Origin of the sequence: Cryptosporangium minutisporangium, from assembly GCF_039536245.1 — a bacterium.
Taxonomy (GTDB): Bacteria; Actinomycetota; Actinomycetes; order Mycobacteriales; family Cryptosporangiaceae; genus Cryptosporangium; species Cryptosporangium minutisporangium.
Genome location: NZ_BAAAYN010000046.1, coordinates 1 through 46,991, shown reverse-complemented (window position 1 = coordinate 46,991; position 46,991 = coordinate 1). Strand labels below are relative to the sequence as shown.

Annotated in this window: 40 protein-coding genes; 20 read left to right on the top strand and 20 right to left on the bottom strand. The window is 72.0% G+C overall.

Features of this window, described 5'->3' with window-relative positions; genetic code table 11:
• Positions 1-585 (top strand): PucR family transcriptional regulator (locus ABEB28_RS32870; RefSeq protein ID WP_345732153.1); only part of this gene is annotated, 585 nt, incomplete at its 5' end.
• Positions 586-597: 12 nt separating this feature from the next.
• Here the strand turns inward: ABEB28_RS32870 and ABEB28_RS32865 are convergent.
• Positions 598-1,554, bottom strand: a complete 957-nt coding sequence (locus ABEB28_RS32865; RefSeq protein ID WP_345732152.1) for an alpha/beta hydrolase — start codon at positions 1,552-1,554, stop codon at positions 598-600.
• A 125-nt stretch (positions 1,555-1,679) separates the two neighbouring features.
• Here ABEB28_RS32865 and ABEB28_RS32860 point away from each other — a divergent pair, with 125 nt between their 5' ends.
• Positions 1,680-2,648: a pirin family protein gene (locus ABEB28_RS32860; protein WP_345732151.1), complete on the top strand. Its 969-nt coding sequence runs from the start codon at positions 1,680-1,682 to the stop codon at positions 2,646-2,648.
• Positions 2,649-2,836: 188 nt separating this feature from the next.
• On the opposite strand, the gene ABEB28_RS32855 is transcribed toward ABEB28_RS32860, so the two are convergent.
• A complete protein-coding gene (locus tag ABEB28_RS32855) occupies positions 2,837-4,480 on the bottom strand; it encodes a carboxylesterase/lipase family protein (protein WP_345732150.1) in 1,644 nt (547 codons plus the stop codon).
• A 150-nt stretch (positions 4,481-4,630) separates the two neighbouring features.
• Positions 4,631-6,142, bottom strand: a complete 1,512-nt coding sequence (locus ABEB28_RS32850) for a CYTH and CHAD domain-containing protein (RefSeq protein WP_345732149.1) — start codon at positions 6,140-6,142, stop codon at positions 4,631-4,633.
• A gap of 219 nt (positions 6,143-6,361) precedes the next feature.
• Between ABEB28_RS32850 and ABEB28_RS32845 the strand changes: the two genes are divergently transcribed.
• The 4 genes from ABEB28_RS32845 (at position 6,362) to def (ending at position 9,877) form a co-directional block, all read left to right on the top strand.
• Positions 6,362-7,546 (top strand): lytic polysaccharide monooxygenase, encoded by a 1,185-nt coding sequence (locus tag ABEB28_RS32845; protein WP_345732148.1) that lies wholly within the window; start codon positions 6,362-6,364, stop codon positions 7,544-7,546.
• 102 nt (positions 7,547-7,648) lie between these two features.
• Positions 7,649-8,257, top strand: coding sequence for a QsdR family transcriptional regulator (locus tag ABEB28_RS32840; protein ID WP_345732147.1), 609 nt, complete (start codon positions 7,649-7,651; stop codon positions 8,255-8,257).
• Between the two features lie 442 nt (positions 8,258-8,699).
• On the top strand, positions 8,700-9,293 hold the full coding sequence (locus ABEB28_RS32835) for a winged helix-turn-helix domain-containing protein (RefSeq protein WP_345732146.1): 594 nt from the start codon (positions 8,700-8,702) through the stop codon (positions 9,291-9,293).
• A complete protein-coding gene (gene def / locus ABEB28_RS32830) occupies positions 9,293-9,877 on the top strand; it encodes a peptide deformylase (RefSeq protein WP_345732145.1) in 585 nt (194 codons plus the stop codon). The genes ABEB28_RS32835 and def overlap by 1 nt, the downstream gene beginning before the upstream one ends.
• Here def and ABEB28_RS32825 read toward each other — a convergent pair whose 3' ends face one another.
• Together ABEB28_RS32825 and ABEB28_RS32820 are read right to left on the bottom strand one after the other, a co-directional pair.
• Positions 9,878-10,465, bottom strand: a complete 588-nt coding sequence (locus tag ABEB28_RS32825) for a TMEM165/GDT1 family protein (protein WP_345732144.1) — start codon at positions 10,463-10,465, stop codon at positions 9,878-9,880.
• A gap of 275 nt (positions 10,466-10,740) precedes the next feature.
• The gene (locus ABEB28_RS32820) at positions 10,741-12,693 is read right to left on the bottom strand and encodes an acyltransferase family protein (protein ID WP_345732143.1); all 1,953 of its coding nucleotides are present in this window, start codon (positions 12,691-12,693) and stop codon (positions 10,741-10,743) included.
• 650 nt (positions 12,694-13,343) lie between these two features.
• Between ABEB28_RS32820 and ABEB28_RS32815 the strand changes: the two genes are divergently transcribed.
• Entirely contained in the window at positions 13,344-14,393 is a 1,050-nt protein-coding gene (locus ABEB28_RS32815) for an LCP family protein (RefSeq protein WP_345732142.1), read from the top strand.
• Positions 14,394-14,404: 11 nt separating this feature from the next.
• On the opposite strand, the gene ABEB28_RS32810 is transcribed toward ABEB28_RS32815, so the two are convergent.
• The 3 genes from ABEB28_RS32810 to ABEB28_RS32800 are packed head-to-tail and all read right to left on the bottom strand — an operon-like array spanning position 14,405 to position 18,404.
• The gene (locus ABEB28_RS32810; RefSeq protein WP_345732141.1) at positions 14,405-14,851 is read right to left on the bottom strand and encodes an STAS domain-containing protein; all 447 of its coding nucleotides are present in this window, start codon (positions 14,849-14,851) and stop codon (positions 14,405-14,407) included.
• Complete coding sequence (locus tag ABEB28_RS32805; protein WP_345732140.1) at positions 14,848-17,577, bottom strand: SpoIIE family protein phosphatase; 2,730 nt, start codon at positions 17,575-17,577, stop codon at positions 14,848-14,850. Before ABEB28_RS32805 ends, ABEB28_RS32810 begins: the two co-directional genes overlap by 4 nt.
• Before the next feature lie 29 nt (positions 17,578-17,606).
• Positions 17,607-18,404, bottom strand: a complete 798-nt coding sequence (locus tag ABEB28_RS32800; RefSeq protein WP_345732139.1) for an alpha/beta fold hydrolase — start codon at positions 18,402-18,404, stop codon at positions 17,607-17,609.
• 214 nt (positions 18,405-18,618) lie between these two features.
• Between ABEB28_RS32800 and ABEB28_RS32795 the strand changes: the two genes are divergently transcribed.
• From ABEB28_RS32795 to ABEB28_RS32785, 3 genes are all read left to right on the top strand, one after another.
• Positions 18,619-19,533: an SPFH domain-containing protein gene (locus ABEB28_RS32795; RefSeq protein WP_345732138.1), complete on the top strand. Its 915-nt coding sequence runs from the start codon at positions 18,619-18,621 to the stop codon at positions 19,531-19,533.
• Positions 19,534-19,549: 16 nt separating this feature from the next.
• The gene (locus tag ABEB28_RS32790) at positions 19,550-19,798 is read left to right on the top strand and encodes a type II toxin-antitoxin system antitoxin (protein ID WP_345732137.1); all 249 of its coding nucleotides are present in this window, start codon (positions 19,550-19,552) and stop codon (positions 19,796-19,798) included.
• A gap of 61 nt (positions 19,799-19,859) precedes the next feature.
• Positions 19,860-20,495, top strand: coding sequence for a GOLPH3/VPS74 family protein (locus tag ABEB28_RS32785; RefSeq protein WP_345732136.1), 636 nt, complete (start codon positions 19,860-19,862; stop codon positions 20,493-20,495).
• A gap of 146 nt (positions 20,496-20,641) precedes the next feature.
• On the opposite strand, the gene ABEB28_RS32780 is transcribed toward ABEB28_RS32785, so the two are convergent.
• The 3 genes from ABEB28_RS32780 to ABEB28_RS32770 all read right to left on the bottom strand — a co-directional run bounded on the left by ABEB28_RS32780 (position 20,642) and on the right by ABEB28_RS32770 (position 23,305).
• On the bottom strand, positions 20,642-22,159 hold the full coding sequence (locus ABEB28_RS32780) for a YibE/F family protein (RefSeq protein ID WP_345732135.1): 1,518 nt from the start codon (positions 22,157-22,159) through the stop codon (positions 20,642-20,644).
• 146 nt (positions 22,160-22,305) lie between these two features.
• On the bottom strand, positions 22,306-23,064 hold the full coding sequence (locus ABEB28_RS32775; protein ID WP_345732134.1) for a CbtA family protein: 759 nt from the start codon (positions 23,062-23,064) through the stop codon (positions 22,306-22,308).
• Between the two features lie 16 nt (positions 23,065-23,080).
• Positions 23,081-23,305: a CbtB domain-containing protein gene (locus tag ABEB28_RS32770; RefSeq protein ID WP_345732133.1), complete on the bottom strand. Its 225-nt coding sequence runs from the start codon at positions 23,303-23,305 to the stop codon at positions 23,081-23,083.
• A gap of 216 nt (positions 23,306-23,521) precedes the next feature.
• Here ABEB28_RS32770 and ABEB28_RS32765 point away from each other — a divergent pair, with 216 nt between their 5' ends.
• Positions 23,522-24,106 (top strand): histidine phosphatase family protein, encoded by a 585-nt coding sequence (locus tag ABEB28_RS32765; protein ID WP_345732132.1) that lies wholly within the window; start codon positions 23,522-23,524, stop codon positions 24,104-24,106.
• 53 nt (positions 24,107-24,159) lie between these two features.
• On the opposite strand, the gene ABEB28_RS32760 is transcribed toward ABEB28_RS32765, so the two are convergent.
• The 3 genes from ABEB28_RS32760 to ABEB28_RS32750 are packed head-to-tail and all read right to left on the bottom strand — an operon-like array spanning position 24,160 to position 28,696.
• The gene (locus ABEB28_RS32760) at positions 24,160-25,737 is read right to left on the bottom strand and encodes a nickel transporter (protein WP_345732131.1); all 1,578 of its coding nucleotides are present in this window, start codon (positions 25,735-25,737) and stop codon (positions 24,160-24,162) included.
• On the bottom strand, positions 25,734-27,041 hold the full coding sequence (locus tag ABEB28_RS32755) for a tetratricopeptide repeat protein (protein WP_345732130.1): 1,308 nt from the start codon (positions 27,039-27,041) through the stop codon (positions 25,734-25,736). Before ABEB28_RS32755 ends, ABEB28_RS32760 begins: the two co-directional genes overlap by 4 nt.
• Positions 27,042-27,100: 59 nt before the next feature.
• A complete protein-coding gene (locus tag ABEB28_RS32750) occupies positions 27,101-28,696 on the bottom strand; it encodes a DUF4331 domain-containing protein (RefSeq protein ID WP_345732129.1) in 1,596 nt (531 codons plus the stop codon).
• A 276-nt stretch (positions 28,697-28,972) separates the two neighbouring features.
• Between ABEB28_RS32750 and ABEB28_RS32745 the strand changes: the two genes are divergently transcribed.
• The 3 genes from ABEB28_RS32745 (at position 28,973) to meaB (ending at position 34,162) form a co-directional block, all read left to right on the top strand.
• The gene (locus tag ABEB28_RS32745; RefSeq protein WP_345732128.1) at positions 28,973-30,868 is read left to right on the top strand and encodes a methylmalonyl-CoA mutase family protein; all 1,896 of its coding nucleotides are present in this window, start codon (positions 28,973-28,975) and stop codon (positions 30,866-30,868) included.
• Positions 30,865-33,060 carry a methylmalonyl-CoA mutase gene (scpA, locus tag ABEB28_RS32740; RefSeq protein ID WP_345732127.1) on the top strand — a complete coding sequence of 732 codons (2,196 nt, stop codon included), beginning with the start codon at positions 30,865-30,867 and terminating at the stop codon, positions 33,058-33,060. The genes ABEB28_RS32745 and scpA overlap by 4 nt, the downstream gene beginning before the upstream one ends.
• A gap of 91 nt (positions 33,061-33,151) precedes the next feature.
• Positions 33,152-34,162 carry a methylmalonyl Co-A mutase-associated GTPase MeaB gene (gene meaB / locus ABEB28_RS32735; protein ID WP_345732126.1) on the top strand — a complete coding sequence of 337 codons (1,011 nt, stop codon included), beginning with the start codon at positions 33,152-33,154 and terminating at the stop codon, positions 34,160-34,162.
• Between the two features lie 62 nt (positions 34,163-34,224).
• On the opposite strand, the gene ABEB28_RS32730 is transcribed toward meaB, so the two are convergent.
• Positions 34,225-35,193 (bottom strand): DUF2867 domain-containing protein, encoded by a 969-nt coding sequence (locus ABEB28_RS32730; RefSeq protein ID WP_345732125.1) that lies wholly within the window; start codon positions 35,191-35,193, stop codon positions 34,225-34,227.
• 51 nt (positions 35,194-35,244) lie between these two features.
• Here ABEB28_RS32730 and ABEB28_RS32725 point away from each other — a divergent pair, with 51 nt between their 5' ends.
• Positions 35,245-35,820, top strand: coding sequence for a TetR/AcrR family transcriptional regulator (locus tag ABEB28_RS32725; protein ID WP_345732124.1), 576 nt, complete (start codon positions 35,245-35,247; stop codon positions 35,818-35,820).
• A gap of 33 nt (positions 35,821-35,853) precedes the next feature.
• Positions 35,854-36,243: a pyridoxamine 5'-phosphate oxidase family protein gene (locus ABEB28_RS32720; RefSeq protein ID WP_345732123.1), complete on the top strand. Its 390-nt coding sequence runs from the start codon at positions 35,854-35,856 to the stop codon at positions 36,241-36,243.
• Positions 36,244-36,294: 51 nt separating this feature from the next.
• Here ABEB28_RS32720 and ABEB28_RS32715 read toward each other — a convergent pair whose 3' ends face one another.
• The 5 genes from ABEB28_RS32715 to ABEB28_RS32695 form a co-directional block, all read right to left on the bottom strand.
• On the bottom strand, positions 36,295-36,840 hold the full coding sequence (locus ABEB28_RS32715; RefSeq protein WP_345732122.1) for an excalibur calcium-binding domain-containing protein: 546 nt from the start codon (positions 36,838-36,840) through the stop codon (positions 36,295-36,297).
• A gap of 241 nt (positions 36,841-37,081) precedes the next feature.
• The gene (locus tag ABEB28_RS32710) at positions 37,082-37,336 is read right to left on the bottom strand and encodes a hypothetical protein (RefSeq protein WP_345732121.1); all 255 of its coding nucleotides are present in this window, start codon (positions 37,334-37,336) and stop codon (positions 37,082-37,084) included.
• Between the two features lie 290 nt (positions 37,337-37,626).
• A complete protein-coding gene (locus ABEB28_RS32705; protein ID WP_345732120.1) occupies positions 37,627-38,283 on the bottom strand; it encodes an L-ribulose-5-phosphate 4-epimerase in 657 nt (218 codons plus the stop codon).
• On the bottom strand, positions 38,280-39,968 hold the full coding sequence (gene araB, locus ABEB28_RS32700) for a ribulokinase (RefSeq protein WP_345732119.1): 1,689 nt from the start codon (positions 39,966-39,968) through the stop codon (positions 38,280-38,282). The genes ABEB28_RS32705 and araB overlap by 4 nt, the downstream gene beginning before the upstream one ends.
• Before the next feature lie 32 nt (positions 39,969-40,000).
• Positions 40,001-40,999: a LacI family DNA-binding transcriptional regulator gene (locus ABEB28_RS32695; RefSeq protein WP_345732167.1), complete on the bottom strand. Its 999-nt coding sequence runs from the start codon at positions 40,997-40,999 to the stop codon at positions 40,001-40,003.
• A 558-nt stretch (positions 41,000-41,557) separates the two neighbouring features.
• On the opposite strand from ABEB28_RS32695, the gene ABEB28_RS32690 reads away from it, so the two are divergent.
• The 4 genes from ABEB28_RS32690 (at position 41,558) to ABEB28_RS32675 (ending at position 46,815) form a co-directional block, all read left to right on the top strand.
• Entirely contained in the window at positions 41,558-41,692 is a 135-nt protein-coding gene (locus tag ABEB28_RS32690; protein WP_345732118.1) for a hypothetical protein, read from the top strand.
• A gap of 227 nt (positions 41,693-41,919) precedes the next feature.
• Positions 41,920-42,993: an endonuclease domain-containing protein gene (locus tag ABEB28_RS32685; RefSeq protein ID WP_345732117.1), complete on the top strand. Its 1,074-nt coding sequence runs from the start codon at positions 41,920-41,922 to the stop codon at positions 42,991-42,993.
• On the top strand, positions 42,983-43,684 hold the full coding sequence (locus ABEB28_RS32680; protein WP_345732116.1) for a hypothetical protein: 702 nt from the start codon (positions 42,983-42,985) through the stop codon (positions 43,682-43,684). The genes ABEB28_RS32685 and ABEB28_RS32680 overlap by 11 nt, the downstream gene beginning before the upstream one ends.
• A complete protein-coding gene (locus tag ABEB28_RS32675; RefSeq protein ID WP_345732115.1) occupies positions 43,681-46,815 on the top strand; it encodes a helicase HerA domain-containing protein in 3,135 nt (1,044 codons plus the stop codon). Before ABEB28_RS32680 ends, ABEB28_RS32675 begins: the two co-directional genes overlap by 4 nt.
• Positions 46,816-46,991 lie beyond the last annotated feature (176 nt).

Sequence of the window (46,991 nt, the reverse complement as noted above, 5' to 3'; positions counted from 1 at the left end):
CTCCAGCGTCGCGACGGCACCGGCTCGCCCGCCGCCGACCTACGCGCCGCCCTCCGCGACCGCGCCGGGGAGAGTCGCGCCACCGCGGACGCGACGCCCCGCCGCGGTGGAGCGCCGACGTCGACCGGCATCCGGGTGGGCGTCGGCGGCAACGTGGACGGGCTGGCCGCGGAGGCCTCGTGGGCCCAGGCCCGCCTGGCGCTCCGGTTCGCGTCCCCGGCCGGTGCTCCGGCGGCCGATCCCGGTGACGCCGTCGTCGACCACGATGCGCTGGGCCCGCTCGCGCTCTTGGCCGAGATCCCCACCGCCCGGCTGCGCGACCAGCCGGACGTCCGGGCCCTGGACGCTCTGGCGCGCACCGACAGCGGCGCGCTCGACGTCGCCGCGCTGGAGGCGTTCTGCCGTACCGGGTCGCTCCGCCAGGCCGCGGCCGCGCTCTACCTGCACCACAGCTCGGTCGCCGCGCGCCTCGCGCACGTGGAGGACGCCCTCGGCTGGCGCCTGGACGAACCGGGCGACCGCTTCCGGGCCCAGCTCGCGCTCTGGGCCCGGAAGCTGGCGGGACCCCTGGAGCCGGTCCCCTAGGGTTCGGCGTCGCTAGACCCGGAGCGCCTTGCGGAGGACGGCTAGGCCCTCGGCCGCTTCGCGCTTCGAGACCTCCGCGGTGGCCACCAACCCCGACCCGTGGAACGTCCCCGGGAACAGGTGGAGCTCGACGCTGATCCCGGCAGCGAGCAGCGCCAGCGCGTACGCGATGCTCTCGTCCCGCAGCGGGTCGAACTCCATCGCCGAGACGTAGGCGGGCGGCAGCCCGGTGAGGTCGGTGGCCCTGGCGGGTGCGGCGTACGGGCTCACCTCGTCGGTGCCGCGTCTCCCGGCACCGAGGTACGCGTCCCAGCTGAAGATCGCCCGGGGCCGGCTCCAGAGCGGAGTGTCGACGAACGTCCGCATGCTCTGCGTCTCCAGCCGGTCGTCCACCTCGGGTACGCCCAGGTACTGGAACGCGAGCGCCGGCCCACCGCGGTCCCTGGCGAGCTGCGCGAGCCCGGCCGCCAGGCCACCACCGGCGCTGATGCCGAACAGCGCGATCCGCGACGCGTCGACGCCCAGTTCATCGGCGTGGTCGGCGAGCCAGACCAGGCCGGCGTAGCAATCCTCGAGTGGCGCCGGGAACGGGTACTCCGGCGCGAGCCGGTACTCGACGCTGACCACGACCGCGCCGATGCCCGCGCTCAGCTCCTTGTTCCGCTGGTCGTCGATGTCGATCGAGCCGAGGACAAAACCTCCGCCGTGGATGTCGTAGATCGCCGGCAGCGGCGCCGACTCGCCCGGCCGGTGACCCTTCGGACTGAAGATCCGCAGCAGGACGTCGGGTGCGCCTTCCGGCCCGGGCACGCGGACGTCGCGGACGTCCACGTCCGTCTCCCCGTCCGGGCCCGCCAGCTGAGTGAGTAGCTCGGCCTGCATGGTCCGCGTCGAGGCCAGGTCGTCCAGGTCGACGACGGGCAGCAGCGGGATGACGGCGGCGAGTTCGGGGTCGAAAGCGTAGGTCACGAAGGTCCTCCTCGGCGAGGGCTCAGCGGGCCCGACGATCGTGGCATCGTCGCTGCACACCGGTCATCCGACAGGCGTCGGACATCAGCGGCGGGAAACCCGACACCGCGACGTACGCTCGCCCCGTGAGCAACCTCGATCCCGCGCCCACCGAGGCCACCTGCGGCGGTCGGTCGGACGTCGCGACGGCGCCCGTCCGCGAACTCCTGATCGGCCGGGACGTCGTCCTCGGCGGCCCCCGGGGGCTGACCGTGACCCGGACGCTGCCCCACCGCGACCGGCGGATGGTCGGTGCGTGGTGCTTCGTCGATCACTACGGACCGGAAGACATCGGGTCGGGCGGACCGGGCGGGATGCGCGTGCCACCGCACCCCCACATCGGGCTCCAGACCGTCAGCTGGCTGGTGCGCGGTGAGGTGCTCCACCGGGACAGCCTCGGATCGGAGCAGCTGATCCGGCCGGGACAGCTCAACCTGATGACCGCGGGCGTCGGTATCTCGCACGCCGAGGAGTCACCGGCCGACCGCACGCCGATCCTGCACGGCGCCCAGCTCTGGGTCGCGCTACCCGCGGGGGAGCGTGCGGTGGCGCCCGCGTTCGCGCACCATGGCGATCTGCCGGTGGTGGCGCGCGACGGCCTGACCGTCACCGTCCTGATGGGGACGCTGGAGGACGCGACCTCGCCGGCGCGGACCTACACGCCGCTGGTCGGCGCCGAGGTGCTGATCGGTGGGGACGGCGGCACGCTCGCGCTGCGTCCGGACTTCGAGTACGCGGTGCTGGCGTTCGAGGACGGGCCGGTGGTGGATGGCGAACCGGTCCCGGCGGGCGGCCTGGTCTACCTGGGTACCGGCCGCACCGAGCTGCCGTTGACCGGCGCCGGCCGGACCCTCGTGCTCGGCGGCGAGCCGTTCGAGGAGCAGATCGTGATGTGGTGGAACTTCGTGGGGCGGAGCCACGACGACATCGTCGCGGCCCGCGCCGACTGGGAGGCCGGCCGCGGGTTCGGCACCGTGACCGGCTTCGACGGCGCTCCCCTGCACGCACCCGAACTCCCCACCACCCCCCTCAAACCACGAGGCCGCACCCGCTGACCGCGTAGCGGCTCGAGCTCGAACCTGGAGCCCGCCCAGAGCGGGGCCGGCAGTCGAGCGCGAGGCCGCAGCGAACCGCTGAGCCGCCGTTGTCAGGCGCCGCGCGAGGCAACTTCCGCTGGGCTCGACCTAGCTGTGTCTCAAGGCCTCGCGCTCGCCTGTCAGCGTCGTTCTGGGCGGGCCGCCCACTAAGAGCGCAACGAGACTGTGGGGTTCTTCGCCCAGAAGTCGCAGTTGTGCTCGGTGGCGAATCGGTCGGTCGGCAGCGCCGTCGACCCCTGCGGCACCAGCGCCTGCATCGACGAGCCGCCCGGCGAGAACGTTCCCCACTTCGGCGCCCCGTCGACGTTCGGGTCACCGTCGGCAGCGAAGCTCGTCCAGTACGCGACCATCTCGCGGCTGAGCTGCTGGGCCGTCTGCGGCAGCCCGCCGAGCCGCTCCATCTCGAACAGGTACGGCAGTTCCGCGGCGTGCGCGGCCTTCAGCGGATAGTTCCCGATCTTCGGCAGCGGCGCGTTCGGGTCGTTGAACTCGTACGCGTAGACCGTCGTCCGCTTCGCCGCCGACTGGTTCGTCCGCAGCGCCGGGCAGGAGAACGTGGAGTCGGTGACGATCGCGCCCAGCGCGTCCCCGGGAGTGCCGTACTTCGACAGCGGGTATCGGGCGAGGATCTGGTCGGCCAGGGGTCCGGTCGCCCGCCGCACCGCGGCCGGGTACAGCGCCGGGCCGATGCCGGAGAGCCCCAGCGAGAGGATGAACAGCCGGCCCTCGTCGTGGTTCGTGCCCTGCAGCAGCGGCACGTTCTGGAACTTGCCCTCCGCGAACGCGGACTCGATGTCGGTGGGCTGCACCGGGTTACCGCTGGACGGTGCGTAGGTCAGGCTCGTGCTGGTGGCGGTCGCCGCCGAGCGGATCGCGGCCGACGACTTCCCGCGCAGGCAGGTCAGCACCTCCGCGCCCCGGCAGCCGAGCTTCGCCGCCAGCGCGGTCCCGGTCTGCTCCGCCTTCGCCTGCGTCGGCCCGCGCAGCGCGCACCCGCTCTCCGCGATCGCCTTCGCGAACAAGCCCTTGGCCTGCGGCGCGATCATCTGGGCACAGACGCTGCCGGCACCGGCCGACTCGCCGAACAGCGTGACGTTCTTCGGGTCACCACCGAACTCCGCGACGTTCTTCTGCACCCAGCGGAGCGCGGCCTGCTGGTCGAGCAGCCCGTAGGTGCCGGAGCCCAGCTCCTGTTCCCGGGAGAGCTCCGGCAGCGCGAGGAAGCCCAGCGCGCCGAGCCGGTAGTTGATCGTCACGACGACGGCGCCGCCCTGAGTGACCAGCCGGCCGGGGCCGTAGTCCGAGCCCGCTCCGCTGGTGTAGCTGCCGCCGTGGATCCACACCATCACGGGGAGCTTGCCGTCGCGGCCGGCCTCCGGCAGCGTCCGGCGGGCGGTCCCGGTCGTCGGCGTGTAGACGTTCAGGTACAGGCAGTCTTCGATGGTGCTGCCCTTCCCGGACTCGCCGCCGCTCACGAGGCTGGACCCCTGCGTGCAGGCAGCGCCCGGCTTCGTCGCGTCGCGCTCGCCGGACCACTTCTCGGCGGGCTGCGGCGGCCGCCACCGCAGGTTCCCGACCGGCGGCGCCGCGAACGGAACGCCGAGGAACGACCGGTAACCGGCGGCGGACGAGCCGCGGAGGGCTCCGCCCTCGGTGGTGACGACGGTCGCGTCCAGGTCGACCGCGCTCTTGCCGCCGTTGCTCGACTCGTCATCGGTACACGCTGCCAACCCGGCAGCAAGCGTGACCGCGAGCAAAGCCGCTGGGACCCGCCGGAGGAACGACCGCATCAGTGGGCCCTCTCTAACACCGCGCAACTGGAACACCGGACGGTACCGCGAAGTACCAGACCCGAGTCCGCGAACGTCCGAGTTTTACCGCGCTACGCCCACGAGCGACAATCGGCCTCGCCCGACGTACTACGCGGGATCGACGCGCACTCAACGCAGCGCGCGTCCCGCCGCCCGGACGGCCTTGCGCACGACGGGGATGCGCGCCTCGACGGCGTCGGCGGCGGCCTGCTCCCCGCGATGGAGAAGCCCGAACGTGAAGCCGTTCTCCCCCGCCAAGTGGGCCTGCATGCCGAGCTCGCGCAGCACCTGACGCGCGACCACGCTGTCCTGGTGGGCGCCGAGCTCCTCCTGGACGTCCTCCATCGCGGTGGCGTAGCGCTTCGCGGCCTTCCCGAGCGCTGGCCGGGCCAGCTCTCCCGCGTACCGGGCGCGCTTCGCGGCCTTCCGGGCCTCGTGCAGCTCGACGTCGCGCTGCTCACCCGAGGGCAGCGCAGCCGCGGCATCCACTCGACGCGCGACCCGGCGCTGACCGCGGCGCAGCGTCCTCGGCAGGGCCCGGGCGGCGCGACCGCGTGCCTTGCGCGTCAGCGGCGGGTCCTCGACCAGCGCGTCGAGCGCGTCCAGCAGCGCGAAGTACCGCTTGCCGTTCAGCGCCGCGAGCACGTGCTCGCGCGCCTCGCCCTGCTGGTGCGCGAGGTGACCGGTGACCCGCGCCTGCACCGGGCCCACCACGAGTTCGTCGGCGGTCGCCGCGATCTTCTCGTCCAGGCTCGCGCGCAACACCTCGAGATCGCGCGCCTCACCGAGGACGCCGGCCAGCCACTTCAGCTCGTCGGTGACCGGCCGGGTGGCCGAACGATCGACGACCGCGCCGAACGTCTGCAGCGCGGACCGGAGCCGGCGGGTGGCCACCCGCATCTTGTGCACCGCGTCCGGCTCGTCCCGGCGGACCCGGGGGTCGTACTCGAGCATCGTCCAGACCTGCTCGCGCAGGTGGTCGACGACCAGCTGCCCCACGGTCGGTCGACGCCGCGGCGCACCCTGGTCGGCGGCCGGCTGCGTGCCCAGCACCCGAGCCAGCTTCGACGCGCTCGGCGAGCGGCGCACGCCCGCCGAGCGGAGCCGCGCTTCGACCGTGTCCAGCACCTCGCGCGACCCGCCGGCCAGCTCGACCTCCAGCTCGGACCAGGACGACAGCGTCGACTCAGCTCCGAGCGTCTGGCCGGCCACCTCGTCGGCGACGACCTCGGCGAGCACCGATCCCCCGGTGTCCCGCAGCCGACGGCGGGTGCGGGTGGTCCGGATCCGCGCCACCGGCTCCAGCGTCCGGCCCCGGGTGTACGCGGCGACCAGCGCGGCGAGCTCGGCGGGTACGGTGCGGCTCGCGCGCCCCAGCGGCCAGTGGATCTCGTCCCGGCCGTCCGGTCCGGCGGGCAGCTTCAGGTGCCAACCCGCGTCCTCACCGCCGGTCCGCCTGCGCAGCGTCACCCGGTGGGTGGCCAGCCGCAGGTCCGTGGTGTCGAAGTAGACCGCCTCCAGTTCGAAGACGTCCGCCGCCCGATCGACCGCGATTCCTGGCAGGTCGTCCAGGCTGGGGATGGACACTCCCTCGGGCAGTTCGTACTTCCGCTCGATCTCTCGAACCGCTGTCTGTGCCACGCGCTCACTCCCTCGGTCCAGCTACCTCCAGACCTATCCCGCAGCACCCGTAGGGCAAACGCATCGAGTCGAGGAGTGAACTGGTGGCCGACCGCAGACGTGGACCAGAAGAGAGAAGCAATAACGCCGGTGAGCAGGTAATCAGTCACGCGACGGCCGAACGTTGCGGTGCACTAGCATCAGCCGCGACGGGCGTGGTGGGGGTAGGACAGGAGTCCAGTGGACGGGCGAGCGCGGTCGGCGAGTTCGGTCCAGCCGTCCGCCCGCGGGTCACACCGCCGGGCGGCGAAGTCGCCGACGGAGTTAACCAACGACCTGACGAAGTTGCTCGGACGCGCGGCCGGTGCGGTGACGGCGGTCCCGCAACAGCCGACGCCGCCCGAGATCGTTCCGGGCCGGCATCACGCCGACCCTCCGCCGCCGCTCCCCGCACCACCGGAGCCAACCCGTTTCCGGTTCGGCCGTCCGCAGCTGCTGGCGGCGGCCGGCATCGTGGCCGCGGCGACCGTGGCGGTTCCGCTCCTGCTCATCTGGGCGCCGGGCGCGGAGGCCACCGGCACGGCGATCACCCCCGCGAGCCGGGGGCACGCCTGCCGGGCGGGCACCCCGAACCGGGACCTGTTCCAGGCGTGCCGCGCGGCCGCGGCGATCCGCACGGCCACCGATGAAGCGCTCGGCGACGGCACCGATGTGAGCATCCCGGACGTCGGCGAGCGGCACCGGGAAGTCATTCCGGACACCCGGCTGTGCAGCGCGGGCCGGGAGCGGTACCGCGGTCTCGACCTCGCCCGCGACGACTGGCCGACGACCGTGGTGCCCAGCGAGGGCACCACGACGTTCGAGTACCGCCTCGACGACCGGCACTCCGGTCGGCTCCGGTTCTTTCTCACCCGCGCTGGCTACGACCCCAAGCAGCCGCTGACCTGGGAGGACCTGGAGCCGAAGCCGATCGGCCAGGTGACAGGGAAACCCGGTACGGACAACGCCTACCGGGTTCGCGTCCGCCTCCCGAAGCGCTCCGGGACGCACGTCGTCTACACGATCTGGGAGCGCGAGGACACCGACGCGGCGCTGTACGCCTGCTCGGACGTCCGTTTCGGCCGCGCCGGGGAGAACAGGATTCCCGGCGACGACGACGCGGCGACACCGGCCGCACCGGCGGCACCGGCCGTGCGACCGACCGGCGCCACGGTGAGCCCGAGCAGCGCGCGGCCGAGCGACGCGGCGCCGAACGGCGGCGATCCGAATACCGACGAACCCACGCCCGCGTGGGAGTCCGGCATCGCCTACGACGTCGACGATCTCGTGGAGTTCGACGGCGTCACCTACCGCTGCCTGCAGCCGCACCGCTCCGTCCCGGGCTGGGAACCGGAGTCCGCCCCGGCCCTGTGGGAGGTCGCCTAACAGCCCGGACGGCCTGGATCCATCCGGATGCCCGATCCGCAGAGTGAGTTGGCCCACTAAGATGGCCGGGCAGCGCCGAGCCGAGCGACCGGGGAGTTACGAGTGGCCGAGCGATCCGCGCCGGTGCTCCCTGCCCGAGGCCCCGCCGACGTCGTCGCGCTGGCCACCCGTGCGTATCTCGACGGCGAGCCGGTCGACATGTCGGCGCTCGCACACCAACTGGGCATCGGGCGGGCCACGCTCTACCGCTGGGTCGGCAACCGGGAAGAGCTGCTCGCGGTCGTGCTGGCCGAGGCGACCGAGCGGACGTTCCGCTCTGCGGAGCGATCGGCCCAGAACGGCCAGGGCCCCGGCGCGGGCGGTCCGGAGTACGTCGTCGACGTGCTGGCGCGGTTCATGCGCGCGGTACTGGCCGCACCCGGACTCAAGGCCCTCACCCAGCGCGAACCGATGGTGTTCATCCGGTTGGCGACGATGCCGGGTGCGATCGAGGATCGCGCGGCCGCGCTCGTCGAGGAACTGCTGGAGCAGGAACGGGCGGCCGGGCGGCTGACCCTGCCGCTCCCGATCACGGCGCTCGCGGTCGCGATCGTTCGGGTGTGCGACTTCCACATGTACGCGCACCTGCTCGGCCGGGGCGCCCCGGAGGTGGAGACCGCGCTGGCGATCGTGCGGGTCCTCGTGGGCGCACCCACCGCCGACGGCGGCTGAGCCGCCATCCCCCTCCTCGGTCGCTGGACTGGTGGGTGCTGGACAAACCCGACCACGCGGGTGTTCAGAAGCTCATCGGCGACCTCGATCGGGTGTACCGGGAGACGCCGACCCTCTGGACGCAGGACGTCGACCCGGCGGGCTTCTGCTGGATCGACGCTAACGGCAATGGGGGTGGCCGACTGCGCGGCAGAACTAGTCGTCAGCGTGGCGCCGCTGATGGTTGGCGCGCATTCCGTGCGGAGCAGCGGATGGTTGTCGCGCTCTCCGTACGGGCGGCGAGTGGTTGTCGCGCTCTCAGGGCTGCGTCCGCAGTGGTTGTCGTGGATTCCGGACCATGGCACGGAATCGACGACAACCATCTCGGCGACACCCGGGAAGGGCGACAACCAAGCAGCGCGCCGCGGGCCCGACACTTTGCAAAAGTGCTACTTTGCAAAGCATGTCCTCGGACGCCGCCTCCCCGACGCAGCTCACGGCTCATCCGGTGCGGACGGCGCTCCTGGAGCTCCTGGCCGACGGGTCGGTGACCGCGAATCAGGCCGCCCGGCAGCTCGGCGAGAGCTCCGGGTCCTGCTCCTTCCACCTGCGGCAGCTCGCCAGAGCAGGCCTGGTGGAGGAAGCGCCAGTTCCGCCCGGCAGCGGACCCGGACGACGTCGCCCGTGGCGGTTGCGCCGCGAGCCGACCGCCCGCCCGGCCGCCGACGGTGAGTGGGATCCGCTGCTCCGGGAACTGGAGGACGAGGGGTACCGCCGCTGGCTCGCCGGGCGGGATCAAGTCGACCCGCGGTGGCGCGCGGACGAGGCCACGAGCCACGTGCTCTGGCTGACGCCGGAGGAGATGACCGCGGTGGCGGCGGCCGTCCGGGCGGTGGCGGCCCGGTTCGCCGATCGGGAGCGGGCGGACGACCGGCCGCCGGACGCGCGTCCGGTCGCGCTGGTCTCCCGGGTGTTCCCCCTGCTCCCACCGTCCGATGCCGGCGACACCGCCGACCCATCTCCGAGAGACCCGTTGACGGAGCGAGAGGACCGCTGATGGAGAGCTCGACCCAGACCGGCAGCGGATCGGTGATCCTGCCACCCCGAGGGGCGGACGGCCTGCTGCCGATCGTCGTCACCGGGCAACCGGTTCTGCACCGGCCGGCCGCGCCGGTCGAGGTGTTCGACGACGCGCTCGCCGAACTGGTCGAGCAGATGACGGCGTCGATGAAGGCCGCCCCGGGTGCCGGGCTGGCGGGACCGCAGGTCGGCGTCGGTCTGCGCTTGTTCACCTACGACTGCGGGCCGGGACGGCGCGGACACGTGGTGAACCCGGTGCTGGAGCGGCTCTCCGCCGGGCTGGAGGAGGAGAACGAGGGATGCCTGTCGATCCCCGGTCTGCGCTTCCCGACGCCCCGGGCGTCGCGAGTCCGCGTCACCGGGGTCGACGTGGACGGCAACGCGGTCGACGTCGTCGGTGAGGGATACCTCGCGCGGTGCTTCCAGCACGAGGTGGACCACCTGGACGGCGTCCTCTACGTCGAGCGGCTCGGCGGCAAGGTCCGCAAGCAGGCGCTCAAGGACATCCGGTCGGCGTCCTGGAACGGCACGCCGTCCCTGGAGCCGTCGCGCACCGGATGATCACGTCAGCTCGACGATCGCCTCCACCAGCAGCCAGGCACCGAACAGGAAGAACAGCGCGGCGGCACCGTACTTGATGGCCTTCTCCGGCAGGTGCTTGCCGAGCTGACGACCGACGACGATCGCCAGCGCGTCGGCGGCGACCATGCCGATCGTCGAGCCGAGCCAGGTGCCGAACCAGCCGTACTGGGTGGCCAGCGTGATCGTGGCGAGCATCGTCTTGTCGCCGAGTTCGGCCAGGAAGAACGCGACCGACGCCGCGACCACGGCGGACTTGGTCGTCTTCTCCGCCTTGGTGCGCTCCTCCTCGGTGAGCGTGTCCCCGCGCAGCGTCCACAGCCCGAACGCGAGGAATGCCAGCGCGGCGATCAACGCGATCCAGCCGGTCGGCAGCGCCGAGCCGAGCCCGTACCCCACCGCGACCGAGACGGCGTGCACGATCGCGGTGGCGATCGTGATGCCGATGAGTACCGGGAGCGCCCGGAAGCGGGTCGCGAACGTCAGCGCCATCAGCTGCGACTTGTCGCCCAACTCGGCAACGAAGATCACGCCGAAGCTGACGGCCAGCGCCGTGAAAAAACCAGCCACGAAACACCTTCCGGTCCTAAGCCGGATCAGGTGCGCGCACGACCTCGACCCGGCGTCAATACGCCTGAGTCGAAGGTCTCGCTCGCCCGTGAAGGCCGCGCGGCCGGAGGCCTGCGGGTCGAACCCGCCAGCATCAGTATGTCGACCGCGACATTGGGAGCTACTCCCCCTCGCGCCTCGAACCGTAGCAGAGCAGGCGAGACGCCCCCAGTGATGAGGCGGAGAAGCCGGTCACACTCCGGGTCGGAAGGTGGAGGACGCACGCGGCGGCCGGATCAGCCGAGTGCGCCCGCGTCGACGGCCCGGCGCAGGATCTGCGGCGCGAGCCACGCGGCGCCCTCCGGCGAGAAGTGCAGCCCGTCCGGCCGGGGACGGCGCGACCCCACCTCGTCCGCGCACTCGCCGCCGGGGCAGAGCAGGTCGGTCACCCCGATCACCGTGACCCGGCCGGGGAACGCCGCGGCGGTCGATCGGCGAAGTGCGTTGTACCGGGCGGCCTGCGGGTCCCGGGTCTGCGTCCGACAGGTCGCCGACGAGTGCCCGAGCCGCCGGCAGAGCGACTCCGCCAATGGGATCGGCTCGATCAGGACGACGTGGGCGCGGCCGGCCGTCAGCCGCCGCAGCGCGATCGTCAGCTGGCGACGCACGTGTGCGACGTGCGCTGCGGTACCCGGCTCGACGACCGCTCCGTCGGCGCGCCGGACCGGGTGGGTCTCCCACCGGGAGTGCACCAGGATCAGCGTCGGGTCGAAGTCGCTGACCAGGGCACGCTGCATCGCCGGGACGACGTCCGGGCAGCGGCGGCCGGCCGCGTACGGCGCGCCGTCGGACTCCACCATCAGCAGCGCGGCGACCGAGCAGGAGCTGACCGCACTGTCGACGTACCCCCAGCCGCGGGTGGTCGCGAGCCGATGCAGCCCGGGCGCGAGGCTCTTCGCAACGGAATCGCCTGCGGTCGCGAGGCGGACGGCCCGCGGTGAGGGTGCGGCGGCCAGCACCCGCGGTTCGGACCCCGGCGTCGCGGGCTCGGCGACCAGGGGTGGGGTCGCCCGCAGCGTCGTGACGCCGACGACGCCGAGCACGGCCACGACGGCCACCGGTGCCGGCAGGAGTGCGCGCGCGGTCAACGGAGCGCGCCGCCGCCTGGCCCATCGGCCCTGCAGTGGCTTCTCGACCAGACGGTACGACGCCAGCGCGAGCGCCGACGTGAGCGCCAGCTTGGCGCCGACGGCGACGACCGGCACGTCGAGAGGCGTCCCGGACGTGGTCACCGCTACCTCGTCCAGCCACCAGTAGACCGGCCAGTGCCAGAGGTAGAGCGCGTACGACAGCCGCCCTATCCACGGCAGCGGCCCGAGCGCGAACAAGCGGCCCACCGGCCCGTCCGGGGCGACCGCCACCGCACCCACCAACCCGGCGGCCACCAGCGCCACCACGAACCCGACGCCCCGGTAGTACCCGTGCCAGTCGTCGCCGACCAGCGCGGCCGCGACGAGCAGCCCGAGCAGAGCCGGCACCGCGAGCCGTCCGAGCCACCGCGCCCACCGCTCCCGGCCCGGGCCGAGGAGAAGCAGCGCGAGGACCGCGCCGGTCAGCAGCGCGTGCGCCCGGGTGTCGGTGCCGTAGTACGAGCGGGACGGGTCCGGCGCGGCGTAGAGATGGCGCATCCACGCCGCGGACGCCAGGGCCAGGACGCCGGCGAGTAGCACCAGCCAGAAGCGCCCTCGACGCAGCCGCAGCGCCAGCGCGACGATAAGCGGCCAGGCCAGGTAGAACTGCTCCTCGACCGCGAGCGACCAGGCGTGCCGCAGCGGCGACGGAGGCGCGAACTCGTCGACGTAGGACTGGCCGGACGCGACGAACCGCCAGTTCGCACCCTGCAGGACGGTCCACAGCGCGTCCAGGCGGAATGCGCCGAGCCGGTGGGTCGGCAGCGTGAACGCGGCGACGACCGCAACGACCGCGACCATCAGCAACGCCGCGGGCAGCAGTCGGCGCGCCCGGCGGGCCAGGAAGTCCTCCAGGTCGACCCGTCCGCCCGGCCCGGCGCGAGTGACCAGCAGCGTCGTGATGAGGAACCCGGAGAGGACGAAGAAGACGTCGACGCCGAGGAATCCGCCGGGCAGCCAGCCGGCACCGAGGTGATAGGCCAGCACCGCCGTGACGGCCAATGCGCGGATACCGTCCAGCCCCGGCCGGTACGTGAACTCCGGCGTGAGCGACTTCACACTCGCAGCAGTTCCGTCGTTAGAGGATTCGGGCGTCGGACGTGAATGTCCGGTGTTCTGCGGCCGAAATCCGGGCTCCAATTCGTGATCATTGCTGACTGGAGTGACGTTTTGCTGCGTGTGCATCAGAACGGAGCCTAGCGAGATGGACCATTTCGCGGCGGCCCGTGCCTATCATCTGTTTTGCCGGTATCGACCTCCCCCGACTCGCGGAGGACAACAGACGCGACACGCCGGGAGCGGCGCTGTGCGAGCGCCTACTCGATAGTTAATCACCGTTTCCGGATACTTTGCCGGAAGTCCGCACCACGAATTGCGTCCACCGTTTCTCGCGTCGATTTCTGCGCTATTACCACGGCCCGTCGAGGCCGTTTAGTGCACGCCGGCACCTCGCCATCCACTGCTGTCGAAGCGGCCCGGGAAACCCCTGGTCATCGGGTCCGCGAACGGTGATTATCGAGGGGGTAGCGGGGTACTCCTAGATTGCTGAATTGCCTGCCGTATCGTGCGCGAACAGATTCGCCTCCTTGACTCGATCCGATCGATGCCGATGTACCGGGGAGAGAGCGCGACCGGCGGTGCCAACCGGGTGACAGCAGAGGGCGGAACGAGTGGGCGTAGGTCGGAGGGGCGGCACACCGTGGACCACGGTGGGCCTCATCGTGGGGGTCGCGCTCCTCCTGGTTTCGGTCGGCACGATCGGTGCCGCCTGGGCGATCAGCGCGCGGTACGAGAAGAACATCAAACGCGCGGACCTGCTGGGCGACGTCCCCACGACGCAGCGCACCGACGGCACCGGCTCGAGCTACGACCCCGGCGACGACATCGTCGGCCCGCTCAACTTTCTGGTGCTCGGCTCCGACTCCCGGCTGGCCGACCCGTCGGTCCAGGCGAACACCGTCGGCGAGCGCTCCGACACGATGATGCTCGTCCACGTCACCGCGGACTTGGGCAGCGCGTACGTGGTGTCGATTCCCCGGGACGCGTACGTCGATATCCCGGCCGGCGGCACCTGGCAGGGCGGCAAGAACAAGATCAACGCCGCGTTCTCGTACGGCGGCGCCCCGCTGGCGGCGAAAGCCGTCTACGACCTCACCGGTCTCCCTCTCGACGGCGCGGTCGTCGTCGACTTCAACGGCGTCCGGACCATGGTGAACGCGGTCGGCGGCGTCCGGGTCTGCACCACGTACACGGTCCGGTCGATCCACACGAACCGGGTTTGGCGGGCCGGCTGCAACCACATGGGCGGCGACTCGGCGCTGGACTTCATGCGCCAGCGGTACTCGGTGCCGGGCAGCGACTTCGGCCGGATCCACAACCAGCAGATCGTGCTGAAGGCGCTGCTGGACAAGGCCGTCAGCGGCGGCACGCTGACCAACCCGCTCCGGTTCGACTCGTTCCTCCGCGCCGCCACCAGCGCGATCACCGTGGACGACAGCATGGACGTCGAAGGGCTGGCGTTCGCGCTGCGTGGCCTGCGACCGGGCGACCTGACGTTCGAGACGCTCCCGTACTCCAGCGAGTCCCTGTGGACGCCGTACGGCACGGCGGTCCAGGTCGACGAAGAGGCCACCGCAGCGATGTTCGCCGCGATCAACGCCGACCGCCTACCGGAGTGGAAGGCCTCCCGCCAAGCCGCGCCGACCAGCCTCATCGGCGGCGACCCGGCGGTGGTACCGAGCCCGTCGATCGCGGACTGACCCCGAACTCGTCAGCGCAGCGAGGCCCTGGCCGCGGCGACCGTGGACTCGATCAGTTCCGACCGGAACGCGCAGAGCGTCAGCGTGAACCGGGCGACGCCGTGCTCGGGAGCGACCAGGCGGACCGCGGTGCCCCGCCCCTCGTGCAGTCGCACCAAGTTGTCCAGCAGCCGGACGCCGGCGCTGTCCAAGAACGTCACCGCGGAGAGATCGAGCAGGACGGCCGCCGCGTCGGTGGTGCGGCTGGGGACGGTCTCGCCGAGCGCGGGGGCCGTGCCCAGGTCGATCTCACCCGCGAACGCCACCAACGTGACCACTTGTTCGGGCGGATCGTCCGGCTGCCGATCGTCGCCGTGCAGTTCGGAGACCGCGACGGTCGCCGCAGCCGGCGGCAGGCCAGCGCCGGCACAGTCGATCTCCGGTCTCTGACCGTCGATCCGCACCTCGTCCCGCATCATGGCCCCACCCATCTCACCCGGCGCGACATCGTCACTGTCGTACCGTCTCCGCGGTCGACTGTCACCTCGTCCATCAGCCGATTCATCAGCATGAGTCCCCGCCCGCGGTCGGGCGGTGTCTCCCGAGGTTGCCACATCCCGCCGTCGCGGACCGTGACATCGACACGCTCGTCGACGATCGACGCGGAGACCGTCACCACGCCGGTGGTGGCCGCCGACGGATTGCGGTACCCGTGCTCGATCGCGTTGCCGATCGCTTCCGAGCAGGCCAGGACGATCGCGAAGCCGTCGTGCCGATCGACGTCGTGGTCGACCAGCCAGTCCCGCAGCCGGTTGCGGACGCCGGTCAACTCCGTCAGGTCCGCGGGGACCCGCTCCTCGAACGGGGCCGACTCGGCCAGCGACAGCGCGAGCAGGCAGACGTCGTCGCGGCTGCTCTCGTCACGCAGCATCGAATCGGCGATCTCGTTCACGAGCGTGGCCGCCGACGAGCCGCGGTGCTTATGGATCTCCTCGCGGAGCATCTCCAGGCCGCGCCAGATCAGCCGGCCGCGCCGCTCGATCAGACCGTCGGTGTAGAGCAACAGCCGCGCGCCGGGGAGCAGCGTGATCTCCGCTTCCGACCGGCCGGGCTGCCCGGCGTAGGCGTCGAGCGGCGTCGACCGCCCGTCCCAGAGGTACCGGGCCTCCTCGTCGCCCTGGACCAGCAGCGGCGGGAAGTGCCCGGCACACGCGTAGCGGACATGTCCGGTCCGCGGGGTCAACTCCAGGTACACCAGCGTGGCCATCCGGCCGGCGTCGAACTGGACGACGAACCGGTCGAGGTGGCTGAGTAGCTCGGCCGGGCCGAGCCCGGCTCCGGCGAGCGCGCGGATCGCGCTCCGGAGCTGGCCCATCGCGCTGGCCGCGTTCAGCCCTCGTCCGACGACGTCCCCGACGACGACGCCGATCTTCTCGCCCTGGAGCTCGAACGCGTCGTACCAGTCGCCGCCGACCTCGAGGTTCTCCATCGCCGGCCGGTAGTGGGTGGCGATCCGCAGACCTGGCCGTCGGGGCAGCCCGCCGGCGAGCAGGCTGCGCTGGAGCGTGAACGCGACCTCTCGCTCTTGCTCGTAGCGCCGGGCGTTGTCCAGGGCGAGTGCGGCGGTCGCCGCCACCTCGCCGCAGAACGTCACCTCGTCGACGCTGAACGACCGGCCGTAGCGCCCGAGCACCAGCGCGCCGAGCGTGCGCCCGGAGGCTCGCAAGGGCAGCGCGAGCCACCAGTTGGCCGGTTGCGGCCCGGTCGGCCCGATCGGTAGCCGTTCGGAGAGCAGTTTGGGTCGGCTGCCGTTGATCACCTGGGTGATCAGGTCACCCGCCCAGCCGGGCTCGATCCCGATCGGGCTGGCCACCGCCGTGTCCGCGCAGCGCAGGGACCGGGCATCGGCCAGCCGCCGGGGGCCATCGGTGTCCAGGAACTCGACGCTCGCGACGTCGGCGATCTCCCAGGTGACCAGCTCGACGAGGCGCTGGGCCCGCTCGACGAGTCCGACCCGCTCCTCCAGCGCACGGCCGGTGGTCGCCAGGAAGTCCGACCGTTCGGCCGCCTTCCTCGCCTCGGCGTGCAGCGCGGCCCGCTCCAGCGCCTGCCCACCCTGCCTGCCGAGGGCGTGCAGCAGCTCGCGGTCGTCGTCGTCGAGCTGGCGGCTGCGGGTGCAGCCCGCAGCCAGGACGCCGACCCGGTGGTCGCCGACGTCGAGCGGGATCACGACCAGCATGCCGGTGTTGGTGCGTTTCATGGCCGTGGCGATCATCGGGTGGCTGTCCCAGACCGACTGCGGCGAGTCGAACAGCACCGGACCTCGGCGCCGGGCGTTGAACTCGGACGGGTCGGGGAGCGGGATCCGGGACAGGTCGCCGATCTCTGCGATGTTCACCGCGGCGATCTGCACCAGCCCGTGGTGGGAGAGGGCGACGGCGGCCGGTCCGTCGTTGCCCAGCGCCTGGTCGACCTCGGTGGCCTTCGCGATCTGGTTCCGATCGAGCAGCCAGAGTCCGGCGCGGTCGCCGTCGACGGCGTCGAGCGCGGCGTCGACCAGGACCCGGCCCACCTCGGCGAGGTCGTCGGCGGCCGCCAGCTCGGCGGCGACGCGCTGCAGCGTCCGGACGCGCTCCTCGGAGCTCTCGGCGCGCTGTCGCTCGGCCAGCAGTTCCCGCTCGTACCGGCGCCGGTCGGTCGCGCCGAAGACCGTCGTCCGGATCGCCCGCGGCTCCCCGGCGGGATCCCGATCGAGGACGGCGTTGACCAGCATGGGGAGCCGCTCGCCCCGGGCGTCCTTGATGTCGACCGCGATCTCCCGCACCGAGCCCTGCATGAGCAGCAGCGGCGAGTAGTGGGTCTCGTAGAAGATCTGATGGCCGGGTGCGAGCAAGTCCTGGAACCGCAGCCGGCCGATCAGGTCGTCGGCGCGGTACCCGGTGGACGTCAGGAAGTGACGGTTGACCTGGGTGATCAGGCCACCGGGGTCGGTGACGACGAAGCCACACGGCGCCTGGTCGAGCGGGCTTTCGGCACCCTCGGTCGGTGTCATCGGATCCGCGTCGTCGGCCGGTTCGGCGAGGTCGTCGACCGGATCGGCGAACTCCGAGGGGGTACGGCGTCGAGCCCGGGTGGCCGTCCGCCGTCGACCCGACCCGGCAGGCGCGGGCAGGCACTCGGCGGCCGGATGTGGCCGCTCCGGCATCTCCACTCCACTATCCCCTCGGCCACGGCTCAGCAGAAGTCGTGCATGGCGGCGATCGTCTCGGCCGGTGCGCTGAGGTGCGGGCAGTGGCCAGTCGCGGAGAGCAGCACGTACTTGCTCTCCGGCAGGTTCTCGTGGACGTACTCGCCCACCACCTCCGGGGCGATGACGTCTGCCGTGCACTGGAGCACCAGCGATCGGACCGGCACCTTCGGGAGATCAGCACGGTTGTCGCCGAGGAACGTGACCCGTGCGAACTGCTGGGCGATCGAGGGATCGGTACGGCAGAAGCTGTTGGTCAGCTCCTCGCCGAGCTCTGGACGGTCACCGTTACCCATGATCGCTGGAGCGATCGCACTCGACCACCCGAGATAGTTGCTCTCCATCGAGTCGAGTAAACCGCGTAGGTCGTCCGGCTCGAATCCGCCGACGTATCCGGCTGATGCATCGTTGAGGTAGCGCGGAGACGGCCCCACCATGACCAGGCTCTCGAATCGGTCCGGCTGCTCGATCGCGGCCAGCGCGCCGATCATCGAGCTCACCGAGTGTCCGACGAACACCGCCGACGAGATGTCCAGCTCATCGAGGACGTCCAGCACGTCCTGGGCGTATCCGCCGAGGGAGTCGTACCGGCGAGCGTCGTACGCGGCCAGCTGCGACTTGCCGTGGCCGACGTAGTCGAACAGCACGATCCGGTACCGGTCGGCGAACGCCGGTGTGAGGTACCGCCACATCGTCTGGTCGCATCCGAAACCGTGCGCGAAGACCATCGCCGGACCGGTCTCACGGCCAGTCACCGACACGTTGTTCCTGCTCAGGATGCTCATTACGACTCGCAATCGAGCTCGTGAGGGTAGCGGGTCGGGGACGGTGAAGCTGGGGCTACCCACGGTCGTCCGGACGTGACCATACCCGCCCGTATTCGGGCGCGTGAACCGTCCGAACGCCTGCCGCCGTCGTCACTCCCCTCCATCGAGCGTCGGTTGAAAAAGTGATATCACTTTGCTACATTGAAGCTATCGACCGCAGGAGGAGAACGTCATGACTACCGATCAGCCGATAGTGGAGATGCCCGCACCGCAGGTCCGCGAGCACCGGCAGGACGGCCTTCCGGGCATCCCGATCGCCATCGCCCTGCTGGTGGTCCTGCTGGCCTCGCCGGCGCCGATCATCATCGGTGCGCAGAACGCGCCGGGTGCCGGGCCGGTGGCACTGATCGTGCTCGGCGTGGTGCTGGCGCTCGCCGCGCTGCTCGGCCTGTGCGGCCTGACGCCGGTCGCACCCGGCGAGGCGCGAGTGGTGCAGCTGCTCGGCCGCTACACCGGCACGATTCGGGAGGCCGGCCTCCGCTGGGTCAACCCGATCACGAACCGGCAGAAGGTCTCGACCCGAGTGCGCAACCACGAGACCGAGCTGGCGAAGGTGAACGACGCCGACGGCAACCCGATCCAGATCGCCGCGGTCGTCGTGTGGCAGGTGTCCGACACCGCGAAAGCCGCGTTCGAGGTCGACGACTTCGTCGAGTTCGTGGCGATCCAGAGCGAGACCGCGGTTCGGCACATCGCGAACAGCTACCCGTACGACGCTCCGGAGGACCAGCTCTCCCTGCGCGACAACGCCGACGAGATCACCGGCAGGCTCTCCGCCGAGATCGCGGCCCGGGTCACCGCGGCGGGCGTCGAGGTGATCGAGTCGCGGATCACCCGGCTGTCCTACGCGCCGGAGATCGCCCAGGTCATGCTCCAGCGTCAGCAGGCCAACGCGGTGGTCGCCGCTCGTACCCGGATCGTCGAGGGTGCGGTCGGCATGGTGGAACTCGCGCTCGACCGGCTCGCCGAGCGTGGCGTCGTCGAGCTGGACGAGGAGCGGAAAGCGACGATGGTCAGCAACCTCCTCGTCGTCCTCTGCGGTGATCGGGGCACGCAGCCGATCGTCAACGCCGGCTCCCTGTACTGACGACAGGGACGAGCCGGTGGCCAGCGAGCGCAAGAAGATCCTCCTGCGGCTCGATCCGGCCGTGCACGACGCCCTGGCACGGTGGGCGTCCGACGAGCTGCGCAGCACGAACGCGCAGATCGAGTTCCTGCTCCGCCGCTCACTCGGTGACGCCGGGCGGCTGCCCCGCGAGGCGGGACGGATGCGCGGGCCAGGCCGCCCCCGCAACAACGACGAACCAGACGGAGCGGGAGCGGACGCCGAGCCGTCCGATCCCGAGCAGTAGCCGCGGTCCCGGAAGCCGTTCGTCCGGACGCCCGGGACCCGGAACCCCCGAGGAGAACACGATGGAGCACGAGACCCTCCTACCCGCGAGACTGTTCCTGCTCGCTTACGACCCCAAGAAGCAGCGGCTCACGAACACGAGTTTCCTGGGCACGCTGCTGCGGGCCGGTGCACTGACCGAGCTGGTCCTCGCCGGGCACGTCGCCGACCAGGACGGCCGGGTGGTCGTGGTCGGGAACCCGGTGGTCGCCGATCCCCTGCAGAGCGCCGTCCTCGCCGAGATCGCCGCCAGCAGCCGGCCGCGCAAGTGGCAGCACTGGATCGGCCGCCGCGGCCGGGCGGCCGTGACGCTGGTCCGCGAGCAACTCGCCGCCGAACACGTCATCCGGGCCGAGCGGCAACGCGTCCTGGGGCTGTTCCCGATCTGGAACGTCTCGCTGCGCGACACCCGGACGCGGAGCCGGCTGGCCGAGAGTGCCCGGCGGGCGCTGCGCGGCGGTGAGCCGGTCGACCGGCTCGACCTGCGGGACGCGGCCGTCGTCGCGCTGGCCGCGTCCGGTGAGCTGAAGATCGTGGTGAGCCGCGCGGACCGGCGTCAGTTCAAGCGTCGGTTGGAGGCGCTGGGCGAGCGAGTCGGCCCGGTCGTGAAGGGCCTGCGCAAGGCGGTCCAGGCCGCCCAATCCGCCGCGGCGGCCTGAGCACCTGCCGCCCGGGCAGCGGGCCGATTTCGGGAAGGCCACCTCTCGCGACGGCGGATGAGGTGGTCTTTCGGGAAGGCCACCTCTCACCCCGCCCGGAGGCGTTGTTATTCGGGAAATTCGGTGGCGAGGCGAGCCCCGGATGCTCAGGGGTGGGACGCGGCGGGCGTCTCCGCGGGGTCCTCGTCCTCGGCGGGGGACTCGGCGACGAGAGCGGCCAGCGCAGTGGTGATCGGCACCGACGCGACCAGGCCGATCGTCCCGACCAGCGCTCGGACGATCTCGCCGGCGATCGCCTGGCCGGTGACGAGCGAACCCAGGCTCTGCCCGCTGACCGAGATGAGCAGCAGCAGCGGCAGGGACGCTCCGGCGTACGCCAGCACGATCGTGTTCACCGCCGATCCGACGTGCGCCCGCCCCACCCGGATCGCGGCCCGGTAGAGCTCCCATCGGCTCCGCGGTGTCCGCGCCAGCTCCGCGACCACCTGGGACTGCGTGATCGTGACGTCGTCCAGCACGCCGAGCGAGCCGATGATGATGCCGGCCAGTAGCAGGCCGCGCATGTCCACGCCGCCCTCGACGGTGGCCAGATAGACGCTCTGCTCGTCGCCGAGCCCGGTGAGTTTGGTCAGCGCGGTGAACGCGGCCCCCAACAGCCCGGTGAGCACGAGGCTGGCCAGCGTGCCGAGGATCGCCACCGAGGTCCGTACCGAGACGCCGTGCGTCAGGTAGAGCACCGCGAACATGATCGTGGACGCCCCGACGACCGCCACCAGCAGCGGTGGCGAGCCGTCCAGGATGCCGGGCAGCACGAACAGCAGCAGCACGGCGAAGCTGATGATCAGGCCACCGATCGCCGCGAGCCCGCGGAGGCGGCCGAAGCCGATGACCACCACGGCGGCGAGCGCCGCCAGCAGCCAGAGCGACCCGGACCGTTGCTTGTCGACGATCGTGTAGCGGGCCGTCGACTCGCCCTCACCGCTCCCGTCGGACAAGACCAGCAGGACGACGTCGTCGCCGACGTCGACTCGCGGCGCGCCAGGCCCCTGCGGCAGTTCCATCGAGACGGTCTGGCCCTCGCCGGTGCCGTCGGTGATCTTGACCGTGGCGCTGCCGCACGGACCGGTCAGCCCGGCCGACTCCGCCTCGGGCGTCTCCGGGCAGGTTTGCTCGACGACCTCGGTGACCGTGCCGGTGGCGCGCTGCTGCTGGCCGCTCTGGCCGGTGTTGCTGCTGTAGTCCACCTGCCCGGGCCAGAGCACGATCAGCCCGATCAGCGTCGCGACGATCGCCGGGATGAGGATCCCGATCACGGCCTTGCGGGTGCGGGCCGAGACCGGCGAGGCGACGCTGTGCGCGTGGCTGTGAGCCGCGTCGTCGACGGCCGGCCCCGAATGCCCCGGTGCCCCGGGATGGCCGGGCGCGCCGGAGTAGCCGAGCCCGCCGGAGTGCTCGGGTGGTGGCTCGGGGCGACGCCGCGGCGGCTCGGGAGGAGCCGCGCCCCACGGCCCGCGGTCGCGCGGATCGGGATCCCACGACGCGGAGGGGTGAGACTCCGCCGGGTAACCGGAGCCGGGCCCCGGTTGGCCGGGGTTCTGGAAGTTCAGCCGGTCGTACGTGCCCTCCGGGTACCGCGGAGCGGCCCCGTACGGATCCTCGGCCACCCACCCGGACGCGGAGTCGTCGGGCGCCCACCCGCGCGGCGGCTGCGCGGGTGGGGCCTGATCACCGTGGGGCGGGTTGTACCGGTCGGATCGCGGGTCGCGGTCGGGCCACTCCGCGGGCTGCTCCGGCCTGCCGCCGGGGCCGGTCAGCCTGCCGCCGGTTCGGGCTCGACGGGCGGACGGGCCCGGCGGACGCGCCGCGGCGCAGCGGCCCTCGCCGTCAGCGCGCTGAACGCGATGCCGAGCACCGCCCACAGCACGAACTGCGTCTGGATCGACGCGATCCGGAAGCTCCACAGCGTCGACGCCGGGAAGTCCCGCCCGACCTCGTTGATGTTCGGCATCACCCAGGTGGCACCGAGCACGACCAGGCCCGCGACGACGATCGCGGCGATCGTGCCGTTCCAGCTCCCCAGCCGCGGTTCGAGTTGCCGCGCCAGGATCGCCGCACCGATGCCTGCCAGCACCGAGATGAGCATCATCAGCAGGTAGAGGCCGGTCCGGCGGCCGATCGTCTCGGCGGTACCCACCGCGGGCGGGTTCGCCGGGTACTTGAGGAACGGCAGCAGGAACACGGTCAGGAATCCGCCTGCCGCGACGACCAGCGCCGTCGCCCGCTCGCTGAGCCCACCGAGCCGCCCCAGCGCGAACGCGTAGGCGATGGCGAACAGACCACCGAGCGCGGTGCCGTAGATCGCGACCGCGACCGCCAGCCCGAGCGTGCTCTGGATCGTGCGGCTGACCTGCTCCGGCTCGGCCGGGATGCCGGACGCGGCGGACGCCGCCGACTCGAGGTCGATCGCGGCACCCACCGGCCCTTCACCCGCCAGGTAGGCGACCAGAAAGGCGAAGACCGCCGCGATCAGACCCGCCACCATGCCCCGCGTCAGTAAACGTCCCATCATCGCGGGAGCTCCTGGGTCAGTGGCAGGGGAAACCGAGCAGGTGACGGCCGTCGTGCACGAACTCGTGCACCCAGGTGCCCCCGACGACCGAGGTCGCACCCTCCTCCGCGCCGACGAAGTACAGCGCCAGGAGCAGCAGCAAGCCGCCGAAGAGCGCCCACGGCGCGATCTGGCGGAGCGGGATGGGGGTGGGCAGAGCCACCGGGCGTGAGGTGCCGGCGGTCTCGATCAAGTTGGCCATGGCTGAAGTTCCTCCTCGGGATAACGCGTCCCTCTCGGGGCTTCGTGATGGCCGGGTCTGGCTCCCGGACGTACCCCCGCTGAGCGGGTACGGGACCGGTTACAGTGGCGCGACCGCGCCGGGCTCCCACCGGCTTCCGCGCACATCACGAGTGCGTCCGAACGCTATGGCAGCGTCTGGAGCTGTGTCAACGCGGGCCTCGGAGGAAGGACAGGTGTGGCGACGCGGATCACGCTGCTGACCCATCCCGCGACGGCGGCGACCAGAGCAACGGCGTTTCCCCCCGACGAGCCGCTGCCGCCGGACGGGGTGGCCGCCGCGCGGCCCGCCGCGGTCGGACTGGCCGGGTACCGCTCGGCCGGGTGGCGATGCGGGCCGTCGCTGCGCTGCCGGCAGACCGTCGCCGCGCTCGGGGCCACGGAGGTCGCGGTCGAGGACGGCCTGGACGAGTGCGACTACGGCTCCTGGCGCGGGCGCTCGCTGGAGGACGTCGCGGCGTCGGACCCGGCGGGTGTGGACGCCTGGCTCACCGACCCGGACGCCGCCCCGCACGGCGGGGAGTCGGTGCGGGACCTGCTCCACCGGGTGACGAAGTGGTTGGACGCCACGGCGGCCGGGCCCGCTCGGACCGTGGCGGTCACGCACCCGTCGGTCGTCAAGGCGGCGCTGGTGGTCGCGTTGTCCGCTCCCCCCGCCGCGTTCTGGCGCCTCGACGTGGCCCCCCTCACCCGCACGGACCTGTCCGGACGCCCCGGCGCGTGGACCGTCCGCCGCACCGCCGAACGGCTCCGAAAAATCTGACCCGTTATCGACCTGTCGGGCGCCTCCGATAGGTCGATATCGGGCCAGATTTCTTAGATGGCCACCAACGCGCGGACCGCGATCGTGGCTCCGACGCCGCAGACGCCGACGCCGGTGAGGACGGGTGCCTTTCGGAGTGCGGTGGTCACGAGGCGGGCGAGCGTGGCCGAGCGGATCCGGCCCGCCCGCGCGGTGACCAGCCGGACCACACGCTGCCCGGCGAACCGCACGAGTAACCCGGCGGCGGCCAGCGTCGCTGCCATGCCGACGCCGAACGACAGCACGAGCACGACGCCGAACCACGCGCGGTCGGCCGCCACCGCGCCGAGGAAGACGAGCAGGGCGGACGGACTCGGCAGCAGACCACCCGCGAGGCCGGTGGCGACCAGCGTGAGCCGCCCCCGCGCCGGGGTCGGATGCGCATGGGTGTGCCCGTGCCCGTGGTCGTGCCCGCCCGCTTGCCCGTGCCCGTGGTCGTGCCCGCCCGCTTGCCCGTGCCCGGGCCCGTGCGAATGCGAATGGCCGTCCGGACCGTGGGAGTGCGAACGGCCGTGCCGAGCGCCCCGCAGCAGGGCGACGCCGACCAGCACGATCAGCAGGCCGGACGCCGCAGACAGCCACGGCATCACCGCCGCTGGCGCCACCGCGACACCCCCACTGACCAGCAACCCGAGCGTCAGGACCCCGGCGGTGTGCGCGACGGTCACCGCCGCACCGACCGCGAACGCCGCCCGGACCGGTCGGCTACCCGAGCGACGGGCGGCCCGGTCCACCAACGTCGGCCGCTCGACTCGGACGGGGTCGCGGGCGAGGAGGTAGAACGCCATCACGGTCTTGCCGTGACCGGGTGCCAGCGCGTGCGCGGCTCCCAGCACCGCCGCGGCCAGCACGGCGACCGCCGCCAACCAGGGCGTCGTGCTGCTGTCGAGCAGTCGAGTCACGCGATCCGACGCAGGAGCCCAGCTGTCCGGGGCGGAGCCGGCGTCCGGAACGGCGGCCGCCCCGCCCGGGCGCACCGAGAACGTCACCGACCGCAGGTCGGGCGGCGAGGAGAGGGCATCCTCCGGGTACCGCGTCAGCTTCCGGCTCGCGCTGTCGGCCCGGACCGCCGCGCCGGTCACGCTCGTCCGGTCACCGACCACCGTGATCTCGCGCCAGCCCGAACTGCCGGCCCCTCCGGCGTCGGCGAACGAGTACTCGGTCGGCGTCCGCAGGGCAGGTACGGCCGCGGACAGCGGGCACTCCAGTCGCAGCACCGGCAGCCCGGCCCGGCCGTCGCCGACCCGAGCACGCGGTACACCGCTCAGCCGCACCGGGCGAGCGGTCCCGCCGACGGTCAGCCGGAGATCGGACGCCGCCGCCGCGCAGGCGCGCCGCGCGTACCGGCCCAGCTCCGCGATGGCGAGCGTCCCGTCCCCGTCGACGTCGATCTCCGGCGTCACCTGGGCGGTCGGGATCTCGGCCAAGTCCTCGACGTGCTCGATCGACACCCGGTCGACGCCGACCACCAGCCCGTCGTAGCGGCTGGCCGTCAGCTCGCCGAGCGGATGCGCCTGCGCCGGAGCTCCCAGCAGCAGCCCGCCCGCGAGCATGCCCAGAACGACGGTGAACGCCGCGAGGACCCGCCTCATCGCAGACCCGCCAGAGCCGCGCGGGCGTCCGGGGCGCCCAGCGGGGAGAAGTGCGGGTCGAGCGCGAGCGCCCGGCCGAGCGAGCGGCGTGCGTCGGCGGGAAGCCCGGCGGCCCGCTCGACCATTCCGCGGTGGTACAGCAACCGGGCGTCGTGGGTCCCCAACCGGGTCGCCGCCCGGACGTACGGCAGCGCGTCCGCGGGCCGACCGGCCCGGAACAGTGCCCAGCCCAGCGCGTCCGCGACGTGGATGCTCGTCCGCTGCGCCCACTCGGCGCGCGCCAGCTCGACGGCGACCGCCGGGTTCCCGTGGTCGGCCTCGAAGAGCGTCACTTCGGGCCCGTCCACGACGCCGGTCGAGCGGGACAGCCGGTGGGCGGCCCGGACGACCGCGTACTGCTGCTCGGCCGCGGTCCGGTCACCACCGGCCTGGAGCAACTCCCCTAGTTCGGCGGCGTACTGCGGCAGCGGCGAGGCGGTGACGATCGCACGGTAGATCCGGACCGCGCCGGACGGGTTGCCGCGTGCGACCTCGACCCGCGCGAGGCCCGCCCGGGCCGGGACGTAGTCGGGGTCGGCGGCGAGCGCAGCCCGGTACTCGGTGGCGGCGGTGGCGTAGTCGCCCGCGTTCCGGGCCAGTTCACCGAGGTGGAAGCGACAGAACGCGACGTCGGCCGGTGCTGTTCCGGGCTCCAGGCCGCGCCGGAGCAGGGCGGCCGCGCGGTCGGTCCGGCCGGCCAGCTCGTCGGCGTACGCGAGCCGAGTGAACGTCGGCACGCCCGGCTTGAGGTCGTCGGCGGCGGTCGCGGCGGCTCGCGCTTCCGGGTAACGCCCCAGCTCGGTCAACGCGTCGGCCCGGACGATCTGCGCGCGGGCGCTGTACGGGTTTGCGGCCGCGGCTCGGTCGCCCCAGCGCAGCGCCGCGGTGAACTCGTGCCGGGCGGCGGCGAGCACTCCCGCGGCGGCGAGCGCGGCGTCGTCGGCCGGGTCCAGCGCGAGCGCCCGGTCGAGCGCGCTCTGCGCCCGGGGGTACCACGCGTTCTGGCCGGTCAGCCGGGCCCGGTCGACGTACGCGACGGCCAGCGCCGTCCACGACCGGCCGTCCCGGGGGTACTGCCGCAGCCGGGCCTGGAGGGCGGTGACGCACCCGTCCGTGGCGCAGTCCTGCGCGGCGACGACGGTGGCGGGTCGAGCGGTGGCGCGCCGGGGAGCGTCCCCGTCGGAGGGAATCAGTACCGCGGCGGCGAGCGTGAGGCCGACCGCGACCGGCAGTGCCGCGAGGGTGAGGCGTCGTATCCGGAGCATCGGACGGTCCTTCCACGGGGTAGGGCGGCGGCCTCGCCGGACGCGAGGCCGCCGCGCGGTCAAGAGGTGCGCCGCTTGCGCCACAACCAGGCGGCACCGAACGCGAGCAGAGCGGCGCCACCGACGGCGGAGCCCAGCGGAAGGAGGTCGGTCATCCCGGTCTCCGATGCGTTCGCCGCCGGGGACGGCGTCGGGTTCCCGGCGCCTCCGGTGAGCATCGACGGGCTGGTGCTCGGGTCGGCCGGTGCTGCCTGGGTCGCCGGCGGCTGCGACGAACCCTGCGACGGCGTGCCCCCGGCCCGGGTGTCCGAGCCCGACGTCGGCAGCGCGACGTACGGGAACGAACGCCCGAACGGCGTGTTGTTCGCGTCCACCGCGTCGCCCAGGTCGTTCGGCGCGTTCACCAGTTCGCCCTCGGCGACCTGCAGCGTGATGTCGACGACGTCGTCGGTGAGCCGCCGGCCGTTCGGGAAACCGGCCTTGTCACCGTCGAGAACACCGAGCCGTTTCGGGCTCGCGCTCGGCGCGATCGACGTGTTGAGCCGCAACTGCTCGCTCGGGGTGACGTTCTGCGGCTGGTTGAGACCCGGAACCCCGGTGAGGAACGCCTGGACGAGGTCCTGGCGCGGAGTGGCGGGCGCCTTGATCTTGTAGACCTTCTCGATCAGCCGCGGCACCTCGGGCTCCGTGACGTACTTCAGGAACTGGCCGTCGCCCGCGGGCTGCGACGCGTTGAACCGGTCCTTGTCCCGGATCGGGACGACGACCTCGTTCACCAGCGGCATCCCCAGCCGGGAGACCTGGACGTACTCGCCGGACGAGTTCTTGCGGGACGTCGTCGACCACACGCCGATCACCGGTTCGCCGCCCCGGGTGAGCCGGGACTTCGGCAGCTGGAGCGCGAGCGTGTTGACGTTGTAGGGCGCGAGCGTGTCGTTACCGACCTCGCTCAGGTCACCGCCGTACAGCACGTCGAAGATCCGCAGGTCGAGGAAGAACGGGTCGTCGGCTTGACCGGCGAACGACTTCACGTCGCCGGGCAGCGACTTGACCGCGCGGTTGCGCAGCGCCGCGTAGTCGGGCATCGAGGCCTTACCGACGAACGACGGCGCGACCGGGAGCTGCTTGGCGAGCTGCTTGACGCCGGTCTGCTGACCGTTCGGGCCCCACTGGATCTCCTGGAGCTGGTAGCTCTGCCAGAAGTTCAGGTCGGGGTCGGCGAGGCTGGTGACCGGCCCGGTGTTGTGCAGGAACGTGTCCTTGCTCGCGTACGAGCTGGTGAACTGCCAGCGGTAGGTGACGTCTCGCTGGGCGTCCCCGTTGTTGTCGACGTTGATCTCGTAGCGGGCGTCGGTGGCGAACGGGTAGAAGTTCGGTCCGCCCGCCGGCTCCTCGAACGGGATCCAGTTGGCCATCAGCGTGACGCTGTCGGGTTTGTCGGGGCTGACGAACGCGTACACGTCGGTGTTGTCGTACTGGGGGAACCCCGCGATGGTCGGGGCCTCACGGTGACTCGACGCGGTCGCGCCGCCGGGCGCGAGCGCGGGGAGCCCCAACGCGGTGAGCGCGAGGGCGGCGGTGACCGCCGCCCACACCCGCCGCCGTGCGGGGGTACGGAGTCCGGACGCGGCGCGTCCGGCTGAGTGGTGGAGCATCAGGCGTCCTTCGGTGCCGGAAGGACCGCGCCGCGTGGACGTGGCCACGACGCCGGGTGACGTCGCATCCCGTGTTCGCGGCCCCGCGCCCCGGGGATGGGGCCGTGTCACCTACCCGACAGATCCGACCGAACGCTGCACCTTCGGCGTCCCTCCGGGGGCACCGAGTGCGCACCGTCCGCGGCGACGACAGAGTTAACCGATCCAGCGCGCCGCGACCGGTTACCCGGGCCACACTTCAGTCAGCGCTGACCGGAGTCGCTCTACCATCCGGGCATGACGGTGCCGTCCGAGAAGAGTCCACTCGCGCTGGCCGCCGGCTTCGAGCCGGTCGATCGGGCACGCTGGCAGGAACTCGCGCTGGGCGTCCTGCGCAAGTCCCGGGCCGCGACCGACGAGACGCCGCCCGAGGCGGTCGACGATCTGCTCGCCACCACCACGTACGACGGAATCCGGCTCGCGCCGCTGTACACCGCGGAGAACGCACCCGGCGATCCGGGCGTCCCCGGGTTCCCGCCGTTCGTCCGGGGCAACCGCCTGCGGGACACCACCGCCGAGGGTGGTGAGCGCCCCGGCGGCTGGGACGTCCGGCAGCGCCACGCCGATCCGGACGTCGCCGCCACGAAGGCCGCGATCGACGCCGACCTGAAGAACGGCGTCACGTCGCTCTGGCTCGTGCTCGGCGCCGAGGGCATCCCGGTCGACGCACTTCCCGAGGTGCTCGCCGACGTCTACCTCGACCTCGCCCCGATCTCGCTCGACGCCGGACCCGACACCCGGGCCGCCGCCGAGACCTTCCTCCGCCTGACCGACAGCCTGGCCGACTCGACGGCGGCGGGCGCCGAGTCGGGTGCGGCACCTGCGGCCGGCGCGCGCGGGAACTTGGGCGCCGACCCGATCGGGCTCTCCGCCCGCACGGGCGCGCGGGTGGAGTTGGACGTCCTCACCGATCTCGCCCGACGCACCGCCGGGACCGGCGTCCGCGCGGGCCTCGTCGACGCGACCGTCTACCACGACGCCGGTGGGTCGGACGCCCAGGAGCTGGGCTTCTCGATCGCGACCGGCGTCGCCTACCTGCGGGCACTCACCGACGCCGGGCTGAGCGTCGAGGAGGCGCTGGCCCAGCTGGAGTTCCGCTACGCCGCCACCGCCGACCAGTTCCTCACGATCGCCAAGCTGCGTGCCGCGCGTCGGCTCTGGGCCCGCGTCGCCGAGGTGAGCGGCTCCCCGGAGAGCCCGCAACGGCAGCACGCCGTGACCAGCGGCGCGATGATGGCCGGCCGCGACCCGTGGGTGAACATGCTCCGCACGACGCTGGCCTGCTTCGGCGCGGGCATCGGCGGCGCGGACGCGGTCACCGTCGCTCCGTTCGACGCGGTGCTCGGCCTGCCGGACGCGTTCAGCCGCCGGATCGCCCGCAACACCCAGTCCCTCCTCCTGGAGGAGTCGAGCCTCGGGCGGGTGCTCGACCCGGCGGGTGGCTCCTGGTACGTCGAGAGCCTCACCGACGAGCTGGCCCGCACGGCGTGGGACGTCTTCACCGGCATCGAGAAAGCCGGCGGGATCGTCACGGCGCTCCAGTCCGGGCACGTGGAGAACGCCCTCGCCGAGGTCTGGGCCGAGCGCAGGACGAACATCGCCCACCGCCGTGACCCGCTGACCGGCGTCAGCGAGTTCCCGAACCCGACCGAGAAGCTGCCGGTCCGCACGCCGGCTCCGGCACCGGCGACCGGTGGACTGCCGCGCAACCGCTACAGCCAGGACTTCGAAGCCCTGCGCGACGCGGCCGACGCCGCCGCCGAGCGCCCGAAGGTCTTCCTCGCCACGCTCGGTCCGCTCGCCGCCTACACGGCGCGGGCCACGTTCGCCGCCAACCTTTTCCAGGCCGGTGGTATCGAGACCGTTCCCGCCGGGCCGAGCCTCGGGCCGGACGAGCTGGCCGCCGCGTTCCGGGAGAGCGGGGCGAAGGTCGCGGTGCTCTGCTCGACCGACAAGATCTACGCCTCGGACGGTGAGGCGGCTGCCGCCGCACTGCGCGACGCCGGGGCCGCCCGCGTCTGGCTCGCGGGCAAACAGGGCACGCTGCCGGACGTCGATAATTATGTATTCAGCGGGTGCGACGCGGTCGCGGTGCTGACGACGACGCTCGACGACCTGGGGGTGGCCCGATGACCTCGATCCCGGACTTCTCGAACGTCGAGCTGGGCGCGCTGCGAAGCGCGCCGGGCGACAAGACCGCGGCCCCGGTCTGGGACACCCCGGAAGGCATCCCGGTCAAGCCGCTCTACACGGCCGAGGACCTGAACGGGCTCGACTTCCTCGACACCTACCCGGGCATCGCGCCGTACCTGCGTGGCCCGTACCCGACGATGTACGCCACCCAGCCGTGGACGATCCGGCAGTACGCCGGGTTCTCCACCGCATCGGCGTCGAACGCGTTCTACCGGCGCAACCTCGCGGCCGGTCAGAAGGGCCTCTCGGTCGCGTTCGACCTCGCGACGCACCGCGGCTACGACTCCGACCACCCGCGAGTGGCCGGTGACGTCGGCATGGCGGGCGTCGCGATCGACTCGATCTACGACATGCGCCAGCTCTTCGACGGCATCCCGCTGGACAAGATGAGCGTGTCGATGACGATGAACGGCGCCGTGCTCCCGGTGCTCGCGCTCTACATCGTCGCCGCGGAGGAGCAGGGTGTCGCCCCGGAGCAGCTGGCCGGGACCATCCAGAACGACATCCTCAAAGAGTTCATGGTCCGCAACACGTACATCTACCCGCCGCAGCCGTCCATGCGGATCATCTCCGACATCTTCGCGTACACGTCGCAGCGGATGCCCCGCTTCAACTCGATCTCGATCTCCGGCTACCACATCCAGGAGGCCGGAGCGACCGCCGACCTGGAGCTGGCGTACACGCTCGCGGACGGCGTCGAGTACCTGCGGGCCGGGAAGGACGCCGGGCTCGACATCGACAAGTTCGCTCCGCGCCTGAGCTTCTTCTGGGCGATCGGCATGAACTTCTTCATGGAGATCGCGAAGATGCGCGCCGCCCGCCTGCTCTGGGCGCGGCTGACCCGGGAGGCCGGGGCCACCAACCCGAAGTCGCTGAGCCTGCGGACGCACTCGCAGACGTCCGGCTGGTCGCTGACCGCGCAGGACGTCTTCAACAACGTCGTGCGGACGTGCATCGAGGCGATGGCGTCGACGCAGGGCCACACCCAGTCGCTGCACACGAACGCGCTGGACGAGGCGCTCGCGCTGCCCACCGACTTCTCCGCCCGGATCGCGCGCAACACCCAGCTGGTGCTGCAGCACGAGTCCGGTACCACGCGGGTGATCGACCCGTGGGGCGGTTCGGCCTACGTCGAGCGGCTCACCCACGACCTCGCGCAGCGGGCCTGGGGCCACATCCAGGAGGTCGAGGCCGCGGGCGGCATGGCCCGCGCGATCAACGAGGGCATCCCGAAGCTGCGGATCGAGGAGGCGGCGGCCCGCACGCAGGCCCGGATCGACTCCGGCCGCCAGCCGGTGATCGGCGTCAACCGCTACCGGCCGGATGCGGACGAGCCGATCGAGGTGCTCCGGGTCGACAACGCCGAGGTGCGCCGCGAACAGATCGAGAAGCTCGAGCGGCTCCGCGCGGAGCGGGATCCGCGTGCGGTCGAGGACGCGCTGGCGGCGCTCACCAAGGCCGCGGACGCCGCGATCAACGGCCATCGCGGTCCGGGTCTGGACGAGAACCTGCTCGCCCTGGCCGTGGACGCCGCCCGGCACAAGGCCACGGTCGGCGAGATCTCCGACGCACTGGAGAAGGTGTACGGCCGCCACGCCGGCCAGATCCGTACGATCTCCGGCGTGTACCGGGACGAGGCGGGGGGCGCGGGGAACGTTTCCGCTGCCCGGGAAGCGACGGCGGACTTCGAGCGCGCCGAGGGACGGCAGCCGCGGATCCTCGTCGCCAAGATGGGGCAGGACGGCCACGACCGCGGGCAGAAGGTCATCTCCTCGGCCTTCGCCGACCTCGGCTTCGACGTCGACGTGGGCCCGCTCTTCCAGACCCCGGCGGAGGTGGCGCGGCAGGCCGTGGAGGCCGACGTCCACATCGTCGGGGTGAGCACGCTGGCGGCCGGGCACATGACGCTGGTCCCGGCGCTGCGCGACGAGCTGGCGGCGCTCGGGCGGGACGACATCATGATCGTGGTGGGCGGGGTCATCCCGCCGGCGGACGTCGAACCGCTCGCGGCACTCGGCGCCTCAGCGGTGTTCCTGCCGGGCACGGTGATCGCCGACGCGGCGCTCGGCCTGCTCGCCGAGCTGCGCACCCGCCTCGGGCACCCCGACCCGTCCGAGACCGCGCACCCGTGACGGTTGCTCCGATCCCGCAGGCGCGGGTCACTGCGTATGCGGACGCCCGGCGGCGGGCCGCCGCCCGGAGCGTCGCGAGGCGGGGTGGGCGGTGACGCGGCCGGCGCCGAACGTGGACGAGTACGCGCGTGGCGTGCTCGCCGGTGAGCGGGCGTGGATCGCGCGGGCGATCACGCTGGTGGAGTCCCGTCGCGCCGATCACCGGATCGCGGCCCAGGAGCTGCTGACCCGGCTGACGGCGGCGGTGCAAGCCCCGACGTCGGGCCCGCCGCCGGTGCGCCGCGTGGGCATCACCGGCGTGCCCGGCGTCGGCAAGTCGACGTTCATCGACGCGCTCGGGATCTCGCTCACGGCGGCCGGTCATCGCGTCGCGGTACTGGCCGTCGACCCGTCGTCGACCCGGACCGGCGGCAGCATCCTCGGCGACAAGACCCGGATGGCCCGCCTGGCCGTGGACGAGAACGCGTTCGTCCGCCCCTCCCCCAGCGCGGGAACGCTCGGCGGCGTCGCGAAGGCCACCCGGGAGGCGATGGTCGTCGTCGAGGCCGCCGGGTACGACGTCGTGCTGGTGGAGACCGTCGGTGTCGGGCAGTCCGAGACCACGGTGGCCGAGATGGTCGACTCGTTCCTGCTGCTCACGCTCGCCCGCACCGGTGACCAGCTCCAGGGCATCAAGAAGGGCGTCCTGGAGCTGGCCGACGTCATCGCGGTGAACAAGGCCGACGGTCCGCACGTCAACGACGCCCGGAAGGCGGCCCGGGAGTTGGCCGGGGCCCTGCGGTTGTTGCACGGTGACCGCGGCGGGTGGGACGTACCGGTGCTGACTTGCAGCGCCGCCGAGGGCACCGGGCTGACGGAGCTCTGGGAGCAGATCGTCCGGCACCAGGACACCCGGGCGGCGTCCGGCGCGCTGGAGGCCCGCCGACGGGAACAGCAGGTGCGCTGGGTCTGGACGATGGTGCAAGATCGGCTGCTCGCGTCGTTGCGCGATCATGCCCGCGTCGCGGAGATCGCGCCGAAGGTCGAGCAGCAGGTCGCCGAGGGCACGCTGACACCGGCCCTCGCCGCCGACGAGATCCTCGCCGCGTTCCGGGAGGCGTGAGCGCGCTCCTGCGGCGAGGTCTGCCGGCGGCCCGGCGCCGAACGACGCCGGGCCCGCCAGCGCTAACCGCGGGCGACGGCGACCGTCGCGCGGCGCAGCATCGCGCGGATCACCAGCGGGTGTACCCGCTCGACCACCGCGAGGTACGCGCGTCCGCGCCGGTTGTGGGCGCGGGCCAGCGTCGCCACCGTGACGTTCCGGTCGTCGACCACGAGTTCGGCCCGGAACACCAGGTGGTTCGCGTCCGCGTCGATGGTGGCGGTTCGCTCGGTGAGCGCGCTCGGCCGGAACGTGTCGCGGGGTGCCCGCTCGATGCCGAGCAACGGCACGGCGGCCTGCCGGATCCCCATCGCCGCCCGCACCCAGCCGGGCGGGTTGCCGAAGGTGGCGTCCAGCCACGTCGCCGCATCGTGCGGCATCCCCGGCTTCAACCGCACCGCGTAGGCGTCGGCGAGGTCGGCCGGCCCGAAATCGGCGGAGGCTCGGTCGGGAACGGCGACCGCGACCGGGCCGCGGCTGCGGGTCTCGCCGCCGGCTCCGGCGACGCGCATCGGACGGCGGCCGCCCCGTTTGCGGAGGAGCCGGACCCAGAGCGACCAGCGGTGCGGGCTGGCGACCGCGCCGGTGGTCACGCGCTCGGCGTTGTCGAACGCGTCCTCGATCAGCGCGTCGTGCAGCCAGCGGATGGCGAGCGGCCATCCGAGCCGCATCCCGCCGCGGAGAGCGGCGTCGATCTCGTGGACGAGGCGGACGCGCCCCACGTCCATCGGCTCGACCCGGAACTCGTGGTAGCCGCGGACGCCGATCGCCGGATCGAACGCACAGCGGAGCCGACGGCCGGGCTCGTACTCGGTGACCGAGTACCGGATCGGACCGTGCCCGCCGGAGGCGCCGACGCCGAGCGGACCGTCGAAGCGGAGCGGCGGCCAACCGGTGGGCCAGAACGCGTCGTCGGGGCCGGCAAGGCCGTCGATGAGCGGTGCGACCGCGCTGGGTGAAGCAGCGAGTTCGCGGGAGTGGACGTTGCGCACGGGAGCCTCCATACGGTGCCGTATGGAATGACCATACGGTAGCGTACGGGCGTGCGTAAAGACGCCGGCTCCGCTCGCTCCCGGACCCTCACCGCCGACGACTGGGCCACCGAGGCGCTCCTCGTCCTCGGGGAGCGCGGGCTGCCCGGTGTGGCGGTCGAACCGATCGCCGCTCGCCTGGGTGCGACGAAGGGCAGCTTCTACTGGCACTTCCCCAACCGGGACGCGCTGGTGGAGGCCGCGCTCACCCGGTGGGAGGAACTCACCGAGGCGATCATCACGGCGATGGACGCCGAGCCCGACCCGATACTGCGGCTGCGGCGACTGTTCCGCCACGTCGTCACCGGCGCGACCAGCAACGGGGTGGAGCTCACGCTGCTGGGCAACGCCGACGACCCGCGAGTGGCGCCGGTGCTCAGCCGCGTGACCGCCCGCCGGATGGCGTACGTGACCAGCGTGTTCGCCGCGGTCGGCTTCGCCGAGCGCGAGGCGAGGCAGCGCGCGGTGCTCGCCTACACCGCCTACCTCGGCCACGTGCAACTCGCCCACACCGCGCCGGACGAGTTGACCGGGCCGGCGGCCGAGCCGGACTACTTCGACCTCGTGGTGGACGCCCTGCTGCGCTGAGCGGTCAGCGGAAGGCTTGAGTAGGCTCGACCAGTGCGTTTCGACCCGGCGGACCTGCCGCCCTCGGCCCTCGAGTTCCTCACCGAGCGGCACCTGGCCACGCTGACCACGCTGCGGACGGACGGTTCGCCGCACGTCACCCCGGTCGGTTTCACCTGGGACGCCGATGTCGGCCTCGCGCGCGTCATCTGCTCCGGCCCGTCCCGGAAGGCGGCGAACGCCCGGGAGACGAAGCGGGCGGCGCTCTGTCAGGTCGACGGCGGACGCTGGTTGACGCTGGAGGGAACCGTCGAGGTCGTGTCCGACCCCGAGCGGGTGGCCGACGCCGAGCGACGGTACGCCGCCCGGTACCGCACGCCGCGGGAAAACCCCCTGCGCGTCGTCCTCGAAGTCACGGTCGACCGCATCCTCGGCCGCATCTGACCTGGCGAGGGCCTACTCGCACCGATCGAGAGGCCCTCGCGCCGCCGGCTCTTACTCGCAGCCGACGCCGTCGCCGTCCCGGTCGAGGTGCTTGGCGTATCCCGGATCGCCGACCCGGATCGGATCCGCGCCCGCAGCGCGCACGGCGGTGCAGTTCTTGTAGTAGACCGAGCCGCTGTTGCTGCCGCTGGTCGTCTTCGCCGGGGCCGGCTTCGGGGCCGACGTCGTCCGCGCCGGCGCTGGTACCGCTCGGCGCGTGGTCGGAGCAGCGTCCGAAGCGGGCTGCCGATCCACGTCCGCGTCGGCGTCGGCACTGCTCTCGGAGCCGATCACCTCGTCACCGACGAGCGGCGCGCCGGTGGTACCACTCGGGGACGGCGACGGCGACTCCGTAGTGGCGGACGGCACGGCCGCACTCGGCGACTGCGTCGCCGCGGCGACGCTCGCGCTCGGGGCCGGGTCGGTGCCGGAGTCGATCACTCCGGCGACGCCACAGAGCCCGCAGAAGAGAACGATCACGCCGCCCAGCCCGATGAGCACCCAATGCAGAGGCTTCAGACCTGAGCGACGCTGCTGAAACTGCGGCGGATAAGACATCCGGCGATGCTACGAATCGAAGGCGACGCGGCCCCAGGACCGAACGTCCGTAGACACCTAACCCGACGGCCCTAGCCGAACGGCCAGCTTCGGACGAGTCCGGCCCAGCCCTCGCAAAGCCACTCAGCCGTTCGGCGACGGTCGGACGCTTATCGGCGAACGAGTCCGGCCACAGGTCCGTAACGCGCGACTGGTCGGTCGCGGGCAGCCACCCGGCGGTCCGCGCGGAGCGCCGTTGCGCTTACTCCAGCGGGCTGGGGTTCGCGGTCGGAGAGAGCACTGCTCCGGCGTTCCGCCAGCCGGTCCAGTCGCTGGCCACCCGCCCCACCCCGCTCCGGGTGTCGCCGAATTCCGCGATCGCGGCCGTGAGCGCGAGCGTCGCGTGGACCTGGGCGAGCGCGGCGTGGGCCGCCATCCACTCGGGCTCCTTGTCGGTGGCCGACTCGGTCGCGTACTTCTGTGCGTGCAAGTAGTGCTCCGGCCCGTTCACAGCCACCCCCGAAGTTCCCAAAACGGTGCATACCGCTCAGGTACTTGCCGCGCCGAGATCAGTCGAAACACCGAGCCGCATCGCGAGCCCGACGCCGGGGCCGATTTTCGGGAAGACCACCTCTCGAAGCGCTCCGGGAGGCGACCTTTCGGGAGAACCACGTTCCGCGCCCCGCCATGAGGCGGCTTTTCGGGAAATTCGCCCACGGGACGGAGCGAGCCCTCGCGCACCGGCAGCGCGACGTCGGGGCCCACGCCGGGCGGAAACCCCGAGCGTGGACCCCGAGCCGCTAGCGCTCAGTGCTGGCCGTAGACGTTCTGGTACCGGTCGTAGAGCCGGTCGACCGACGCCTTGTCGACGGGTTCGACCGGGCCCGCCGACTGCGCGATGTGGACCGTTCGAGCCACGTCCTCGCACATCACCGCCGCCTTCACCGCGGCCTTCGCGTCCTTACCGATCGTGAAGGGGCCATGGCTGCGCATCAGGACGGCCGGCGAGCGGTGGTTCTCCAGGGTCGCGACGATGCCGCGGCCGATCGAGTCGTCGCCGATGATCGCGAACGGCCCGATCGGGATCTCGCCGCCGAACTCGTCGGCCATCGCGGTCAACACGCAGGGGATCGGCTCACCCCTCGCCGCCCACGCCGTCGCGTACGTGGAGTGGGTGTGCACTACTCCCCCGACGTCCGGCCGGTGCCGGTAGACGTAGGCGTGTGCGGCGGTGTCACTCGACGGGGACAGGTCCCCCTCGACCAGACGACCCTCGAGGTCGCAGACCACCATCGACTCCGGGGTCAGGTCGTCGTAGGAGACGCCGCTGGGTTTGATCACGAACAGGTCCTCGCCCGGAACCCGGGCGGAGACGTTTCCGGCCGTCCAGACGACGAGATTCCAGCGGATCAACTCGTGGTGCAGCCCGACGAGCTCTTTCCGGAGGTCGGCGATCGTGCTCATGCGCGGGCCTCGTTCCGGATGCGGCGAAGGCGGTGGAGGACGTCGTTGCCGCCGGGTTCGGTGCCGCGGCCGAAGTAGTCGTGCAGGGTGCGGTACTCGGCGTAGAGGGCGTCGTAGGCCTTGGCGCGGGCCGGGTCGGGGCGGTAGGCGGCCCGCTTCACCCGGCCCATCGCGGCCGACGCGGTGGGGACGTCGGGGTAGGCGCCGGCGGCGACCGCAGCGTGGATCGCCGAGCCGAGCGCGGGGCCCTGCTCGGTGGTCATGATCGACAGCGGCCGGTTGGTGACGTCGGCGTAGACCTGCATCACGAACCGGTTCTTGAGCAGCCCGCCGGCCACCACGAGTTCGTCGACGGGGACGCCGGCGTCGGTGAACGCGTCGACGATCATCCGGGTCCCGAACGCGGTCGCTTCGACCAGCGCCCGGTAGATGTCCTCCGGCTTGGTCGCCAGGGTCGCGCCGATCAGCACGCCGGACAGTTCGTGGTCGACGAGGATCGACCGGTTGCCGTTGTGCCAGTCCAGCGCGAGCAGGCCGTGCGCGCCGACCGGCTGCTCGGCGGCGAGCCGGGACAGGTACTCGTGCGGGTCCAGGCCCTTCTTCGCCGCGGCGTCGTGGTAGGCGGGCGGTAACTGGTTGTCGACGAACCAGCCGAAGATGTCCCCGACGCCCGACTGCCCGGCCTCGTAGCCGTAGAGCCCGGCGACGATCCCCCCGTCGACGACGCCGCACATGCCCGGCACCTCGGCGAGCGTCTCCCCGTTCATCACGTGACAGGTCGAGGTGCCCATCACCGCGAGCAGCTGCCCGGGGGCGATCGCGCGGGCGGCCGGGGCGGTGACGTGCGCGTCGACGTTGCCGACCGCCACCGCGATGCCTTCGGGCAGGCCGGTCCACTCCGCGGCCTGCGCGGTCAGCCCTCCGGCGCGGTCGCCGAGGGACGCGAGCGGATGCTCGATCTTGTCGGTCACGAAGTCGGCGAACCCGGGGTTGAGCGCCGCCAGGTACTCCGGCGACGGCCAGACGCCGTCCTGGAAGATGCCCTTGTACCCCGCCGTGCACCGGTTCCGGGTCTCGACGCCGCACAACTGCCAGATGATCCAGTCCGCCGCCTCGATCCACCGCTCGGTCGCCGCGTAGACGTCCGGAGCCTCCTCCAGCAGTTGCAGGCCCTTCGCGAACTCCCACTCGCTGGAGATCTTGCCGCCGTAACGATTGATCCACGGCTCACCGCGTTCGTGCGCCAGAGCGTTGATCCGGTCGGCCTGGCCCTGCGCCGCGTGGTGCTTCCAGAGCTTCGGATAGGCGTGTGGCTGACCCTCGAACCCCGCTACGCGGCACAGCGGCGTCCCGTCGGACGTCGTCGGCAACACCGTGCAGGCGGTGAAGTCCGTCGCGATCCCGATCACGTCGGCCGGATCGATTCCCGCGTTCGCCACCGCGGCCGGCACCGCCGTGCGCAGCACGTCGAGCCAGTCCCCCGGCTCTTGCAGCGCCCAGTCCGGCGGTAACACCGCACCGGTCACCGGCAGGGCCGAATCGATCACCCCGTGCCAGTACGGGTGCACGGCCGTACCCACCTCGACACCGTCCGCGACACGCACTACCAGCGCACGCCCGGACAACGTCCCGAAATCCACGCCGACCACATATTTGTGAGCGTTAACATCTCGTGCATCAGCCATGGTCACCTCCCTGGTCGGTGGCTGAGGTCTGTTCAGTTCGCGCCGGACGCGAGTCCCGGCGGCGCCGTACTGTCGCGCACCACCAGGTCCGGCGGTATCACGATCCGCTTGTCCGAGCGGGGTGCACCCTCGACCTGCTCGACCAGCAGCGCGAGACTGCGCCGGCCGACCTCGCCGAAGTCCTGCCGGAGCGTGGTGAGCGGCGGCGCGAAGTACGCCGCCTCGGGGATGTCGTCGAATCCGACGACGCTCACGTCGCCCGGCACGTCGATACCGGCCTCCGCGAACGCCCGCAGCACGCCGATCGCCATCTGGTCGTTCGCGACGAACACCGCGGTGTGCTCCCGACGCTCGGCCAGCGCCCGGCCCGCTTCGTACCCGGCGCGCGGGCTCCAGTCACCGCGGAGCGGCGCGGTCGGCTCCAGCCCGGCGGCGGACAGCGAGTCGCGCCATCCGCGCTCGCGCTCACCCGCCTCGTGCCAGTCGTCCGGGCCGGCGATGTGGGCGATCCGCCGGTGCCCCAGCGAGATCAGGTGCCGGGTGGCCCGGACCGCACCGAGGTACTGGTCCACCGCGACGGTCGGCATCGGGCCCTCGCCGCCCTCCACCGCCACCAGCGGAACGCCCCGCGGCGCCTGGCGTAACGCGGCGGCGATACCGGCGCGCGGCGTGATCGCGACGATGCCCTCGATGGACTGGGCGGTCAGGTGGTCGAACGCTTCGTCGAGCGACCGCTGGTCCGGCTCGCGCAGGCTTGCGATGCTCACCGCGTAGCCCGCGTCGCGAGCGGCCCGCTCGATCGCCACCAGCATCGACGCCGGGCCGAACAGCGTCGTGTTGACGCTCACCACGCCGAGCTGGCGCGTGCGGCCGGTCGCCAGGGCGCGTGCGGCCGTGTTCGGGCGGTAGCCGAGCGTCGTCATCGCCGCTCGGACCCGCGCGCGGGTCGTCGCACTCACCGCCGTGCTGTCGTTGAGGACCCGCGACACGGTCATGTGGGAAACCCCGGCCAGGCGCGCGACGTCCGCCATGACGACCCGACGCTCTGCGGGGTCGGCCGGCTGGTCGTCGACACCGGTGGAGTCGCGACCGTCCACCGGTCTCACGGTCGACTCGACCACAGCTCCGCCTCCGTTCCCGCGTGGGCATCCCAGCGACACCCGTGCCCCAGGTAGGTTGTGGCCTGAGTCACCGCGCTGGCCGTGATTGTTAGCGTTAACACGGAGCAGGTCAAGTGAGTGTTGCCGTTCGGTTACACAGATCGCCGCTGAACCGATCATGGCGGACCGCTCGGCGCGGGGAATGCGCCACTCGCCGCAGGCGGAGTTCCCTTCCTGTTCCCTCACTTCCGGACGCACGACACGATCACGTCCGACGCTGCGCGCACCGGGAGTGGGCCGAGCGGATCGCACGGCGCCGGACCGGCGGCGTGGTCCGTCCGGACTCTCCACAGTGGCGCCATGATCGGGAGGGTCACGACGCCACCGGTGCCGCGCGGCGTCGACAGCTTTTCCGCGCCGGAGGTTTCCGCACGGGGTCACCGCGGGTAGCCGACGATCGTCAGGTTTTTCGACGAAGGGCGGATCACGATGGCGACCGGTAAGGCCGTGAAGCGGGACGTGAAGAAGACCGCGAAGACCGCCAAGAGCGAGGCCAAGAGCACCGGTAAGGCGATGAAGCGCGACGCCAAGAAGACCAAGCGCAAGGCCAAGGCGAAGGCCTGATCCAACCGGAACCCCGCCCCGCCCATCCCCTCCGGGCGGGGCGGTTTCGTGTCCGGGGCCCTCCACCGGCCGGACGGAGTTCGGTGACGAACGGCGGGTACGCCGGTCGACTCTCCGGCACATAACCCGTCCCGCCCACGCCAGACCGCCCAGCACCTGCCATCGTGGACAGTGCGGGTCAGCGGCCTAGCCATTCGGCAAGGCCTCGGGGGCGACGGGGAGTACGGGTGGGGTCGGTCGGGGCGTGGTGGACGTCGTTACCCCGTGGTCGAGTCGTCCACCTCGACGATGTGGACGCTGACGCGCTGACCGTCGCTCTCGATCCGCTTCCGGCCGACGCACCGGTCGTCGTCACCTACCGGCCGATCACCACCGCCACGCAGGCCGCGATCGTCGGCGAAGTTCTCGATGCGCTCGAGGAGGCCGCGGTCGCGCTGTTCCCGGCGTGGCTTCCCGACGCCGAGGGGATTTCCGGGCCGGGAGGCGCCAACGTTCCGGCGGTCCGGCTTCTCGCGTCTCGTCTGGCCGGTCGCACCCATCACTTCGGCCCTTTCCTCGCCGACCTCGCCGCCCGCGCGCTGACCGGCACCCGCTCGGCCGCGTCCTTCCCACCGGAAATCCGCGCCGCCGGCTTGGTCCGCGTCCTCGAAGCCGCCTATGCCCGAGCCGACGTCGTCCTCGTCGTCGAGGTGCCGGACGGCCTACCAGCCACCCAGCAGTCCGCGCTGGTGGCCGCCGTCGAGTGGCTCGCGTTCCGCGGCGCGCTCGGAGGCGTGTGGCTCACCGGCGCCGCGTTCCCGGCCGTCGACCGCATTCACTCGCAGCGCGTTCGGCTTCCGGCCGCCGTGGAGGCACTCACCGGGCAAGCACCCGACGATGTGTCGGACCGCGCCGCGCGGACCGGGGCACTGGCGCTTCCCGCGCTGGCCGGACAGCCCAACCCGAACAGCGTCGCCGAGTGCCTACTGGAGAAGGTGCTGGCCGGCCACGCTTGGGCCGGCGGCCGCGCCTGGAACCAGACGTTCTCCTTCGGCCCACTGATCAGTCCGATCCGCGTCGACCTCCTCTGGGCGGCCGAACGCACCGCGGTGGAGATCGACGGCCCGGAGCACCGGAGGCAGGTCCAGTACGCGGCGGACCGCGCGCGTGACGTCCTCCTCCAGACCGCGGGCTACGCCGTTCTGCGCTTCACCAACGACCAGGTGCTCGGTGACGTCAACGCCGTCGCCCATCAGCTCGAACTCTTCCTCACCACGCGACGCGTCGAGGGACGCTCGGAAGGATCCAGCCATGTCGAATGACGCCCTGACCACCCAGCAGCGCGCCGCATTGCTTCTCCTGCTGGCGGTCACCGCGCAGGTCGGGAACAACGATCTCAAGGATCGCTTCGGGGTGACGCTGACCGGCAAGGACAAGGCCCGGCTCAACGACCTCAAGCTCGTCAGCTCGGGGAAAGTGGCCGGGTTCGGAAACCAGATCTTCCACGAGCTCGAGGAGAAGGGCTGGGCGCGGGCCCGGACGGAGTTGACCGGTGACCTGCCGACCGGACGGTGGGGCCGGGCGGTCGCGCTGGGCTTCGCCGCGCAGCTCGACCGCTACCTGGCGCGCACTGATCTTCGGCTGTTCGACCTCTTCCGCGCGCCCTCGACCGACGTCTCGGACGTGGAGCCTCCGGCCGACGGAGCCGAAGAGGCTCCGGCCGAAGAGGCTCCGGCCGAAGAGGCTCCGGCCGACGTGGCGGAGCGCATCCGGGGTACCTACTGGCGGCTCACCGACGGGCCGAACGGATGGGTGCTGCTGTCGGCCCTGCGCCAGCAACTGGGCGACGTCCCCCGCGCCGACGTCGACACCGCGCTGATCGCCCTCAACAGCGCTCCCGACGTCACGCTGGTCCCGGAGATGAACAAGAAGTCGCTGTCGAAGCCCGAGAAGGCGGCGGCGGTCGTCATCGGCAATCAGAAGAAGCACCTGATCGCGATCGAGGGCGCATGAGCGACACCGAGCTACGCGCCCTGCGCACGGTCCGGCTGAGCTCGGCACCGACCCAGGACGACGTCTGGAATCCCAACCCGTTCCATGTGGACGGGCTGCACACGCGTGCGATCGACGCCGTGCTCGACGGCCTGGAGGACGCTTTCGACAGCAGCGGAAGCAGCCCGCTCGGCGTCGTCATCCAGGGACAGCGCGGCACCGGAAAGACCCATCTGATGGGCTGGCTCCGCGAGCAGGTCCAGAGCCGCGACGGCTACTTCTTCCTGATCAGCCTCGTCGACCCCGCGGCGTTCTGGCCGAGCACCGTGATGTCGATTCTCGACGGGCTGACCCGTCGGGTGAAGCGTCGCGAGCCCCAGCTCCAGACGCTGCTGACGCGCCTGGCCGACGAGGGCGGGTTGGCCCCGGAACTTCTCCCACAGGTCATCGGCGAGGAGCCGCTCACCGAGGCCGCGCTCACGTCGTTCATCCGCGCGCTGCAGAGCGTCGACCCTCAGATCGCGCGGGACTGCCAGGACACCGCACGCGCGCTCGTGCTGTACGGCTCCTTCGACCTGCAGGCGCAGGACGTCGGCCAGAACTTCCTGCTGTCGCAGCCGGACGAGACCGGTGAGCGCGCCGCCTGGGGCATCGGCCGGATGGTGAAGAGCGCGCGGATCATCGTCCGCGACCTGTCCCGCCTGCTCGCGCTGACCGGGCCGAGCGTCGTCGCCGTCGACCAGATCGACCCGATCGTCACGTCCGCCACGACCGGGGCGAAGTCCGCCGGCTCGGGCGCGACCGTGGACAACGCGGCGCTGGACCAGATCGCCGAAGGCCTGATGTCGCTCCGGGAGAGCACCCGTCGGACGCTGACGGTCCTCACCTGCACGCCCACCACGTGGATACTCATCACCGAAGAGGCGATCGACACCGTCCAGGACCGCTTCCGCGTCACGCCGCACCTGCAGTCGATTCCCACCGAAGAGTTCGGGCGGGCCCTGATCGAGAAGCGGTTCGATCGCTACTACCGGCGGGTCCGGTTCGAGCCGCCGTACCCGACCTGGCCGATCGACCCGTCCGCGTTCGCCGAAGCCGGCCAGTTCACGCCCCGCGAACTGCTGAAACGCGTCGACCAGCACATCCGTGCCTGCGTCGACCGGGGCGAGGTCACCGAGCTCACCGCACTCGTCGAGACGGTGTCCGATCCCGGTCCGGTCCCGATCTCGCCCGATTCCATGGAGGCGCTCGACCAACGGTTCGAGCAACTGATCGCGTCCGCGGACGTCAGCCACGCACTCGCCCAATCCACCGAGGACGCGGTGATGCCCGCCCTGCTCAACGCCGGGCTGGAGGCATGGATCCTGGAACAGGAGGACGCCGAGAAGCGGTTCTCGTTCGACCCGCTGCCGGGCGTCAAGCCGCCGCTGCACGCGCGTCTACGACTCACGCTCGACGAGGCGACCGAGGACGAAGCGCACTGGGCGTTCCGCGCGATCTCGGCGCAGCACCCCGTCGCCGCCCTGACCCGGATCCGGGCGGCGTGCACGATGTCAGGACTCTCCCAAGGCGTGCCGAAGCGCCGGCTGTTCCTGCTGCGTAACGCGGATTGGAAGGCGAAGCCGGGATCGAAGACCCGGCAGGAGCTGGACGCGTTCTACGACAAAGGCGGACGCGATCCAAAAGTGCCGAAGGAGGACCTCCAGGTACTGGCCGCTCTTCGAGTGCTGCTCGAGGAGAGTCCGAACCATCTCCAGGCCTGGCTCACCAGCCGTCGGCCGACGGACCGAGTCGGGTTCTTGCGCGACGCCCTGTCCGACCTGACTGCCCTGTCCGACCCGTCCGCAGGCCACGGGAGGACGACCGTGGACCGCCCCGATCCGGTGCCAACCCCAGAGCCCCTTCCGGCGGTCCCGCACATCGTCGTCGGGCGGGCGATCGAGGGCGGGGCTCCGATCAGCGTGGACCTGGAGTCCCTGCGGAAGCACACCGCGATCTTCGCCGGGTCCGGATCCGGCAAGACCGTGCTGATCCGACGATTGGTGGAGGAGTCCGCGCTCCAGGGCGTCTCCTCGATCGTCCTGGACCCGAACAACGACCTCGCCCGGCTCGGTGACGCCTGGCCGGTGACACCGCCGGGCTGGGGGCCCGGTGACGCGGACAAGGCCGCGGCGTACCTGGACGGCACCGACGTCGTCGTCTGGACGCCGCGGCGTCAGGCCGGCCGGGCGCTGAGCTTCCAGCCGCTGCCCGACTTCGCCAGCGTCCGCGACGATCCGGACGAGTTCGACGCCGCGATCGACGCGGCGGTCGCGACCCTGGCTCCGCGCGCCCGGGTGGACGGGGGCGCGGCACGAGCGGTTCGGGGGCGGGCGGTCCTCACCGAGGCGCTGCGGTTCTTCGCCCGCAGCGGCTTCGTCACGCTGCGGGAGTTCATCGGGGTACTGGCGGCGTTCCCGGACGAGGCCAGCCGGCTCGACAACGCCGAGAGGATCGCGGCCGAGCTCGCGCAGGACCTCAACGCGGCGGTCGTCAACGATCCGTTGTTCGGTGGGCAGGGCACCCCGGTCGACCCGGGAGTGCTCCTGACGCCGCCGCCGGGGAAGCGCGCTCGGGTGTCGGTGATCAGCTTGGTCGGGCTCGCCTCCGACGAGCAGCGGCAGAGCTTCGTCAACCAGCTGCAGATGGCGCTCTTCGCCTGGGTGAAGAAGAATCCGGCGGGTGACCGGCCACTCGGAGGCCTGTTCGTGATGGACGAGGCGCAGACGCTGGCACCGTCCGGGGCGATGACCGCGTGCACGCAGAGCACGCTGGCGCTCGCGTCGCAGGCCCGGAAGTACGGGCTCGGTCTCGTCTTCGCGACCCAGGCACCCAAGGGGCTGCACAACCGGATCCCGGGCAACGCGGCGACCCAGTTCTTCGGGCTTCTCAACGCGCCGGTGCAGATCAGCGCGGCCCAGGAGATGGCGAAGGCGAAGGGTGGCAGCGTTCCGGACGTCGGACGGCTGGGCACTGGGCAGTTCTACGCCGCGCCCGATGCATCCTCGTTCGTCAAGGTACAGACGCCGCTGTGCCTGAGCTACCACCCGAAGAGCCCGCTGACGACCGAGGAAGTGGTGGCACGAGCCGGGGCCGGAACCGGGTCCGACTAGTGGAAAGCGGGCCGCCCGTCGAACCGGTGGAGGGGGTTGGCACGTTTCCGGGAGAACAGCTGCTGCCGCCACCCGTAGCGTCTTCCTCAACAGCACGGCGGAGAACACTCCGGCCGGCGGAAGTACCCCCGACTCACTGCAGGAGCGAAGGCCATGAGCGACTACGAGACCAACGT

What these genes read in the sequence shown, in the direction of transcription:
- ABEB28_RS32835 (WP_345732146.1), top strand. Translation starts at nt 8,700, where the DNA reads ATGTCCTCGGACGCCGCCTCCCCGACGCAGCTCACGGCTCATCCGGTG.
- ABEB28_RS32675 (WP_345732115.1), top strand. Translation starts at nt 43,681, where the DNA reads ATGAGCGACACCGAGCTACGCGCCCTGCGCACGGTCCGGCTGAGCTCG.
- ABEB28_RS32855 (WP_345732150.1), bottom strand. Translation starts at nt 4,480, where the DNA reads ATGCGGTCGTTCCTCCGGCGGGTCCCAGCGGCTTTGCTCGCGGTCACG.
- ABEB28_RS32745 (WP_345732128.1), top strand. Translation starts at nt 28,973, where the DNA reads ATGACGGTGCCGTCCGAGAAGAGTCCACTCGCGCTGGCCGCCGGCTTC.
- ABEB28_RS32770 (WP_345732133.1), bottom strand. Translation starts at nt 23,305, where the DNA reads ATGGCCAACTTGATCGAGACCGCCGGCACCTCACGCCCGGTGGCTCTG.
- ABEB28_RS32795 (WP_345732138.1), top strand. Translation starts at nt 18,619, where the DNA reads ATGACTACCGATCAGCCGATAGTGGAGATGCCCGCACCGCAGGTCCGC.
- ABEB28_RS32785 (WP_345732136.1), top strand. Translation starts at nt 19,860, where the DNA reads ATGGAGCACGAGACCCTCCTACCCGCGAGACTGTTCCTGCTCGCTTAC.
- ABEB28_RS32715 (WP_345732122.1), bottom strand. Translation starts at nt 36,840, where the DNA reads ATGTCTTATCCGCCGCAGTTTCAGCAGCGTCGCTCAGGTCTGAAGCCT.
- ABEB28_RS32690 (WP_345732118.1), top strand. Translation starts at nt 41,558, where the DNA reads ATGGCGACCGGTAAGGCCGTGAAGCGGGACGTGAAGAAGACCGCGAAG.
- ABEB28_RS32800 (WP_345732139.1), bottom strand. Translation starts at nt 18,404, where the DNA reads ATGAGCATCCTGAGCAGGAACAACGTGTCGGTGACTGGCCGTGAGACC.
- araB (WP_345732119.1), bottom strand. Translation starts at nt 39,968, where the DNA reads ATGGCTGATGCACGAGATGTTAACGCTCACAAATATGTGGTCGGCGTG.
- ABEB28_RS32680 (WP_345732116.1), top strand. Translation starts at nt 42,983, where the DNA reads ATGTCGAATGACGCCCTGACCACCCAGCAGCGCGCCGCATTGCTTCTC.
- ABEB28_RS32705 (WP_345732120.1), bottom strand. Translation starts at nt 38,283, where the DNA reads ATGAGCACGATCGCCGACCTCCGGAAAGAGCTCGTCGGGCTGCACCAC.
- ABEB28_RS32805 (WP_345732140.1), bottom strand. Translation starts at nt 17,577, where the DNA reads ATGCCGGAGCGGCCACATCCGGCCGCCGAGTGCCTGCCCGCGCCTGCC.
- scpA (WP_345732127.1), top strand. Translation starts at nt 30,865, where the DNA reads ATGACCTCGATCCCGGACTTCTCGAACGTCGAGCTGGGCGCGCTGCGA.
- ABEB28_RS32760 (WP_345732131.1), bottom strand. Translation starts at nt 25,737, where the DNA reads ATGAGGCGGGTCCTCGCGGCGTTCACCGTCGTTCTGGGCATGCTCGCG.
- def (WP_345732145.1), top strand. Translation starts at nt 9,293, where the DNA reads ATGGAGAGCTCGACCCAGACCGGCAGCGGATCGGTGATCCTGCCACCC.
- ABEB28_RS32810 (WP_345732141.1), bottom strand. Translation starts at nt 14,851, where the DNA reads ATGATGCGGGACGAGGTGCGGATCGACGGTCAGAGACCGGAGATCGAC.
- ABEB28_RS32750 (WP_345732129.1), bottom strand. Translation starts at nt 28,696, where the DNA reads ATGCTCCACCACTCAGCCGGACGCGCCGCGTCCGGACTCCGTACCCCC.
- ABEB28_RS32775 (WP_345732134.1), bottom strand. Translation starts at nt 23,064, where the DNA reads ATGATGGGACGTTTACTGACGCGGGGCATGGTGGCGGGTCTGATCGCG.
- ABEB28_RS32755 (WP_345732130.1), bottom strand. Translation starts at nt 27,041, where the DNA reads ATGCTCCGGATACGACGCCTCACCCTCGCGGCACTGCCGGTCGCGGTC.
- ABEB28_RS32695 (WP_345732167.1), bottom strand. Translation starts at nt 40,999, where the DNA reads ATGGCGGACGTCGCGCGCCTGGCCGGGGTTTCCCACATGACCGTGTCG.